General features: G+C 65.9%; 31 protein-coding genes and 2 pseudogenes (2 of these 33 running past the window's edge). 26 read left to right on the forward strand and 7 right to left on the reverse strand.

Annotated elements, in window-relative coordinates; genetic code table 11:
* On the forward strand, nt 1-252 hold the 3' portion of the coding sequence (locus tag NA29_RS08455) for a cytochrome P450 (RefSeq protein ID WP_039397477.1). 948 nt of this gene lie to the left of the window's left edge; only the last 252 of its 1,200 coding nucleotides appear in the window; its start codon lies off the left edge, out of view; it ends in the stop codon at nt 250-252.
* A gap of 110 nt (nt 253-362) precedes the next feature.
* Here the strand turns inward: NA29_RS08455 and NA29_RS08460 are convergent, their stop codons facing one another.
* From NA29_RS08460 to NA29_RS08470, 3 genes are all read right to left on the reverse strand, one after another.
* Nucleotides 363-851: a cupin domain-containing protein gene (locus NA29_RS08460; protein ID WP_052252653.1), complete on the reverse strand. Its 489-nt coding sequence runs from the start codon at nt 849-851 to the stop codon at nt 363-365.
* A gap of 98 nt (nt 852-949) precedes the next feature.
* Nucleotides 950-1,717 carry a response regulator transcription factor gene (locus NA29_RS08465; RefSeq protein WP_052252654.1) on the reverse strand — a complete coding sequence of 256 codons (768 nt, stop codon included), beginning with the start codon at nt 1,715-1,717 and terminating at the stop codon, nt 950-952.
* A gap of 298 nt (nt 1,718-2,015) precedes the next feature.
* Nucleotides 2,016-2,906 (reverse strand): LysR substrate-binding domain-containing protein, encoded by an 891-nt coding sequence (locus NA29_RS08470; protein WP_224786815.1) that lies wholly within the window; start codon nt 2,904-2,906, stop codon nt 2,016-2,018.
* Nucleotides 2,907-3,077: 171 nt separating this feature from the next.
* Here NA29_RS08470 and NA29_RS08475 point away from each other — a divergent pair, with 171 nt between their 5' ends.
* The 12 genes from NA29_RS08475 to NA29_RS08530 all read left to right on the forward strand — a co-directional run bounded on the left by NA29_RS08475 (nt 3,078) and on the right by NA29_RS08530 (nt 14,251).
* The gene (locus NA29_RS08475; RefSeq protein ID WP_052252656.1) at nt 3,078-4,142 is read left to right on the forward strand and encodes an ABC transporter substrate-binding protein; all 1,065 of its coding nucleotides are present in this window, start codon (nt 3,078-3,080) and stop codon (nt 4,140-4,142) included.
* A 48-nt stretch (nt 4,143-4,190) separates the two neighbouring features.
* Nucleotides 4,191-5,276, forward strand: a complete 1,086-nt coding sequence (locus NA29_RS08480) for an ABC transporter ATP-binding protein (RefSeq protein ID WP_039397481.1) — start codon at nt 4,191-4,193, stop codon at nt 5,274-5,276.
* A complete protein-coding gene (locus NA29_RS08485) occupies nt 5,273-6,211 on the forward strand; it encodes an ABC transporter permease (protein ID WP_052252659.1) in 939 nt (312 codons plus the stop codon). Before NA29_RS08480 ends, NA29_RS08485 begins: the two co-directional genes overlap by 4 nt.
* Nucleotides 6,212-6,225: 14 nt before the next feature.
* Nucleotides 6,226-7,041, forward strand: coding sequence for an ABC transporter permease (locus NA29_RS08490; RefSeq protein ID WP_039397483.1), 816 nt, complete (start codon nt 6,226-6,228; stop codon nt 7,039-7,041).
* 3 nt (nt 7,042-7,044) lie between these two features.
* Nucleotides 7,045-8,148, forward strand: coding sequence for an NAD(P)/FAD-dependent oxidoreductase (locus tag NA29_RS08495; RefSeq protein ID WP_039397485.1), 1,104 nt, complete (start codon nt 7,045-7,047; stop codon nt 8,146-8,148).
* Nucleotides 8,126-8,434 (forward strand): (2Fe-2S)-binding protein, encoded by a 309-nt coding sequence (locus tag NA29_RS08500; protein ID WP_052252662.1) that lies wholly within the window; start codon nt 8,126-8,128, stop codon nt 8,432-8,434. The genes NA29_RS08495 and NA29_RS08500 overlap by 23 nt, the downstream gene beginning before the upstream one ends.
* Nucleotides 8,431-9,864: an FAD/NAD(P)-dependent oxidoreductase gene (locus tag NA29_RS08505; protein ID WP_039397486.1), complete on the forward strand. Its 1,434-nt coding sequence runs from the start codon at nt 8,431-8,433 to the stop codon at nt 9,862-9,864. The genes NA29_RS08500 and NA29_RS08505 overlap by 4 nt, the downstream gene beginning before the upstream one ends.
* Nucleotides 9,865-9,933: 69 nt before the next feature.
* Nucleotides 9,934-10,290, forward strand: coding sequence for a RidA family protein (locus NA29_RS08510; protein ID WP_039397487.1), 357 nt, complete (start codon nt 9,934-9,936; stop codon nt 10,288-10,290).
* A 265-nt stretch (nt 10,291-10,555) separates the two neighbouring features.
* Nucleotides 10,556-11,506: a sensor histidine kinase gene (locus tag NA29_RS08515; protein WP_052252664.1), complete on the forward strand. Its 951-nt coding sequence runs from the start codon at nt 10,556-10,558 to the stop codon at nt 11,504-11,506.
* Nucleotides 11,488-12,150 carry a response regulator transcription factor gene (locus NA29_RS08520; protein WP_052252666.1) on the forward strand — a complete coding sequence of 221 codons (663 nt, stop codon included), beginning with the start codon at nt 11,488-11,490 and terminating at the stop codon, nt 12,148-12,150. The genes NA29_RS08515 and NA29_RS08520 overlap by 19 nt, the downstream gene beginning before the upstream one ends.
* Nucleotides 12,151-12,243: 93 nt before the next feature.
* The gene (locus NA29_RS08525; RefSeq protein WP_039397488.1) at nt 12,244-12,945 is read left to right on the forward strand and encodes an outer membrane protein; all 702 of its coding nucleotides are present in this window, start codon (nt 12,244-12,246) and stop codon (nt 12,943-12,945) included.
* 205 nt (nt 12,946-13,150) lie between these two features.
* On the forward strand, nt 13,151-14,251 hold the full coding sequence (locus NA29_RS08530) for a diguanylate cyclase (protein WP_052252668.1): 1,101 nt from the start codon (nt 13,151-13,153) through the stop codon (nt 14,249-14,251).
* A gap of 37 nt (nt 14,252-14,288) precedes the next feature.
* Here the strand turns inward: NA29_RS08530 and panA are convergent, their stop codons facing one another.
* Entirely contained in the window at nt 14,289-14,861 is a 573-nt protein-coding gene (gene panA, locus NA29_RS08535; RefSeq protein WP_197701873.1) for a pandorabactin biosynthesis sigma factor PanA, read from the reverse strand.
* Nucleotides 14,862-15,217: 356 nt separating this feature from the next.
* Here panA and NA29_RS08540 point away from each other — a divergent pair, with 356 nt between their 5' ends.
* The 4 genes and pseudogenes from NA29_RS08540 to panE all read left to right on the forward strand — a co-directional run bounded on the left by NA29_RS08540 (nt 15,218) and on the right by panE (nt 17,934).
* The gene (locus NA29_RS08540; RefSeq protein WP_157744768.1) at nt 15,218-15,955 is read left to right on the forward strand and encodes a 4'-phosphopantetheinyl transferase family protein; all 738 of its coding nucleotides are present in this window, start codon (nt 15,218-15,220) and stop codon (nt 15,953-15,955) included.
* Between the two features lie 99 nt (nt 15,956-16,054).
* Nucleotides 16,055-16,282: a pandorabactin biosynthesis protein PanC gene (panC, locus tag NA29_RS08545; protein WP_039397491.1), complete on the forward strand. Its 228-nt coding sequence runs from the start codon at nt 16,055-16,057 to the stop codon at nt 16,280-16,282.
* A pseudogene (gene panD / locus NA29_RS08550) lies at nt 16,272-17,032 on the forward strand (pandorabactin biosynthesis thioesterase PanD). Before panC ends, panD begins: the two are co-directional and overlap by 11 nt.
* Nucleotides 17,029-17,934 carry a siderophore-iron reductase PanE gene (gene panE, locus NA29_RS08555; RefSeq protein WP_052252674.1) on the forward strand — a complete coding sequence of 302 codons (906 nt, stop codon included), beginning with the start codon at nt 17,029-17,031 and terminating at the stop codon, nt 17,932-17,934. Before panD ends, panE begins: the two are co-directional and overlap by 4 nt.
* Before the next feature lie 82 nt (nt 17,935-18,016).
* Here the strand turns inward: panE and panF are convergent, their stop codons facing one another.
* Nucleotides 18,017-19,393 (reverse strand): pandorabactin biosynthesis N-hydroxylase PanF, encoded by a 1,377-nt coding sequence (gene panF, locus NA29_RS08560; RefSeq protein WP_052253220.1) that lies wholly within the window; start codon nt 19,391-19,393, stop codon nt 18,017-18,019.
* Nucleotides 19,394-19,697: 304 nt separating this feature from the next.
* Here panF and panG point away from each other — a divergent pair, with 304 nt between their 5' ends.
* The 5 genes from panG (at nt 19,698) to panK (ending at nt 48,125) form a co-directional block, all read left to right on the forward strand.
* Nucleotides 19,698-21,398: a pandorabactin export ABC transporter PanG gene (gene panG / locus NA29_RS08565; protein WP_052253221.1), complete on the forward strand. Its 1,701-nt coding sequence runs from the start codon at nt 19,698-19,700 to the stop codon at nt 21,396-21,398.
* A gap of 79 nt (nt 21,399-21,477) precedes the next feature.
* Complete coding sequence (gene panH / locus NA29_RS08570) at nt 21,478-22,452, forward strand: pandorabactin biosynthesis dioxygenase PanH (protein WP_052253222.1); 975 nt, start codon at nt 21,478-21,480, stop codon at nt 22,450-22,452.
* Between the two features lie 114 nt (nt 22,453-22,566).
* The gene (gene panI, locus NA29_RS08575) at nt 22,567-35,844 is read left to right on the forward strand and encodes a pandorabactin non-ribosomal peptide synthetase PanI (protein ID WP_039397493.1); all 13,278 of its coding nucleotides are present in this window, start codon (nt 22,567-22,569) and stop codon (nt 35,842-35,844) included.
* On the forward strand, nt 35,774-43,789 hold the full coding sequence (gene panJ, locus NA29_RS08580) for a pandorabactin non-ribosomal peptide synthetase PanJ (protein WP_052252676.1): 8,016 nt from the start codon (nt 35,774-35,776) through the stop codon (nt 43,787-43,789). Before panI ends, panJ begins: the two co-directional genes overlap by 71 nt.
* A 100-nt stretch (nt 43,790-43,889) precedes the next feature.
* On the forward strand, nt 43,890-48,125 hold the full coding sequence (gene panK, locus NA29_RS08585; RefSeq protein WP_052252678.1) for a pandorabactin non-ribosomal peptide synthetase PanK: 4,236 nt from the start codon (nt 43,890-43,892) through the stop codon (nt 48,123-48,125).
* A gap of 100 nt (nt 48,126-48,225) precedes the next feature.
* Here panK and panL read toward each other — a convergent pair whose 3' ends face one another.
* Both panL and NA29_RS08595 read right to left on the reverse strand, forming a co-directional pair.
* Nucleotides 48,226-50,466, reverse strand: a complete 2,241-nt coding sequence (panL, locus tag NA29_RS08590) for a TonB-dependent pandorabactin receptor PanL (RefSeq protein ID WP_052252681.1) — start codon at nt 50,464-50,466, stop codon at nt 48,226-48,228.
* A 140-nt stretch (nt 50,467-50,606) separates the two neighbouring features.
* Nucleotides 50,607-53,255, reverse strand: coding sequence for a penicillin acylase family protein (locus tag NA29_RS08595; protein ID WP_442756985.1), 2,649 nt, complete (start codon nt 53,253-53,255; stop codon nt 50,607-50,609).
* Between the two features lie 151 nt (nt 53,256-53,406).
* Here NA29_RS08595 and panN point away from each other — a divergent pair.
* From panN to panQ, 4 genes and pseudogenes are all read left to right on the forward strand, one after another.
* Nucleotides 53,407-54,296, forward strand: a pseudogene (gene panN, locus NA29_RS08600) (pandorabactin ABC transporter ATP-binding protein PanN).
* Entirely contained in the window at nt 54,286-56,391 is a 2,106-nt protein-coding gene (gene panO, locus NA29_RS08605; protein WP_084103571.1) for a pandorabactin ABC transporter permease subunit PanO, read from the forward strand. Before panN ends, panO begins: the two are co-directional and overlap by 11 nt.
* Complete coding sequence (gene panP / locus NA29_RS08610) at nt 56,381-57,382, forward strand: pandorabactin ABC transporter substrate-binding protein PanP (protein WP_157744769.1); 1,002 nt, start codon at nt 56,381-56,383, stop codon at nt 57,380-57,382. Before panO ends, panP begins: the two co-directional genes overlap by 11 nt.
* An 86-nt stretch (nt 57,383-57,468) precedes the next feature.
* Nucleotides 57,469-57,671: the beginning of a pandorabactin biosynthesis N-acetyltransferase PanQ gene (gene panQ / locus NA29_RS26150; protein ID WP_052252689.1), read on the forward strand. 913 nt of this gene lie beyond the right edge of the window; only the first 203 of its 1,116 coding nucleotides appear in the window; its start codon is at nt 57,469-57,471; the stop codon falls past the right edge of the window.

The following is a 57,671-nucleotide window of genomic DNA, read 5'->3' on the forward strand; positions in this document are numbered from 1 at the left end:
AACCGCGATCCGGCGAAGTTCGACAACCCCGACCGGTTCGATATCCGGCGCGAGAACCACGGCCGGTTGATCTCGTTCAGTGCGGGCATCCACCACTGTCTCGGCGCACGGCTCGCGACGGCCACGCTGCAAATCGCGCTCGACAAACTGCTCAGCAGCTTCCCGAACCTGACGATTACCGGTCTGGACGATTTGCGCTGGCATCGCCGTCACAGCCTGCGCGGCGTGGCGTCGTTGATGGCGCATTACTGAAGACGGACACCGGACGGGACCGCTCGGCGGTCTCGGTCCGGTCGTCCAAAGCAAAGCGGCCCGTCACTTCATCGGTGACGGGCCGCTTTGTCTGGTGACGCCGGTGGGCGTTACTGGTCGATGTGCGAGGGGGCGTCGGTGTCGTACACGGCGTACAGCTTGGTGTAGCCCTTCGATTCGAATACGCCTGTCCAGCCCTTGGGCAGCGTGACCGCTTCGCCCGGACCGGCTTCCACGACCGTGCCGTCGCTCGACGTGAACTTCGCGCCGCCGCTCAGGAACACCAGCAGTTCGGTGTAGGGATAGCCGGGGGCCGAGCGAATTTCTTCGCGCACAGGGCCGGATTTGAACACGCCGGTCTGGAACGCCTTGTCGGGCGAGGTGAAGGTGGTGACGTCGACGGTGTCGTTGCCGTCTTCGTTTTCATGCACGGCGTCGTCACGGTCGAAGACCGGGCCAGCCAGTTCCTGCTTGCTCACCTTGATGGGGTGGAGCGCCGCGGCGCTTGCGCCGCCGGCGCAAAGCGTGAAATACAGCGCGAACGTCATCAGTGCGACGGCGGCCTTGCGTGCCGTTCCATGGGTCCTGCGTTGCAGCATATCGTTGTCTCTCGTGTCTTTATTGACTGTCGTCTGCCCTGAATGGCGCGTGCGCTGCCGGACGTCAGGCGTCCGCCAGCGGGCCGGGCGAGAGCTTATCAATCGCGAGAGACTTCAGGCAAGGACTGCGTGTGCGAGGCGACGCCTGTGGTGCGCGTACTACGGACCGGGCTTCGTGAGCGTTGCGGGCGTGCACCAAGGCAGTAGCCGCCGCCGTACACGGCGCGCAGCACGAGACCGTGTTCGCCGCGCAGGCCGAGCCGGTTACGCAGCAGATAGACGTGCTGCTCGATGCTGCGCGCCGCCGAGGCTTCGTCGCTGCGCCAGATCAACGAGGCGATGCGTGCGCGGCTCACCCGCATGTCCGGGGCCGAGAAGAGAAGCCACGCCAGCGCGAACTCGCGGGCCGTCAATTCGACTTCGATGCCCCCGACGGTCACCGTGTCGCGGCCACGGTCGAGCTGGTAGGCCCCGAGTTCCAGAAGGTCTTCGCAGCGGGCCGCGTTGGCCGAGGCGCGCCGGTGCAGCGTCATTGCCAGACGGGTCTGCAACTCGGCCACATCCACGGGGAACGGCAGCACGTCGTCGCACCCGGCGCGAAACGACAGGTCGAGCATCCACGCTGGGGTGCCGAAACCGATGACCAGCGCGCCCGCGCTGCGCGTGCTGCGGCGGCGGGCGAGAACGCCCTGAAGGTCGAGAGGACCCAGCGCCGCATCGACGAGTGCCGCCGTGTAGGGAATGCGCGAGGCGGCCACAAGATACTGGGCGGCGTCGTCAAAGCGCTGGCAGTCGCCGTCGGCGCTCAGGCGTTGGCGGATGGCCTCGAAGAGCCCGATGTCTGACGTAAGAACTGCAAACTTCACTTCATGCTCCTGTTGCCGAACTCGAATTCGTTGTTCCATGCATCTGGCGCGCCCGAGAGGAAAATTGTCGGGAATCGCGTTGTCATGCTTAAAACACTTCAGTGCGCCAAAAGAAACTTGAGGAATTTGCATCGACCTGTTGAAGGCTTGCCGCATCGAGACGCAATGCGTAGGGATGCTAGTTGACGTAAGCGGAAAGTCCTGATGCTGACGCCCTACGTTGGGGCAATGGTGCGTCGTTTCGAGGCAAGGTGGCCGACGTCGCCATGCGCCATGGGTACATCAGGCTCAGTTGGGCTCAGTCGGCCAGCAGCTCGACCATGCGCTCCTTCGTGTAGTCGACGAACGCCTGCGCGAGCCGTGAGGGCGGATGCTGCGTGGACGTGACCAGCGAGAAGCCGGACATGACGACCGGCTCGAACGGTTTGACCAGCACCCGACCGGCCGCGTAGCGCGCGGTGACCTGATCGATGATCGCCACCCCGGCGCCATGCTGGACCAGCACGCATATCGCTGCGGACAACTGGGACTCTGCGCTCATCACCCGATCGATCTGCCGTTCGGCAAAGAGCCGGTCGATGTACATCCGGTTATCGAATTCCTTCGGATAGGAAATGAAGGATTCGTCGCGCAGGTCTTCCGGGCGAATCACGTCTCGGTCGGCGAGACGATGGCCCAGCGGCAGGATGCAGCGCATGGGGGCGCGATACAGTGTCTCGACGTTGGCCCCCGCATGCGTGAGCGGGTGCGCGATGAAGCCCACATCGCAACGACGCCCGACCACCATGTCCACCACGATGCTCGACGCGTGAATCAGCAGCGTTGTGCTCACGCCCGGATGTTCGCGCATGAAGCCCGTCAGCGTGGTGGGCAAAAACTCCAGCGCCAGCGCGGGCGCACCTGCGATGTGCAGCGAGCCGCGTCGCAGCGATTTGATCTGCTCGGCGGTCTGCGCGATGCGGTCGATGCCCGCAAACGAGCGCTCCACTTCCTCGAACAACACCATCGCCTCGGGCGTCGGATTCAGTCGGCCGTTGCTCCGGTCGAATAAGGAAAACCCTACGTCGGCTTCCAGATCGTTGATCAACCGCGTGACGGCCGGTTGCGAGATGTGGAGCATGTCCGCCGCGCGAGTGACCGTCTGACGCAGGATCAGCGCGCGAAAGGCTTCCAACTGCCGGATCTTCATCGAAGCTTGTCTCCGCTCCCCCATAACATTTGCGTATGGCGGAGCAAAAAAATGTGATTTGACCGTGCGTGTGTCGAAAATGACCCTACGAAAACCACGCAATAGTTTCATTTTTTTCGTAATGCCGAGCCATAACATCACATAACACTGCATCACGCAAGGAGCTTCCCGATGAAGACTGTCGTCCCCCAAACGCTTCGCAAGCTTGGCCGTGCCGCCGCGATTTCTGTCGGTGCGGGATTGGTTTTTGGTGCTTCCGCCGCGCATGCCGATACGACGCTGTATGTCGGCGCGTACGGTGGTTCGTTCGAACAGATGCTGAAGAAAGACGTCATTCCCGGCTTCGAACGGGCCAACCCGGGCACCAAGGTTGTGATCGTGCCGGGCGACTCGACGACGACGCTCGCGAAGCTTCAGGCGCAAAAGGGCAAGGCTGGCATGGACGTGGTCTTCCTCGACGACGGCCCGATGTATCAGGCCATCCAGATGGGCTTTTGCGGCAAGCTCGCCGACGCGCCGGTCTATCAGGATCTCTATGACATCGCGAAGTTCAAGAGCGGCAACGCCGTGGCGGCCGGTCTGATCGCGACCGGCATCGCTTACAACACGCGTCTGTTCCAGTCGAAGGGATGGCCCGCACCGACGTCGTGGAAGGAACTCTCCGACCCGAAGTACAAGGGCAAGCTCGTGATGCCGAGCATCAAGAACACGTACGGTCTGCACGCGCTACTCGTCGAGTCGAAGCTTAACGGCGGCAGCGACAGCAACATCGATCCGGGCTTCAAGGAGATGGAGAAGATCGCGCCGAACGTGCTGTCGTTCGACCCGTCGCCGGGCAAGATCGCCGAGCTGTTCCAGGCCGACGAAGTCGCGCTGGCCGTATGGGGTAATGGCCGTGTGCAGGCGCTGCGTCAGCAGGGCATTCCGGTCGAATTCGTTTATCCGAAGGACGGCGCGGTGGCGTTAGGCATGGGCATGTGCGCGGTCGACAAGTCGGCTAACGATGCGCTCGCGCAGAAGTTCATCCAGATGATTCTCTCGCCGCAGACGCAGGCCGTGCTGGCTGAAAGCCAGGGCGTGGCACCGTCCAACAAGAAGACCCAGTTGTCGATGGCGGTCGCCGCGCGCGTACCGTCGCCCGCACAGATCGACAAGCTCGTGCGCGTCGACTGGGATGTCGTGAACGCCAAGCGTGCCGAATGGACGCAGCGCTGGAATCGTCAGATCGAGCGCTAAGCGATTAAGTGAATCCGGACGTTGAGCGGCAAGGAGAACACAAGCGACATGAGCACCAGCACCCCTTACTTACGCGTTGAAAATCTCGGCAAGCGCTTTGGCGACACGGTGGCGGTCGAGGGCGTCGATCTCTCGATTGCGCAGGGCGAGTTCATCTCCCTGCTCGGCCCGTCGGGCTGCGGCAAGACCACCACGTTGCAGATGATTGCCGGTTTCGTCGCCCCGACGTCCGGCCGGATTCTGCTCGAAGGCCGCGACCTCACGCCCGTGCCGCCGGAGAAGCGCGGGCTGGGCATCGTCTTCCAGAGCTACGCACTGTTTCCGCACATGACGGTGGCGCAGAACGTGGCGTTCGGTCTGGACATGCGACGGGTGGATGCCGCTGAAAAGCAGCGCCGCGTGAAGGACGCGCTGGAACTGGTGCACCTCGGGGCACATGCGCAACGCTATCCGCGCGAACTCTCGGGCGGACAGCGTCAGCGCGTGGCGCTCGCGCGGGCGATGGTCATTGCACCGCCCGTGCTGCTGCTCGACGAACCGCTCTCGAATCTGGACGCCAAGTTGCGCGAACAGATGCAAGACGAGTTGCGTTCGATTCAGCGCAAGGTCGGCACAACAACGATCATGGTCACGCACGATCAGGCCGAAGCGCTCGCGATCAGCGATCGCGTGGTGTTGCTCAACGCGGGGCGTGTGGTTCGCATCGACACGCCACACGAAGTGTATGAAGACCCACGCGCGACGTTCGCTGCGAACTTCATCGGGCAGACCAATCTCATCACCGGTCAGCTTGATGTGCGCGGTGGCGTGGCGCTGCTGGAAGTGCAGGGACTGCGGCTGGTGGTGTCGCCTGCGCAGGCCGGACTGGCGTCGCCGGAGGCGGCGAATTCAGCGGTCACGTTCTGTCTGCGTCCCGAGCGGATCCGGCTGACGTCGGCGACCGCCGGGCGCGTGCCGGGACGTGTCGCGCAGCGCAGCTTTCATGGCAACCACTGGGTTCTCACCGTCTCGACCGCGCTGGGAGAGTTGCGCGTGCTCGTGTCGAACGACGGCGCGGTTGCGGCCAACGACGGTGACGCCGTCGGTCTCGACTGGGCCGACGATGCGCTGCGTCTCGTGCAGGAGAGCGCATGAACGCCGCAACGTCTACGCCACCGGGTGTGCCGAGCGTGGCGACGGCAAAGCCCACGGCATCGGTATCGCCCGAGGTCGCCGCTCAGCGTCGCTCGGCATGGACGCTGGTCGCGCCTGCGACGCTTTACTTCCTCGTACTGCTGGCTGTGCCGCTCGTGCTGACGTTCGTCCTGAGTCTGCACGGTTTCGACCCGAATTCGGGCGGCATTCTGCCGACGGTGTCGTTGCAGCATTACGTCGACATTCTCACGGACAGCTACTTCTACGAGATCTTCCTGCGCACCTTGCTGCTGTCGGTCGGCGTGACGTTGCTGTGCGTGCTGATCGGCGTGCCTGAGGCCTACTTTCTGTTCCGCATGCGCGATCCGTGGCGCTCGCTGTGTCTGGTGCTCGTGCTCGGTCCGCTGCTGATCTCGGTCGTCGTGCGCACGCTCGGCTGGTCGATTCTGCTCGGCCGGGAAGGGCTGATCAATGCCGTGCTCACGAAGCTCGGCCTCATCGATCATCCGTTGCAGATGCTGTTCACGATGGGCGCAGTGACGGTGGCGCTGGTGCATGTCCTCGTGCCGTTGCTGGTGCTGTCGGTGTGGACGTCGCTCACGCGGCTGGACCCCGCTGTGGCGCATGCGGCCCGCTCGCTCGGTGCAGGTCGCGCGACGGTGATGTGGCGTGTGGTGCTGCCGCAGATCACGCCGGGCATTCTCTCGGGCAGCCTGATCGTGTTCGCGCTCACTGCGAGTGCCTTCGCGACACCGGCGCTCATCGGCGGTCGTCGTCTGAAAGTCGTGGCGACCACGGCGTACGACGAATTCCTCGGCACGCTGAACTGGCCGCTGGGCGCGGCGATTGCGATCGTACTGCTGATCGTCAACGTGCTCATCATCAGCGGATACAACCGCGCCCTTGAGAAGCGCTTCACGCGCCGTCTCGGCTGACGGGAGACCATCACATGAATCAGCTCGATTCTCAGTACGATCGCAATGGCGCGGGCGCGCTGGCGTTCCACGTGCTGTTTCTCGTCTTTATCCTCGCGCCGCTGGTCGTCGTGTGTCTGGTGGCGTTCACGCCGGATAACTTCCTCTCGATTCCGACGAAGCACTTCTCGCTGCGCTGGTTCGAATCGCTCATGAGCGACGAGGACTTTCAGTCGGCGTTGCGCACGAGTCTGTGGCTGGGGGTGATGTCGGCCACGGTGTCGACGGCGCTTGCGGTGCCCACCGCCATGGGGCTGGCGCGATACCGGTTTCCCGGGCGCGATGCAATCAACTCGTTCTTGCTCTCGCCGCTGATGATCCCGCCGGTGGTGCTGGGTATCGCATTCCTGCGTCTGTTCACGTTGCTCGATATGGGCGGCTCGTTCGAGAGTCTGGTCGCGTGCCACGCGTTGCTGATCTTCCCGTACGCGCTGCGCCTGATCATGGCAGCGCTCGTCGGGCAGGCAGACGAAGGTGAGCGTGCTGCGCGCTCGCTGGGCGCAGGGCGCTGGACGACATTCCGTCGCATCACGCTGCCCGCGATTTTGCCAGGCGTGGCGGGTGGCTGGGTGCTGGCGTTCATCAACAGTTTCGACGAACTGACGGCCACGATTTTCGTCACGTCTCCGGAGACGATCACGTTGCCCGTGCGCATCTACATGAATATGAGCGAGACGGTCGATCCGAGCGTCGCCGCGATTTCAACGTTGCTCATCGGCGTGACGCTGGCGGTCATGCTGATCCTCGACCGCATCTACGGATTGAACAAGGTTCTGGTTGGAAATCACTAAAACATGCAAAAGACATACGATATCGCCGTCATCGGCGGTGGCCTCGTCGGCATGGCAATCGCCTACGGGCTTGCCAAGCGCGGACAACGCGTCGTCGTTTGCGATGGCGAAGACAACTCGCTGAGGGCCGCGCGCGGCAATTTCGGGTTGGTCTGGGTACAGGGCAAGGGAGGCACCTGCACCAACTATGCGCGCTGGTCACTGCACTCGGCGAACACCTGGCAGGGGATGGCCGACGAGCTGTTCGCGCGTACCGGCGTGGACGTCGGCTTTCAGCGCCCCGGCGGTTTCAACATCGCGCAGACGGCCGAGGAACTGGCCGTCAAAGTCGAGAGCATGCGCAAGCTCAAGGAAGCCGAGCCCGCGCTGGTCTATGAGGTGCTCGATCACCATGCGCTGGCCGAACGTCTGCCCGCCATCGGCCCCGACGTGTTTGGTGCGATCTATTCACCGAACGACGGGCACGTGAGCCCGCTGTACACACTGCGCGCGCTGTTCGCTGCGTTCGAACAGGCGGGCGGCGAGTACGCGCCGAACCTGCGGGTGACGGACATCCGTCAACTGGGCAGCGGTGCGTTTCGCGTAAGCATGGGCGATACGTCGTTCGAAGCGGGGCGCGTCGTGCTTGCCGCAGGGCTGGGCAATCGCGACCTCGCGCCGATGGTGGGGCTGAGCGCGCCGGTCAAGCCGCTGCGTGGTCAGATCATCGTGACGGAGCGGGTTAAGCCGTTTCTCGACTATCCGACGATCTATGTACGTCAGACCGTCGAAGGCTCGGTCATGCTCGGCGACTCGGCGGAGGACGTCGGCTTCAACGACGGTGTGACGCCGGATGTGCTCGCCGACATCGCGCGACGTGGCATTGCGCCGTTCCCCATTCTCAAAAATGTGCGCGTCGTGCGCGCATGGGGCGCGTTGCGCGTGATGACGGGCGACGGCCTGCCGATCTACGAAGCCTCGGAGTCTTGCCCTGGCGCATTTCTCGCGACTTGCCACAGCGGCGTGACGCTGGCCGCCGCTCACTGTGAAACCATCGCGCCGTGGATTCTCGGCGCTGAACGCCCTGCGCTTCTGGACCATTTCTATGCCAAACGTTTCGCTGCTTAAGTCGCTGGCGCGCAAGGATGGCGCGACGGTGCGGATGTTCATCGACGACATGCCGGTCGATGTGCCGACGGATATGAACGTCGCGGCCGCCTTGCTCTTCTCGGGCGTGACGGCGTGCCGCACGACGCCCGTGACGGGCAGCGAGCGCGCACCGTTCTGCATGATGGGTGTGTGCTTCGATTGTCTCGTGGAGATCGACGGTGTTCCGAACCGGCAGGGCTGCATGACGCCCGTGCGCGAGGGGATGCAAGTGCGTCGCATGGATGGCGCAAGGAGTGTGGCATGAGTTCGATGCGTGTGGATTTACTGGTCGTTGGCGCCGGTCCTGCGGGACTCGCGGCGGCGCTTGAAGCGAAGCGTCATGGCCTGACGCCGCTCGTCGTCGACGAAAACAGCCTGCCCGGTGGGCAGATTTACCGAAGCGTGAGCCGCTCGCCGCTGGCCGATCCAGGCGTACTCGGGCCGGACTATCTGCGCGGGCGCGCACTCGTCGATGCCTTCACCGAAGCAGGCATTGCATATTGGCCGCAAACGCTTGCGTGGCAAATCAGCACCGACAAGCGTGTCTCCGTCACGCGACAGAGCGCGGGCGGCGGAACGTTGCAGATCGAAGCCGGGGCCATTGTGCTGGCAAGCGGTGCGCAGGAGCGCCCGTTCCCGATTCCGGGGTGGACGTTGCCCGGCGTGATGGGCGTGGGGGCGGCGCAGACGTTGCTCAAAGCGTCTGCGCTCGTGCCGGACACGCCGATGGTGCTGGCCGGATGCGGGCCGTTGTTGTATCTGTTCGCGTGGCAATTGATCAACGCCGGTGTGCCGGTGCGCGCAATTCTCGATACCGCCGAGCCGGACGCACGCCGTCAGGCGCTGCGTCACGCGGGCGGAGCGTTGCGTGCACCGTCCTACCTGATGAAGGGCCTCAAGCTGCTGCGTGCGATTCGCGCGGCGGGCGTGCAGCACGTGAAGCATGTGACGTCGCTGCGCGTGCTGGGTGCGACGCAGGCCGAGGCCATCGAATACGTTGTGGACGGCAAGACGCAGCGCATCGATACGGCACTGGTGCTGCTGCATCAGGGCGTGATTCCGAACACGCAGGTCACGCGCTCGATCGGTTGCGAACATGAATGGGATGAAGCGCAACTGTGCTGGCGGCCGAAGACCGACGCATGGGGCGAGACGAGCGTGCCGGGTATTTTCGTGGCGGGCGACGGTGCGGGCATCGGCGGCGCGCTCGCGGCTGAGCCGTCCGGGCGTCTCGCGGCCACGCAGGCCGCCGCTACGCTCGGCAAACTCGACATGGCGAAGCGCGATTCGCGTGCGCTGTCGCTGCGCCGCGAGCTGGCGTCGCACACATCGATTCGGCCGTTCCTCGACGCGCTTTACCGACCGGCGGACGGTTTCCGCGCACCGGCCGATGACAGCACCATCGTGTGCCGTTGCGAGGAGGTGACGGCGGGCGACGTGCGTCGCATGGCGGGACTGGGTTGCGTCGGGCCAAACCAGACCAAGAGCTTCTCGCGCTGCGGCATGGGCCCGTGTCAGGGCCGATTCTGCGGCATGACCGTCGCCGAGTTGCTGGCGCAGGCGCAAGGGTGCGCGGTGCCGGAAGTGGGCTACTACCGCATCCGTCCACCGATCAAGCCGGTGACGCTGGGCGAACTCGCCTCGGCCGTCGACGCCCCTGAATTCCTGAGCGAACGAGCAGGTTTCCCCAAGTAGGCGAGACGGCTCGCGCCGCTCGCCTGCTACTTTTTATTCCGGTTCTTATTCTCTTTTGGAGACGAGGTAATGAGCGACATTCAACGCCATCACACGAATGCACGGATGAGCCGTGTCGTGGTGCATAACGGCACGGTCTACATCGGCGGCCAGACCGCCGATGACCGCAGCCAGGACATCACCGGCCAGACGCAGCAGGTGCTGGCCAAGATCGATGGCTATCTGAAGGACGCCGGTATCGACAAATCGCGCCTGCTGTCGGCGCAGGTGTGGCTCAAGGACATCGAGTCGGATTTCGCCGGTATGAACGCTGTGTGGGACGCCTGGACAAGCCCCGGCAACACGCCGACGCGCGCGACAGTGGAGTCGCGTCTGGCTGCGCCGGACCTGCTCGTCGAAATCGCCGTGATCGCGGCAGCGAATTAATCTGGATCCTTTGCTTCGCAGGGCGGGCGGCGGTCTCATGGACTCATGGACTCACGGACGACGACGATCCGTGCCGCCGCCGTCCTAGGCCATCCTGTCGTTTGCGGACGCCGGAATCTGCGTACCTTTTTGATGGGTTATGTGGCCAACTTTGGGAGAAATATGATTTACGGGCGGGCGCACAGTGCAGGAGACTCCTCGCACCGTTGATTCGCGTCTGTCGGGCGTTGTCGGTCGAAGCCGGTAATGCCGCAGCAATCCTTGCATGAGTCGTCCCATTAGTCTGATCGTATTGATGGTGTGGTTGGCGCTGAGCGTCGTCGGCGCGGCCCTTATCGTCGTGCGCGCCTACGCCGAGGCGCACCCGTCGGCGATGGCCGATTCGCATAATGCGTTGCTACGCGCGTTATCGGACTTGCCGTGGCTGCCGATCGGCCTTGGGAACGCGGTCGTCGTGCTGGCCGTTCTGGCGATGTTGGGCGTGCGACGCCTTCGTCACGCATACGAGCGCGAACTCACGCGCGCGCGACTGGACCGGTTCACTGACCTCGATACGTTCGGCGAGATGGCGGCCGGTCTTGCGCACGAACTCAACCAGCCTTTGATGGCGATCGTCTCGAATGTGCGCTTCGCCGAGCGACTGCTCGACGTGCCGGAGGAGCGCAACAACGTGCGCGTGGCACTGCAAACCAGTGCCGCGCAGGCCAAGCGCGCCGCTCGGATCATCGAGCGGCTGCGCACAACCGTTGGATCGCATGGCGCAGACGCGCCTCAGGCGTTTGATCCCGGCGCGACCGTACTCGGGCTATTCGCGCTGTTTCGGGGCGAACCGGATCGTGCGCCGATTCGGTTCGAATGGCACGACGAGGCGCCGGGCGCTCGCCCGATGGCCGATCAGGCGGCCATCGAGCAGATTCTTCATAACCTGATTCAGAACGCATGCGATTCGGTCACCGGTCTCGACTGCCCGCATATCCAGGTGTTCGGTGAACGACACGGGCGCCGCTATCGATTTCGTGTCGTCGACAATGGCCCGGGCATCGACGGCATCATCATGTCGAAAGTCTTCGATCCCTTCTTCACCACGCGATTGCAAGGGCTAGGTCTCGGCCTGCCACTGTGCCAGACGCTCACGCACCGTCAGAACGGCAAGCTCACGCTTGCCAATCTGCCCTCGGGCGGTGCCGAAGCGGCGCTATGGTTGCCGCTGGCGTAGGGGCGCATGAGCATCGTAGCGGCTGTCTCGTGACCCCGGTCGTAGCCATCGTCGATGACGACATCGCGGTGCGCGATGGCATTGCTTTGCTGCTGCGTACGGTACGCGTTCCTAGCCGGCAGTTCGGCGATGCCGCGACCTTGTTCGACGCTATTGCGGTCTTCGCGGACATTGGCTGCGTGCTGCTGGACATGCGCATGCCGGACATGAACGGGCTCGACGCGCTGGAGCGCTTGCGACATCAGGCCGATCTGCCAGTCATCGTGCTGACCGGTCACGGCAGCATCGACGCGTGCCGTCAGGCCTTCAAACGGGGCGCGGCGGACTTCCTGCAAAAGCCGGTCGACGAGGACAAGCTGATCGCCGCCGTTCAGCATGCGCTGCGCTCGCACGTTGTGTTGCGCGACGTGGAGAAGGCACGGCAACAGCGCATGGCGGGGTTGGCATCGCTGAGCGGGCGAGAGCGCGAAGTACTCGACTGGGTCGTCAGGGGGGCCAGCAGCAAGGAGATTGCGCGCGTGCTGGGGATATCCCCGCGCACCGTCGAGACACATCGCGCGACGTTGTTGGGCAAGCTCGATGTGAATTCGCTCGTCGAGCTGGTGCGCGACTTTTCGCCGCTGCTCGGTGAGTCGTCTCCGTAGCGCTACGCAGAGACGCTCCGTAGCCAGACGGATACCTCGGGCGTGGTGGACTTTCTACGATAGCGGTTCACATCGCTACGTATGAGGAAGTCCATGAAGACCTATCACCTCGCCATTCCGCCATTGATGGCGCTGACGTTCGCCGGTGTCGCAAGCGCGGACACCGCACCCGCGGCATTGGCCAGCGACGCCGGCTACTATGGTGCCGCCCGCCTCATCGGCGCCTTCGACAACGTCAACAACATGGAACTGACGAGCCCGCGTGTGAGCGGCATGATCCGAGGTCCGAAGTCCGGGGCCCACGTCACGGGGTCGGTGGCACTTGGTCATCAATTCGGCAACGGCTGGCGCGTGGAAGGCGAATATGTGTTTCGACGTGGCAACGAGTTCGATAGCTACTGGGCGCCGTTCAACGCAAATGCAAATCGCTTCAATGTTGCGTCGCAACGTCTGATGCTCAACGGGTATCGCGATTTCGATCTAGGGCATGGATTCTCCGTGTACGGTACGCTCGGTCTCGGTGTTGCGATCGTCACGGCAGACGGCTGGCAAGGCAACGCGTCGCGCCGCTTCGCTTCGCGTACGCAGACGAATCTGGCGTACTCGGGCGGTGTCGGCGTGAGCTACGCCATCGACAAGCGTTTCACGCTCGACATCGGCTATCGCTACGTCGATATGGGCAATGTCGAGAGCGGCTTCAACACGTTCGAGAATCGTATCGGTGCGCGTGATGAACAACTGAAAGCCCGACTGGCGTCGAACGAAGTGTTCGTCGGGGTGCGCGGTCGCTTCTGAGCGTGTGTCCGTCGGAAACGATGATCAAGCAGGGATCAACGCATTGGTGAATTTGCTGCGTCTGTGGGTTGATCCCCGCTCGCGCCTGCAAGCGCAGCAGGGCAGGCATAATGCGCGAGTCGGCAGGTTGCCTACAGTAAGTCAAAGCCCCCTTTCGTATTGGCTCATCGCAATTCCCTCTTCACCCGCGCTTGACGTTGGCGACATGACGGACCCATCCACCGACCCGATCACGCGATCCCACGCCCAGAAGGGGCGGGACTTCTCTCGTCGCGTGTTGGGGCTGCGCAGTCTGGGATGCGTGCTGAGCGCCATCGCCGTGTTCACGGCCATCCGGCATGCGGGGGCTTCGCATTTCGGTTACGGGATATGGGCGCTCAATGCGTTTCTCTGGCCAGCGTTCGCCCACGCCATCGCCATGTCGTCGGCCGATCCGGTGTCGGCCGAGCGTCGAAATCTGCTATGTGACTCGGCCTTCGGCGGCGGCTGGGTGGTGGCGATGCAATGCAGTGGCGTGCCGTCGGCCGTGCTGGTGTCGGTGCTGTTGATGCACAACGCTTCCGCAGGCGGATACCGGCTGCTACGCGACGGCATTCTGGCCATGCTGGTCGGCGGCATTCTGACGGGGACGGTGCTGGGTTTTACGATCCGAACGGACATCCCTTTCTCGGAACTGGTCGCGAGCCTGCCGTTGTTACTGATCTATCCCACACTGGTCGGACTCACGAGCTATCGCCTGGCGAAGCGGCTCTCGAAGAGCGAGCGGACGCTGCGCCGGATCAGCGATCAGGACGACCTGACGTCGCTACTGAACCGACGCTCATGGATGCGCGCGCTCACGAATTGCTTCGCCGAGAAGCGGCTAGGGCGCACGGGGACCGCGAGCATCGCACTGATCGATATCGACGGGTTCAAGGAAATCAACGACTTGCACGGCCATCTCCAGGGCGACTCGCTGATCAGGATTCTCTCCGACGTGCTGTCCACCGAACTCGGCAGTCATGACGTCAGCGGCCGCTACGGCGGCGACGAGTTCTGCGTGTTGTTCGACGGGCAATCCGCCGAGAAGGCACGTCGGAAGCTGGAAAAGGTGTGTACAGTGTTCTCGGAGGCCACCGAGGGGCTGGATTCCGCGCGTGCCGTGACATTGAGCGCTGGCGTGGCGAACTACACCGTGAACCTGGTGTCGCCGACCGCGTGGCTAGCGATGGCCGACCACGCGTTATACACAGCCAAGCGCTCGGGGAAGGACCGGATCGTGATTGCCGATATCGACGTTGGCTTCAGCGGAGTCGTGCTGCACTGAGCCGCTCAGGCGCTTAGTGGCTCGGTGGCGTCGTCAGTCACGCAGGCTCTTCGGTCGTGCCGCTGATCCACGGCGTGAGGGCCTGGCGGGCGTCCTGCATCATGAAGTTCACGAGCGTCGTGGAAACCCCAAGCGACTGGGCGATCTCGCGCTGCGTGCAATCCTGGAAGTAATACATCTCGAACACCGTGCGCGTGCGCTCGGGCAGCGTCTTGAGCCGGTCAAGCATGCCGCCGATCATCTGGCGCGCCGTGACCTGCGCCTCCGGCGAGGCGGCACGATCGGGCATGTCGATGGCTTCGTCTTCCACGGTAAACACCCGATTCTCGATTTGCTGACGGCGGTATCCGTCCAGTGCCAGATTGCGCACGACTTGCATCACGTAGCTGGCGGGATGCCGAACCGGGCAGGCGCTGCGCGCATCGCATAGCTTGATGTAGGCGTCCTGCACGACGTCTTCGGCACGGCAGGGGCATCCGAGAATGCGCATCGCCAGTCCCACCAGCGCCCGTCGGTGCGTTACGAAAATCTGGCCGACGAGACCGTCCTCCGAATCTGTGCCCATTGGCGTCCAGCCGGGGCACCCGGCGTAACTCAACTGCTCGCTCATGCTTTTGCCTCCAGATCGGCATCGAACGCACAGCTGTGTGGCAAAGCAGCGCACTGTCGCTTTGGAACCACACTGCGGCACTCCTTGAGGAGCACGAACGCAGTCGGATGACAAAACGACGGACGAACGCCGCCGGGAACGGCGCACGGGGCGCGTTCCGACACAACGGTGCAGGGAGAAAAGACAGGACTGCAGAACTTCTATGGCATCGCCCTGACAGGCAGCGGGGCTACCACTTTCTACAGGGGGTGCGGTAAATTTGATGTAAACGATAGTGAAAATGAGAATGGTTTGCAATTGATATTTTGATATGCAAGATGTCGACCGATTGGGGAGCGTGTCATTTCGTTATGCCAATGAGCTTAGCTTTGCAATTCATCAGGATTACCGATGCTTCGAGCGCCCCGGCGCGCCTGGCGTCGCGGCTGTCTGCGGACGAGCATTTCCGGCTCGGTGCGCTGCATAAAGAGGAGGATCGGGCGCGCTTCGGGGTGGTCCGGGCCACATTGCGCGACGTGCTTGGCCGCGAGTTGGGTGTGCCGCCGGATCGGGTGGCGTTCGAGGTCGATGCGCAGGGCCGTCCGCGTCTGGCTGGGGGCGGGCCGCCGGACTTCAACGTCAGCCATTCCGGGCATTGGGGGCTGCTGGCCTATTCGCCCGATGTGCGCGTCGGTGTAGATATCGAACGACTGAACGCCCTCGCCGAGCCGCGCTCGTCGTGGGACGTCTGCCTTCATGCCGAAGAGCAGCGTGCGCTGCTGATGCTGAGTTTCATGCTGTCGGGGCACGGACCGCGCGCAGACCAGATATTCCATTGGGTCTGGAGCCTCAAGGAGGCGATCTTCAAGGCGCTCGGCACCGGGTTACAGGACAGTCTCACGGCGCTGAGCGTAGATGTGGACGCCGTCGCGCGCGCGGTGACGGCGGTCGAGGGCAAGTTCGACGCGGCGATCCCGTCGGCCACCGCCGGGTACCCGATTCCCTGGCGAGCGGACGACCCGGCGCTGGCCGAGGCGTTGCGGGGGCTGGAACTGCGTCTGTTGCCCGCGCCCCCGGGCTATTCGGCGGCGCTGGCCTGGCTGCCGCAGGGGTAAATTGCGCCGGCGCTGGACCGTCTTTCAGCCAGAGGAGGGCGCACACCGTGCCCTTGGCAGCCTTAGCCCCCGGCAGGCTGGACGCTTAAGGAGTGATCGATGAGTTTCGACGACGAGAATGGCGTGTTCCGTGTGGTCATCAACGACGAAGAGCAATACGCCATCTGGCCGGACTACCGGCCCGTGCCTGCTGGCTGGCGCGAAGTCGGGGTGACCGGTGACAAGGCAACGTGTCTTGCCCACATCGAGTCGGTCTGGACGGACATGCGCCCGCGCAGCCTGCGCGAGCATCTGGCCGCGCAGGGTGACGGACGCAATGGCGTTTGAGGCCTGTCGTCTGCTGTGCCTCCCCTGCGCAGGGGGAGTGCTACGGTGTATGCGCGCTGGGCGCAGGCCGCGCCGTCATGGATGGCGGTGCGCCCGCTCGAACTGCCGGGGCGCGGCACGCGCCATCATGAGCCGTTGCAACACGACCCGCACCTGCTGGCGGACCAACTGACCGAGGAGTGTCTGGCGCAGCATGTGAGGCCCGGCACACGCTTCGCCTTGTTCGGTCACAGCCTTGGCGGCCTGCTGGCGTTCGAGATCGCGCATCGCCTGCACGCGCGAGGGTGTTCGCCTGCGGCGCTGGTCGTTGCTGCGAGTCGTCCGCCCGCCACACGCGACGACAGTCGCTATGCCGCATTGCGCGACGATGCCGAGGTACTGGCCGAGATGCGCGCGCTCGGCGGCACGCCGGAAGCCCTGCTTGCCGAGCCTGAGCTGATGGCGATGGTGCTGCCGTTCATCAAAGCGGATTTTCAGATGTGCGGGCATTACCGGCGCGCGTCGCCGCAGGCGCGTGCGCCGTTATCCATGCCGATTCATGCGCTGGCCGGACGTCGCGACGCGTTCGCGCCGGACGTCCTTGACGACTGGCGTTGCGAGACGACCGGCAGCTATACGCGCACCGACTTCGACGGCGACCATTTCTTCGTCCGTGACGATCCCGCCCATCTGCTGGCGGTTATCGCCAACGGCCTGGCCTCGGCGATGCATGCGCCACACCCGGCGAACGCGCTGGCGGCAGCGCGATGAGCGAGCGTGCCCACACGCTGGCGCAGCCATTCCCGGGGGCTGCCAAGTTCGACCTCGCGGCGAGCCTTCCTGCCCCGGTGCGGGCCGAGCTGGGGCCGCTGTGTGCCGGGCTGGCCTTCGGCGCGCGCGTGCCCGACGACCTTCGCCCCGGCGATTCGGTCATCGGTCTGGCTGATCTCGATCGCCATATGCCCGCCATGTTCGATGGCGTTCGTCGCCTCGTGCCCGGGGTCGAGCCGCGCGCGCTCATGTCGCAGTGGAGCAAGTTCTACTTCCGGGCCGTTGCCCCGGCGGCGCTGGCGATCATCGTCGTGCATGGCCGTACGCTGACGCTCGACTCGGAGGCTTGTGGCATCGTGCTGCGCGGCGGGTTGCCCGTGCAAGTTCGCTTTCCCGAGTCCAGTTGGATGCCGCAGGGTGAGGGTGATGTGGAGGGCGATGCCGTCGCCGACCCGGCGCCAGTGCGTTTTGCGTCGCTGCTTCAGGGGCACCTGCCTGCCGCAATGATGGCGATGCAGCGCGCGGCGGGCGTTTCGCCCCGTGTACTCTGGAGCAACGCTGGCAATTTGCTGGAGTTCATCGTCGGTGAGATGCGCAAGGTGCCATCGCTGAGCGCGCGTGCCGCCAGCGACTACGCGTGGCTGTTCGATGGCGACGCCGGTTTCGGTCAGACGTCCGACAATCCGCTCTATCGCACCGTGCGTTACGTCACACCGCCTTCAACCGCCATGCCCACGCCGATGCGCGCGCGTCGTGTGTGTTGCCTGCGCTATCAGTTGGCGGGGAAGGGCACGCGATGTGACGACGCGTTGCTGTGCGGATCGTGTCCACTAATCCTGACCATGACGCCTGCGCAGCTTCAGCGGCAGTTGGCGATGCAGGCGGGTGGCGCACCGCAATAGCCGCACGTATCCTGCTCAACTTTAGAAAACGGCACCGCAGCCCAATACGCAGCGGTGCCGTTTTTGCGTCGATGGTGCCTGTTTATCCCGCCAGTGCGGCGACGCGCGATGCCTGGGCTGTCTGGGCGGGGGCATCGGCCTGCAACGGCGCGCGCGAGAGCAGCGACGTTGCGATTTCGGACGAGCGCGTGGCCAGAATCGAGAGCAGCGTGTCGGACAGCCCGTGCGTCGGCTCGCAATAGCCTTGCAGATAGATGCCGGGCCGGAAGGTTTCGCGGGTACGCAGACGGTAGTCGCGCTCGCCCTCGAGGCCGTCGAGCCACGGTGCGAGGTCCGACAACAGGGCTTCGTGTGTGCGGCGCTCGTAACCGGTCGCCAGCACCACAACGTCGTACTGCTGCGTCACTGGCCGTCCGGCGAGCCGCTCGTGCATGTGCAGCGTGATGCGCTCCCCGTCGGCGCTCGCCTCCTGAATCTCGTGGCACGACAGCAAGGCGTGGTGGCCGTGTCCGCCCACGCGCTGCTGATACAGCACGTCGTAAATGCGCGCGATCAGATCGTCGTCGACCACGGCATAGTTCGTATTGCGAAACTCATCGAGAATCCGTTCGCGTTGTTCCACCGGTTGCGCATAGATGAAGTCGGTGAATTGCGGATCGAAGATTTCGTTGACGAACGGACTGCTGTCTGCGGGTTTAAGGGCGCGCCCGCGCATGATGAGATCGACCTGCGCCTGCGGCCATTGCTCCGCGAGGTCGAGGAAGATTTCCGCCGCACTCTGACCGCCGCCGACGACGGCGACCCGACGCGGTGCCGTTTCGCTGAGCGACGCCACGCGGGCCAGATATTGTGACGAATGGAACAAGCGCGCATGGGATGTGCGATGCAGCGGGGCAAACACCGGCGGCACATGGGGCGTGCCGCCTGCGCCGAGAATCACGTTGCGCGTGCGACGCGACTGCGTCTCGCCTAGCCCGTTGCGCGAATGCACCTGCAACGCCACGACTTCATCGCGTTCCAGCACCGGCTCGATGCCTGTCACCGTTTCGCCATAGGCGCATTGCCCGTGAAAGTGCGACGCGGCCCAGCGCAGATAGTCGTTGTACTCGCGCCGGGTCGGATAGTGGCTTTGCAAGTTGATGAACGCGGATAACCGCGCTTTCTCATGCAGATAGTTGATGAAGGTGAAGCGACTGCGCGGATTGCGCAGCGTCGCGAGATCCTTCAGATAGGCGATCTGCATGCGGCTGTTCGAGAGCAGCATGTTGCCGTGCCAGGTGAACTCGGGCTGCTTCTCCAGGAACAGGAAGCGGGCGGGGCCGAGGCGCTGCCCGCAGTGTTCTTCGAGGGCGATGGCGAGGGCGAGATTGGACGGGCCGAAGCCAACGCCGATCAGGTCGTGTGTCACGGAATGCGGGGGTGTGTTGGTCGTCGTGGACGGTTCGGTACTTGCGTGCATGAGGGCCTCGGCAAGGTCATCCGGTGAAATCACCCGGACCCGGGATCGGGGGGAATGCGATACAACGCATCCGTTTCCCAGAAGACGATGAGCTTTTCTATAAATTTACCCCGGCGAAATTCGGGTAAATGCGACGGGCAAATTTTCGGTGTCCTGAATCGTCTTTGAGCAAAGGAGCCATAAGCGTGGGCGGCGTGTGCGGCTGTGCGGCCCATCAGCTTCCGGGTTCCTTTCTGTTCCTTCATCGAGATCCGTGGTGCGGCGCCGGTGCGCGCGCGACGACGGATCGCCCGCGGAGAGCGTCGTGTTCCTGTTTTTGTTCCTGTTGCGTGCCTCACGCTGGCTGCTTGCGGCCGCTGTAGTTGCCTCGCTCGCCTGCGGCGTGGCGAACGTCATGCTGATCGCATCGATCAATCGTGCGCTCGGTGCGCCAATCGCGGAGTTGGGCGCGCTGGCGTGGCGCTTCGCTGCGCTGGCCGTGCTGTCCATGCTCGCGCAGATGTGCGCCGGTGCGCTCTTCACGCGGTTGGGGCAGCGCACGCTGGCCGAACTGCGTCGGCACGTGTCGCGCATCATCGTCAATGCGCCGCTGCGCGTGGTCGAATCGACGGGCGGCGCGCGCGTGCAGTCGGTGCTGGCCGACGATGCCAACCACGTTGCCAACTTTTTCATCGGCCTGCCGACGCTCGTCATGAACGGCGCGATTGTGATGGGCTGCTTCCTGTACCTCGCGATCCTGTCATGGCCGATCTTCCTGATGGCCTGCGTGGCGATCGGTCTGGGCGCGTTGGGTTATCACATCAGCCATACCAAAGTGATTCGGTATCTGCGTACGGCAGGACAGCGTCAGGACGAGTTGTTCGGGCACTTCCAGACGCTGGCATCCGGTGCCAAGGAACTGAAACTCAACCGCCGTCGTGCCGACGCCTTTCTCGCCCGCGTGCTCGGCTCCGCTATCGAAGCGGTGCGCGAGAATCGCTCGCGCGGCCTGACGCTCTTCATCTTCTCGGTCAGTTGGGTGCGCTTCCTGTTCTTCGCGCTCATCGGGCTGGTGCTGTTTGTGCTCGTCGGTGCTACGTCGAGCAATGCGCATGTGGCGACGGGCTACGCCATCGTCTTCCTGTACATGGTCACGCCGCTTGAAGCCATGCTCAACAACATTCCGTTGCTGACGATGGCGCGTGTCGCGAGCGAGCGCATCCAGAAGGTGACGGAGTCGATGCGCACCGAGGATGTCACGTCGTCGGAGACGTCGACGACTGGCGCGCCGCTGGTGCGTCTGCATGGCATCACGCACAGCTATTACCACGAGCAGCAGGACGAAATCTTCCGCATGGGGCCGATCGATCTGACGTTCCGTCCGGGCGAGATCACCTTCCTGATCGGGGGGAACGGTAGCGGTAAAACGTCGCTCGCGAAGCTGCTCACCGGGCTTTATGTGCCGGAGAGCGGCGAAATCGTTTGGAACGGCCAGTCGGTCGACGTCAAAAATCGCGACCGCTACCGTCAGTTGTTCTCGGCGATCTTCTTCGACTTCCACCTGTTCGAAACGCTACTGGGCGCGGACGACGCGCAAACCGATCCCGCGCGGATCGACGCGTTCGCCGCGCGTTGGTTGGCACGCCTGCACCTTCAACACAAAGTCAGCGTGACGAATGGTGCATTCTCGACGCGCGATCTCTCGCAAGGGCAGCGCAAGCGTCTCGCCCTCGTGGCGGCGTGCGTGGAGGATCGACCGTTCCTCGTGTTCGACGAATGGGCGGCCGATCAGGACCCGGTATTCAAGGAAGTGTTTTACCGGGAGATCCTGCCCGAGCTGAAGGCGCAGGGAAAAACCGTGCTGGTGATCTCGCACGACGACCGCTACTTCTCGCTGGCCGACCGGCTGGTGAAGATGGAAAACGGTCAGTTGATCTCGGACGGCGAGCCGACATCTGTCGCATCGACGTCTGCAAATCCGGCGACGACGACGGCAAATGTAGAAAAACCGCAATCGTCCGCGTAAACCCCTTAAATTGCGGTCACGAGGATCGTCAATGAAATTGCGGCGCGTGTGGCGCCGCGGTTTCGTTGAGGATCCAACCATGCTCGATACGATGCTCGATGTGCGCGCCCTGCGCACCAATGGCGACCTCCCGATGGTGGTCGAACCGCGCGATGCCGGTGTGCCGATCGAGGCCGCTGCCAGTGCCCTTCATGCGCTGGTGGACGAATATCTCCCGACTCATGGCGGCGTTCTGTTCCGTGGTTTCAAGGTCGATGGCGATGCGGCGTTCCGCGAGTTCGCCGCGTCATTCGGTCATTCGCTGCTGACCTATGAGTTCGGCTCGACGCCGCGCAGCAAAGTCGCGCAAGGCGTCTATACATCCACCGAATATCCGCCGCACCAGCACATTCCTTTGCATAACGAACAGTCGTACACGCGGGACTGGCCGATGAAGATCTGGTTCTACAGCGTGCTCACGGCGCAGGAAGGCGGCGAGACGCCGATTGCCGACAGCCGCCGTATCTACGCCCGTCTGCCGCAAGACCTGCGCGAGCGCTTCGCGAGCAAGGGGCTGATGTACGTGCGCAACTTCGGTAACGGTTTCGACGTGCCCTGGATGCAGGTCTTCAACACTGAAGACCGTGCCGAAGTCGAAGCGTATTGCCGCGCGCACCGCATTGCCTGCGAGTGGAAAGACGACGGCGAGCTGCGCACGCGCCAGCTGTGTCAGGCCGTTGCGCAACATCCCGTGACGGGCGACTGGGTCTGGTTCAATCAGGCGCACCTGTTCCACATCTCCAACCTCGAACCCGACGTGCGCGAGACGTTGCTCGACGTCGTCGGCGAGGAGGACCTGCCGCGCAACGTGTACTACGGCGACGGCAGTCCCATCGAGGAAGACGCGCTAGCCGCCATTCGTCACGTTCTGGAAGCGGAGAAGATCAGTTTCCCGTGGCAGAACGGCGACGTGCTGATGCTCGACAACATGCTCGCGGCACACGCGCGCTCGCCGTTCAAGGGGCCGCGCAAGGTCGTCGTGGCGATGGCGCAGGCGCACGGGGCCGACCGCTGACGGTCTTCCCGGTCTTCGAAACATCTTCTCTTCGTCATTTACCGCGCGTCGCGGCCCGTCGGCTGCCACGCGCCAGTCTTTGATTTCGCTCCTGCTTCGTGAGTCGCTACCGTCATGAACGACGCTCTCCGCTTGCCCGTCCCCTTCGGCCCTGTCTCGTCGACGGCGCCCTCTCAGGGAGCGCCCGGCGCTCCTATCGAACACATTGTCGATCTTCTGCGCGCGCGTGCCCGGCTTGAGCCGGATCGCGAGGCGCTATGCGCCGTGTCCAGCGACGAGGGCGACGCTCGGGCGCTGACCTGTGCCGCGCTCGATACGCGCGCCCGCGCGGTGGCTGCCGCGCTGCAACGTCTCGCCAAGGGGAAAGAGGGGGCCTACGGCGAGCGCGGATTGCTGCTTATGCCGACGGGATTGGATTACGTCGCGGGCTTCTTCGGCTGCCTATACGCGGGGGCCATTGCCGTGCCGGCGTTTCCGCCGGAGTCGGCGCGTCCGCAGCATCTGGCGCGCGTGCGCTCGATCCTGCACGACGCGCGTGCACGCTTCGTGTTGACCGACCGTCAGCATCGCGACGCCATGCTCGCGTTTGGTGACGCCGTGCCCGAGCTGCGCGGTGTCGAGATCGTGGTGATCGATGAGATTGACGACGCGCTCGCGACCGAGTGGCAGGAGACGACCGTCGCCCCGGGCGATCTGGCGTTCCTGCAATACACGTCGGGCTCGACGTCCACGCCCAAGGGCGTGATGGTCAGCCATGCGAATCTGATGGCTAACGAAGCCGCCATCGTTGCCGGGCTGGGCATGACGCGCGACGACACCATGGTGAGCTGGTTGCCGCTGTATCACGACATGGGGCTGATCGGCGGCTTGCTTTCGCCGATTTATCGTGGGGCGCGTCTGGTGCTCATGTCGCCGCAGTTCTTTCTGGAGCGGCCGGTGCGCTGGCTGCGCGCCATCGACAAATTCGGCGGCACCGTCAGCGGCGGCCCTGATTTCGCGTATCGCTTGTGCGCGCAGCGCATCGACGCGGCCACCATCGGTTCGCTGAACCTGCGTGGGTGGCGGCTGGCATTCTCCGGCTCGGAACCGGTGCGACACGACACGCTGGTCGATTTCTGTGAAGCGTTCGCGCCTGCGGGCTTCGATCCGAAGGCGGTTTATCCCTGCTATGGACTGGCCGAGGCGACACTTTTCGTCACCGGCGGACAGCGTGGCGACGGCATGACGGCGACCGACTTCGACCGCAGCGCACTCGCGCAGCAACGGGCGGAAGCCTCGGGCGATCATAGTGACGACAGTGCAATGCTGGTCGGATGCGGCACAACGCCGCTCGATCACGAAGTGCGTCTGATGACGTGGAACGATTCGCCTGACGTCACGCCGTCGGCGGTTGCGGCGGGCGGCGTGGGCGAGATCTGGGTGAGCGGGCCGAGCGTAGCGCAGGGCTATTGGCGTAACGAGGAGGCGAGTGCGCGGACGTTCGTGCAGGCGGACGGCAAGCGCTGGCTGCGCACGGGCGACCTCGGCTTTGTGCACGACGATCAGGTGTACATCACGGGCCGCTGCAAGGATGTCATCATCGTGCGCGGCCATAACCTGTATCCGCAGGATCTGGAAAAGGCGGTCGAGGCGGATGTCGAACTCGTGCGCAAGGGCCGCGTGACGGCGTTTGCCGTCGACATCGATGGCGAACCTGGCATCGGCATCGCAGCGGAAGTTGGTCGCAGCGTGCAGAAGATGGTGCCGCCGCAGACGCTCGCCGAAGTGATCGCCGTAGCGGTCTCCGACGTTTGCCAGCAAGCCGCGTCGGTGGTCGTGCTGCTCAATCCGGGCGCGTTGCCCAAAACGTCGAGTGGCAAGTTGCAGCGCAGTGCCTGTGCGAAGGGCTGGCGAGACGGCTCGCTCGATGCGTGGGCGACCTGGCAGAACGGTGCGATTCTCGGGGACGACGATGCCAGAGCGTCGTCGAGCGACAAGCCTGATGCGCCGAAGCAGGACGCCACGTTTGAGGCCGTCGCGCAAATCTGGCGTGAGGTGCTGGGGCGCGAGCAGGTCCGTGCCGACGATCATTTCTTCCTGTGCGGCGGCAGTTCGTTGCTCGCCATGCAGGTGCTGGCGCGCGTGCGTGAGCGTCTCGGCGTGAACGCGACGCCAGCATCGCTGTACGAACACGCGCGGCTAGGCGAGTGGGTGCGCGAACTGGCGAAATTCACGCCTTCCTCGAGCGCACAAGCCATTGACGCCGTGCCCGAGATCCTGCCCGCGACACCGCTCGCGCAAACGCCGGACGCCCGCGTTTTCCGTCAATCGTTTGCGCAGTCCCGGCTGTGGTTCGTCCATCGTCTCGATCCGGCGAACAGCGCGGCGTATCACGTCGGTGGGCAGCTGCTCGTGAAGGGACGCTTCGACGCGAACGCGTTCTCTCGCGCGCTCGAAGTGATCACTGCAAGACACGACGCCTTGCGCACGACGTTCGACGAGCGCGATGGCGTCGCCGTCCAGATCGTGCATGCGAAGGCCGACGTGCCGCTCGTGAGCCACGATGTGTCGGGGGACGCGAACCCTGACGCCGCAGCGACTCGTCTGACCGATGCGTTACTCGCACAGCCGTTTGCCCTGGACACGTGCGCGCCGTGGCGCGTTGCGTCGATCCGCCTATCGGTCGAGGCGCACCGAATCGTCTTCGTCCTGCATCATCTGTTGACGGACGCGTGGTCGATGACCTTGCTGGTCGACGAACTGGCACGGGCCTACAGCGGTTTCTCCGATGGCAAGACACCGGTGCTGGCTCCGGTGCCAGTCCAGCCCGGCGATCACGCCCATTGGCAGCATGCCTGCGTCAACGGCGAGGCGCTTGGCCGTCAGCTCGACTGGTGGCAGGCGCGTCTGCCGGAGCCGTCGCCGGTGCTCGCATTGCCGGTCGACCGCACGCGTGGCGCGTTGCGCAGCGGCGCAGGGCAAACGCTCGCGTTCGAATTTCCGGCGGGGCTCACGCGTGACGTACTGACCTTCGCCGCGCAACGTAAAGCGACGCCGTTCATCGTGCTGGCCGCATCGTTCCAATGGCTGCTGCATCGGTACGCGGGCGAGACGGATATCCGCGTGGGCGTGCCGATTGCGCAGCGCGACGTGTCAGGGCTGGAACGCATGCTCGGCTGTCTCGTCAACACGCAGGTGTGGCGCGCACAGATCGACCCGGCAGCCGACTTCGATGGGTTGGTGACGCAGGTGCGCGATGGGGCGCTGGCAGCGCAGGCGCACCGCGAAGCCCCGTTCGAGCGGGTGGTGGAGCGCGTCGCGCCACAGCGCAGCCTCGGACAATCGCCGCTGTTTCAGGTGATGTTGAACCATCATGTGGCGAACGCTGCCGCGTCGCGCGCCGCGACGGGCTGGCCCGCAGGCCTGAGCGTGGTCGCACAGCCGCTGACCGGCGGCGCTCAGTACGACCTTGCGCTCGATATCGACGAGCTTCATGAGGCGACGGCGGGCAAGGGCGCTGATCCGCTCGACGGCGTGACGCTGCGCGCCCGCCTCACTTTCCCGACGGATCTGTTCGACACGCCGACCATCGAGCGCCTTGGTGCGGACTGGTGTGCGGGACTGGCGACGCTGCTCGCGCTCCCGACACAGCCGCTGGCGTCGCTCGACGTTGCGTTTGAAAGCGCGTTGGAGGGCGGGCATCGCATTGCGCACGCCGAAGACGCGTTGCCGTTTCAAAGTGTCCCCTCGCTAATCGACGTGCAGGCGCAGCAACAACCGTCCGCCATCGCGTTGCGGGATGAGGCTGGCACCCTCACGTACGCCGAACTCGTGCGCGCGGCGAACCGCATTGCGCATTGGCTGCTGGCGCAGGGCGTTGCGCCGGAAGCGCGCATCGGACTGGCGATGTCGCGTCAGACCGGCATGATCGCGGGACTGCTCGGCATCATGAAGGCCGGGTGCGCCTTCGTGCCGCTCGATCCGTCCTATCCGGCCGAGCGGCTGGCGCAGATCATCGATGACGCGGGTATTTCGCTGGCGCTCACTGAAGCCTCGCTGGCCGACGCGCTCTGGCTCCCCGTGCGTCGCGCTGTGGTAGCCGATCTCATGGCGGATGCCACGCTGCCCGACCATCCACCAGGGGGCTCGCTGCATCCCGATCAACTGGCTTATCTGATTTACACCTCCGGTTCGACCGGTACCCCGAAAGGCGTGGCGGTGGCGCACGGTCCGCTCGCCATGCACTGTGTGGCGACCGGCGCGCAATACCGTCTCACGCCCGAGGTCTGCGAACTACACGTGCTCTCGATCAACTTCGACGGCGCGCACGAACGATGGATGGCGCCGATGATCTGCGGCGCGTCGTTGTTTATTGCGGACGAACGTCACTGGGCGCCGCAGACGATGGTCGACGCGATGCGTCGTCACGGCGTGACGAATGCCGGGTTCCCGACGGCCTATCTGTGCCGTCTTGCCACGAGCGGGGCGACCGGGGCACCGGCATTGCGTTTGCTGTCGTTCGGTGGTGAAGCAATGGCGTTGCCCGCGCTGCGCGCGGCGCAGGCGATGTTCCGTCCGGCGCAGACGATCAACGGTTATGGTCCGACGGAGACCGTGATGACACCGGTCGCCTGGTCCATCGACGGGGTGCTGGATGCGCAACCGGCTGCACAAATCGCGGGTCAGGCGTATGCGCCGATCGGCGAGCCGGTGGGACGCCGCCGCGCGTGGGTGCTCGATCCGTGGCTCGGCGAAGTGCCGCTCGGCGCGGTGGGCGAACTGTACCTCGGTGGCGAGGGCGTGGCACGTGGGTATTTCGCACGCGCAGCGCTGACGGCCGAGCGCTTCGTGCCGGACCCGCGCGGTGAGCCGGGCGCGCGGATGTATCGCACGGGCGACCGGGTGCGGCGACTGGCCGACGGCACGCTCGTCTACCTCGGCCGTTTCGACCAGCAAGTGAAGGTGCGCGGCTTCCGCATCGAGCCGGGCGAAGTCGAGACGCAATTGCTGCGCGAACCGGGCGTCGACGACGCGCTGGCGGTCGTCGCGGCGGGGCCTGCGGGCGATCAGCTCGTCGCCTACGTCGCAGGCAAGGGACTCGGTGGTGAAGCGCTGCGCGTGGCGCTGTCGCGTCGTCTGCCGGACTATCTGGTGCCGTCGCTCGTGATCGTGCTGGATTCGCTGCCGAAACTCCCCAACGGCAAACGCGACCGGGCGGCGCTGCCTGCGCCCGTATGGGGCAGTGCTGGCGGACAGGCACCGCAGGGCGAGGCGGAGTTTGCGCTGGCGGTCGTCTGGCAGGATCTGCTGCGCGTGCCGTCGGTGAGCCGCGACGACAACTTCTTCGCGCTAGGCGGCGATTCCATCGTCGCGTTGCAGATGGTCGGACGCGCACGTCAGGCGGGTTGGCAATTCGGCGCGCAAGACGTCTTCCGTCACCAGACGCTCGTGCGTCTCGCGGCACAAGCGAGGGCCGTCGGTGAAGGGGACGGCGCGGCGCGCGTGCCCGAACCGCTCGAAGGTGAGGTGCCGCTCACGCCCGTGCAGGCGTGGTTCTTCCGTCAGCCTATCGCGTGCCGCGATCATTGGAACCAGTGGGTCGAAGCGACGTTGCCCGTGGGTACGGACATGACGGCCCTTCGTGAAGCGCTGGCCACCGTCGTGAAGCATCACGATGCGCTCCGGCTGCGGTTCACCGAGCATGACGGCCAATGGCAGGCGCGCTACGTCGCGCCGCATGCCGCCGACGATCTGCTCTGGCACGCGGCGATGTGCGACGACGCGCAACTGGCCGATGCCCTCGCTCAGGCCCAGCGAAGTCTGTCGCTGGCCGACGGCCCGCTGTTGCGCGCACTGCTGGTGCGCACGGAAGCAGGCGAGTTGCGCTGTTTCCTCGTCGCGCACCATCTGGTGATCGACGGCGTGTCGTGGCGCATCCTGCTGGACGATTTGCAAACGGCGCTCGGGAATACGCATGGGGAGCGGGCGGTGCGGACATTGCCCGTCGTCGGCGAATCGATGCGCGCATGGGCGCAGCGCTGGCATGACTGGACGCAAAGCGACGCCGCATCGGCCGCGCTGGAGGTCTGGCAGCGGGCGCTGGCCGGGGCCGTGGAGTCGGTGGACGTTGCCAGGCCAACGAACGCGACGGTGGGGGCGGTGGGCACGGGCGAGATCGAACACACGTGGCCCGCAGACGTCGCCGTGCCGCTCACGCAACTGCGTCGTGTTCGAATGCACGAAGCGCTGAGTGCCGCCGTCGCCCACACGCTGGGCCAGCGTGCAGGGGCGCAGCGTTATGTCGTCCACGTCGAAGGTCATGGACGTGGCGGCCAAGGTGGCGGCCAGGAGCAGGGCGACCTGTCGCGCACGCTCGGCTGGTTCACGGCGGCGTGGCCGCTCGCCATTCTGGTAGGTAGCACCCCCGAAGAAACACTGGCCGCCGCGCGCGAAGCCTGGCGATGCGTGCCGCACGACGGCGCGAGCTATGCCGCGCTGCGTTACCTTGGCACGCCGCAAGCCCGTCAGACGCTCGACGCGCTGCCCGCAGGACACGTCACGGTCAACTTCCTCGGACGTACCGACACGGACGGCATCGTCGACGGGGGCCTGTCGCATGAGCCCGACGTTGCGCCGCCCAACTGGCTGACGCTCGACGTCTGGCAGCGCGACGACACGCTGCGGCTCGTCTGCCGCTACGACCGCGCGCGCTTCACAAGCGACGGCGTTCAGACGCTCGTCGACGAGATCGGTGCGACGCTGCGTGTGCTGGCCGAGACGCTGCCCGGTCACGAACCGGTCGTCGCCGAAGATTTCCCGTACGCGGGCCTCACGCGTGAACAACTCGCGACATTGCCCGCGTCGATGCAACAGATCGAGGCCGTCGTGCCCGCAACATCGATGCAACAAGGCCTGCTGTTCTACTCGCAGCAGCAGGGCACCGCCGATCCGTACTTCTATCAGAAGGGCTTCGTGATCGACGGCGCACTCGATACGAGCGCGTTCGCACAGGCATGGCGGGAGGCGGTCATGCGTCATGCGGCGTTGCGCACGGCCTATGTGAGCGACGTCGGCGAACTGCCGCTGCTGCTTGTGCACGGACCCGAGACAGTGGCTACGGCAATCAATCTGCTGCCGCAGGAAGACTGGTGCGCGTTGAGCGAGACGGAACAACACGCGCGTCTGGACGCTCGTTTCGCGGCCGAGCGCGCCGCCGGATTCTCGTTCGCGCAAGCGAATCGTCCGCGTCTGGCGTTGATTCGTGTCGGCGAGTCGCGCTGGTGGCTGCTGTGGAGCAGTCATCACGTGACGCTCGACGGATGGAGCACCGGCCTGATTCTGAGCGACGTGATGTCGCGCTATGCCTCGCTGGCGAAGGGCGGGGTGTCGACGGATGGCGAGGTGCAGGTGGCGCCCTCGTTTGCCGAGTTTGCCGTGTGGCAACGTGAATTGGACGCCCGCGCATCGCTCGCGCATTGGCGGCATTTGCTGGACGGCGTGGGCGCGCCGACGCCGCTTCCCGCCGCACGTCAGGCACGTCAGGCACGTAGGACCGATGAGACGAGTGGACATGGCGAAACCGCATGGACGCTCGCCCCTTCGCAATGGCAGACGTGGTGCGACGCAGCCCGTCGCGTTGGCGTGACGCCAGGCACGCTGTGTCAGGGCGCATGGGCGCTGCTGCTGGCGCGGCATGCCGGATTGCGCGACGTGGTGTTCGGCGTGACGGCATCGGGCCGCTCTGCGGCCGTGCCGGGCATCGAACGCATGGCGGGTCTGTTCATCAACACGCTGCCGGTGCGGGCGACGCTCGACGCGCGTCGTCCGGTTGCCGACTGGCTGCGCGAACTTCAGACGCAAACGGCGCAGTCGCGTGAGCATGAGCATGTGGCGCTGTCCGCCATCACGCGCGAGGCGCAACGCGACGGCCAAAGCGCGGACGGTGCTCTGTTCGAGAGCATCGTCGTCTTCGAAAACTATCCGCTCGATGCTGCGTTGCTTGCCCAGCGCGACGACGGCCTGCGGCTGTCACTGCTGGAGCGCGGCACGCAGGCGCGCAACAACTATCCGCTGTCGCTGATCGTCGAGCAGCACGACGGCTTGCGTCTCGTGCTGGCGTTCGCACGTGAGCGCTTCGACGCCGCTGCCGTGCAAGCCCTCGGCGAGCACTTCGTGGCGTTGCTCGGCGCGGTGGCGGACAGTCTTGGCACGTCGACCACGCCGTTGGGGCAGATTGGACTGACGAACGCAGTGCCACAGACGGCCGAGAACGTCGTCTGGTCCTCGCACGACTTGCTTAACGACTGGCACGCGCATGTCGCCCGTGACGGCGCGGCGCTGGCCGCCGAAGGCGAGGACGCGAGCTATCGGCGAGACGAACTCGACGCGCTCGCGAATCGCCTGGCGGCAACGTTGCAGGCGCAGGGGATCGGTCCGGAGGATCGTGTCGCCATCTGTGTGCCGCGCAGCGCAGCGCTGGTTGGCGCGATTCTGGGTGCGTGGAAGGCCGGGGCAGCCTACGTGCCGCTCGACCCTGAGCAACCGGCGGTGCGTCTGCAAAAGCTGGTGCGCGCCAGTGGTGCCAAAGCGGTAATCGTCGACGATCGGACACCTGCGATAACGCACCCCTCGCTGATTCGCTGGCGCGACATTGCGCACGCCAGCGTCGACACGAAAGCGCCGTCACCGGTGCGCGTGCATCCGGCGCAGGCGGCTTACGTCATCTACACCTCGGGGTCGACGGGCGAGCCGAAGGGCGTCGTCGTCAGCCGTGGCGCGCTCCATAACTACGTGCAGGCGGTGGCAGCGCGCCTTCGTGAGCGCGGTCTCGATACGGCAGGTGAGACGGGCGGATTCGCGATGGCTTCGACCGTCGCTGCCGATCTTGGTCACACGACGTTGTTCGGCGCATTGGCGCTCGGCCGTGCGCTGTATCTCGTGCCACACGCATGCGCGTTCGATGCGCAGCGCTTCGCCGACTGGTGTGCCGCGCGTCCGATCGATGTGCTCAAGATCGTGCCGGGTCACTTGAACGGCCTGTTCGACGCGGCGGGCGCGGCGGTATTGCCGCGCGCGGTGCTGGTGACAGGCGGCGAATCGTTGGATCCGTCGTTCGTCGCACAAATCCGTGGGGCGCGTCCGGGACTCGCTGTCCTCAACCATTACGGACCGACGGAGACGACTGTCGGGGCACTGACGCATGCTGTCGGTGACATTGCAGAGGTGCCTGTGCCTGTCGGGCGTCCGCTGGCGAACCTGCATGCGCATGTCCTCGATGCTGACCTGAACCCTTTGCCGTCGGGGGTGGCCGGTGAGCTTTATCTGGGCGGCGCGGGTTTGGCCCGGGGGTATCTCGGCGCGCCTGCGCAAACGGCCGAGCGTTTCGTGCCGGACCCGTGGTGCGCAGGCGCACGTCTGTATCGCACCGGTGATCGTGCGGTGCAGCGCACCGACGGTGCCATCGTCTACCTCGGCCGCATGGACGATCAGGTCAAGATCCGCGGCTATCGCGTGGAACCGGCGGAGGTGGCGCAGGCAATGCGTTGCGTGCCCGGCGTGATCGATGCCGTGGTCGTTGCCCGTCACGACGGGCCGGGTGGCGCATGGTTGCACGGTGTCTTTACGGGCGAGGCGGGGCTCGACGTCGTTCGCACTGCGTTGACGCAGGCGCTGCCGTCCGCCTGGATTCCGGCACGATTCGACAGTGTCGACAAGCTGCCACTGACCGCGAATGGGAAGGTGGATCGTCGCGCTTTGCTGGCGTTGACCGAGCGCGTCGATGCCGCGAAGGAAAGCGCGGAAGTGGCGTCGGTGGAATTGCCACATGTCGGCGCGGAAGCCGACATCGCGGCCATCTGGTGTCAGGTCCTCAAACGCGAGCAGGTCGGCCGCCACGAAGCGTTCTTCGACATCGGCGGCGACTCGATTCTGGCGTTGCAGGTGATTGCGCGACTGCGTAAGCGTGGCATCAAGGTCGGGCCACAGCATCTCGCATCGCATCCGACAGTGGCACAACTGGCGACGTTGGCGGCGCCTGCCGAAGCGACGTCTGCGCAAACGCCGTCGGCCGTCAGCGGGCCGACACGTGGCGACGACAATCGCAGTACGTTCCCGCTGTCGTCGTCGCAGATGCGTGTGTGGCTGGAGACGCAGATGGCGCCGCGCGCCGGGGCCTATCACATAGCCGGTGCGTTGCGACTGGATGGGGCGTTGCAAGCCGACGCGCTTGAGCGCGCTTTGCAGACGTTGTCGGACTGGCACGACGTGTTGCGCACGACCGTCGCGGTGAATGCCACCGAGGGCGGCGCCCCCGAGCAACGCGTACATGCCGCGCTGCCGGTCGCGTTCACACGCGACGCCGTCGCCCCCGGGATGTCCGGCGACGCTACCAGCGCGCTTGTGCAAGCGCGTCTCGAGGCGCTGACGCTCGCGCAGTTCGATCTGGCCAACGGGCCGCTCTGGCGCGTCCATCTCATGCAACTGGACGACCAGTCGCACGTGCTGATGCTGGTCATGCATCACCTGATCTCGGACGGCTGGTCGATGAACCTGCTGGTCGCCGATCTGGCGCGTGCCTATCGTTCGCATGCGGGCGGTAGGCAGCCGGTGCGCGACGCGTGGGCTTCACTGCTGCGCTACGGCGATTACGCCGTGTGGCAGCGCGAACAACTGGCCGGTCCCGCGCAAGCCGCACAGCTTGCCTACTGGTGTCAGCAGCTTGGCACGACGCACCCGGAGCTGGCCTTGCCGTTCGACCGCGCGCGCCCCGTCGTTCGCGATGGCGCAGGGGCCAGCGTCGACCTCACGATGCCGCCAGGGTTGCCCGCGCGACTCGACCGTTTCGCGCGCGAGCACGGCGTGACCCGTTTCATGGTGATGGCCGCGGCTTTCCATCTGCTGCTGCATCGCGTCACCGGCGAGGGCGACGTGCGTACGGGGATGCCCGTGGCCGGACGCGCGCACGAGGCCGTCGAAGCGGTGGTGGGATTCTTCGTCAACACGCAGGTGCTGCGCTCGCAAATCGAATCGCCGACGACGTTTGCCACGCTCGTCACGCAGGTGCGAGACCAACTGCTGGGGGCGCAGCAGCATGCCGACGTCCCGTTCGAACGGTTGGTGGAACACCTCGCACCGGTGCGCAGCGTGTCACGGCATCCGTTGTTCCAGGTGTCCATCAATCACCAGAAGCGCGCTTTCGCACCGCTGAGCGATCTGGCCGGTGTGACGATGCAGGCTATCGAGCGGCGTGCACATCATGCGCAGGTCGACCTCGCGCTCGACACGGAAGAGGACGAAGCGGGCGCACTGCGCGGCTGGCTGACGTACGCCTGCGACGTGTTCGACGCACCGACGGTGCGCCGCCTCGGCGAGCAATGGCTGGCGCTGCTGGATGTCGCCATGACACAGGCCACGACACCTGTCGCGCGGCTTGCGATGACGACGGGCGACGCAGCGGGCCAGCGCAACGATAAAGGCCGTACGCGGGTGAGCGTTGCCGTGCCGCTGCCGGTACATGCCGTGATCGACGCGCAGGCCGCAGTTCGGCGTGACGCGATTGCCGTGTGCGACGCCAACACTCGCGTCTCATACAGCGAACTCGTCACCCGGGCAAACCGCGTTGCCCATGCACTCATTCGCGCGGGCGTCGCGCCCGAGGCGCGTGTCGGGCTGGCCATGTCGCGCAGCACGGACCTGATCGTTGCGATGCTGGGCATTCTCAAGGCGGGCGCGGCGTACGTGCCGCTCGATCCGGCGTATCCGGCTGAGCGCCTGAGCTTCATGGTGGAAGACGCCGGGGTGACGCATGCGATCACGCAGGCGTCGCTGGCCGGGGCGTCGTGGTTGCCGGGTGAGGCAATAACCTTCGAATCGATGCTCGCCGACGCCTCGCTGCCGGAGCACGCCCCGATGCGCGACGTTCACGTCGATCAACTGGCTTACGTGATCTACACGTCCGGCTCGACGGGGCGTCCGAAGGGCGCGCAACTGACGCATCGCAACCTGATGCGGTTGCTCACGGGGACATCGCAGGACTTCGCCTTCGATGCGAACGACGTCTGGACGATGTTCCATTCGTACGCCTTCGATTTCTCGGTCTGGGAAATCTTCGGTGCGCTCGCGCATGGTGCGCGGCTCGTGGTCGTGTCGCAGGACACGACGCGCGATCCGGCGGCGATGTGGAAACTCGTCGCCAGCGAAGGCGTGACGGTGCTCAACCAGACACCCTCGGCGTTCTATCAATGGCTTGGAGCAATGCCGTCGGACGCTATGTCGACGACGCTGCGCCACATCGTCTTCGGCGGCGAAGCGCTCACGCCCGCGCGACTCGCTGCGTGGTGGCAGCGGTTTGGTGAAGCGACGCGTCTGACCAATATGTACGGCATCACCGAGACGACGGTGCACGTCAGTCAGCACGTGCTGCATCGGGGCGACACGGCGGGTTCACCCATCGGTGAGCCGATTGCCGACCTCGACTGGCGCGTACTGGACGCAGGTCTGAACGAAGTGCCGCCGGGCGTCGCAGGCGATCTGTACGTGTGCGGCGACGGACTGGCGCGTGGGTATCTGGGGCAGGCGGGCCTCACGGCCGAGCGCTTCGTGCCGGACCCGAAGGGCGCACCGGGCGAGCGCATGTATCGCAGCGGCGACCGTGCGCGTCGACTGGCGGACGGCACCCTCGACTACCTCGGCCGGGGCGATGCACAGGTCAAGCTGCGAGGCTTCCGCATCGAGCTGGGCGAAATCGAGTCGCAACTGCTGCGTCACGAAGACGTGACGGACGCCGCCGTCCTCGTGCGGGACGACGGCGCGGGCGAGCAACTGGTGGCGTACGTGGTGTTGTCGCCGGAGCGTATCGCCGACGTCGATACCGCAGCGTTGTGGTCGCGTCTGCGCGCCCATCTGGGCGGTGCGTTGCCCGCTTACATGGTGCCGGGCCAGTGGCTACGTCTGGACGCCTTGCCGCTGACCCCGAACGGCAAGCTCGACCGGCGCGCGTTGCCGGTGCCTGAAGCCGCTGGTGCGGCGCAGTTCGAGGCACCGCGCGACGGCAACGAAGCGCGCATCGCTTCGATCTGGCAGGAAGTGCTGGGCGTGCCGCGCGTGGGGCGTCACGACGACTTCTTCGCGCTTGGCGGTCACTCGCTGCTGGCAACGCAAGTGGCGTCACGGCTGCGCGATGCATTGTCGCTCGACGTACCGCTGCGCACCCTCTTCGAAGCGAGCCGATTGACGGCGTTGGCGCAAGCCCTCGACGCGATGACCGGCGCGTCACCCGCCAGCCCGGCGCTCGCCGACGACGACTTGCAAGCCGCCCTGCGCGAAATGGAATCCCTTTCTCCCGATGCGCTGCAAGCGCTGCTCGGGCCGGACGCAACTCATGGCGCAATTCATGGGCAATCTAAGCATGGCTGATACGAAAGACGACATTCAAACGACGCTCGCCCGTCTGGCCCCGGCGCAACGGCAGGCGATGATCGCGTTGCTCGAACGCAAGGGCGTCGACGTGCGCGAGCACTTGCCGCTCGACGGCTGGGTGTCCCGGGCACCGGGGGAGGACGTCGAGCGCGTCGCGGCCTCGTTCGCGCAGCAGCGCATGTGGACGCTGTTGCAACTGGACGAGCGCCACGATACGTATCACATCACCGGCGCGGTGCAGCTCGATGGCGATCTGAATACCGCCGCGCTGGCGCAAGCCTTCGCCGCTGCCGTGGCACGTCACGCAGCGCTGCGTACGACGTTCGACGTGGCGCACGGCAAGCTTATGCAGCACGTGCATGCGCGCGTCGATGTGCCGCTGGACATCGTGTCGCTGGCCGCAGGGGCTACCGAGACCGACGTTCGCGACGCGGTGGCGGACGTCAGTCGCCGCGCCTTCGACCTGGCGCTGGGCCCGCTCGTGCGCACGACATTGCTGCGCGTGGCGCCTTCTCGTCATGTGCTGGTGCTGACAATGCATCACCTGATCTCCGACGGTGGCTCGCTCGACGTGCTTATCGGCGAGATCGCCCGAGACTACGCCGTCGTGCGCAACGGACAGTCGCCCGCGACGCAGACGACCGGCCCCACCTACGCCGACTACGCCATCTGGCAACGATTGCGGCTGGGCGGCGAAGCGCTGGCCGGGCAACTGGACTACTGGGCGACGCAGCTTGCCGATGCCGACGACTTGCTGGCGTTACCGCTCGACCGTCATCGCCCGGCGCAGCGCGATGCCCAAGGCGGACGCGTTGCGTTCACGCTGCCAGCCCCTCTGGCGGAGTGCGTTCGCGCCCTGGCGCGCGACGCCCGCACCACGCCCTTCGCTGTCTTGCTGGCGTCGTTTCAAGCGCTGCTGGCCCGCTACGCGGCGGATGAGAGCGACGAAGACGCGGATGCCACGACTGTCGACGTGCGTGTCGGTGTGCCGGTGAGTCATCGCAGCCGCACCGCGCTGGAGCGTGTGGTCGGGTGTTTCGTCAACACCGTGGTCGTGCGTGCGCGCGTCGATCTGTCGGCGGGTTTCGACGTCTTGCTCGCGCACGTGCGCGACACGCTGCTCGATGCACAGCGTCACGCGGACGTGCCGTTCGAACAGGTCGTCGAGCGCCTTGCACCCGCGCGCAGTCTTAGCCATAGCCCGTTGTTTCAGGTGATGGTGAACCATCAGCGGCGTCATGCGGCGTCGGCGTTGCAGTTGCCGGGCGTCACCGCGACGGTGCTCGACGGCGAGACCTCGCAGGCAAAGTTCGATCTCGATCTGGGCATCGTGGAGTCGCCGGACGGCACACTTGGCGGCGGGCTGGGCTACGCCTGCGACGTCATCTCGTCGAAAACGGCGCAGCGTATCTGCGCGCACTGGCAGACATTGCTCACCGCGCTCCTCGCGCGCTCGGCAACGCCCTTGCAAGACCTGCCGCTTGCCGATACAGACGAGCTGGCCGCCATCCGCCGCTGGGGCAGTCCTGCGGACGATGCTGGCGTCATAGCGAACGACACGCGCCTGCTGCCGGACATGATTGCGGACCACGCGGCACGTCGCCCGGACGCGGTCGCTGTCGAATGCGATGACGATGCGCTGACCTACGGCGAACTGCTGCGTCGCGCGGACGTGCTCGCGGCGCGCTTGCTCACGAATGGACTGACGCCGGAGACGCGCGTCGGGGTGTGGTTGCCACGCTCGACGAACGTGTTCGTTGCAATGGTTGCGGTGCTGCGCGCAGGCGGGGCCTATGTTCCGCTGGACGTTGAGCATCCTGTCGAGCGCGTCGCCGAGTTATGCGCCGATGCGGGAATTGCGCTGGTGATCACCGACGAGCAAGGGCTCGCACGCGTGCCGTCGGGCGTGGCAGCGCTGGACATTGCCGAGGCCGACTCGGTTGCTACGACCGCCGTGTTGCCTGAACTGCATCCCGCGCAACTGGCCTATGTGATCTTCACGTCCGGCTCGACGGGGCAGCCGAAGGGCGTCGCCGTCTCGCACGGACCGATCGCGATGCATTGCCGCGCCATCGCCAGGCTGTTCGGCATGACGCCGGACTTCCGCGAACTGCATGTGGCGTCGCTCTCGTTCGACGGCGCGCATGAGCGCTGGCTGACGCTGCTGTCGCAGGGCGCGTGCGTGGTGCTGCGCGGCCCGGGTCAATGGACGCCGGAGGAGATCTGCGAGCAGATCGTGCGCCGTCGCGTGACCAACGCCGGGCTACCGACGGCGCTATTGCGTCACGTGGCGCAATGGGTGGAAGCGCATCCGGACGCCGTGCCGCCGGGACTCATCTACTCGTGCGGCGGCGAGGCGCTGTCTCGCGACACGCTGGCGCTCGTCATGCGCACGCTGCAACCGGCGCGGCTGCTCAACGGTTACGGGCCGACGGAGACGGTCGTTACGCCCGTGAACTGGACGGTCCACGCGGGCATGCAGAGCCCGACGCCGTACGCGCCTATCGGCTCGCTCGTCGGCGAGCGTCGGGCGTATGTGCTGGACAAGCGTCTTCAGCCGGTGCCGGTCGGCGTGTCGGGTGAGCTGTATCTCGGCGGTGAAGGCGTGGCGCGCGGGTATCTGGCGCGTCCCGGCCAGAGCGCCGAGCGGTTCGTACCGGACCCGTGGGGCAGACCCGGCACGCGGATGTATCGCACCGGCGACCGTGTCCGCTGGCTGGACGACGGCACGCTGGAGTACCTTGGCCGCCGCGATCAGCAACTCAAGGTGCGCGGTTTTCGCATCGAACCGGGCGAGGTCGAGGCGCAATTGCTGGCGGAGGCGGGCGTGCGCGAAGCCGTCGTCGGCACGGCGCAGGGACCGGCAGGGGTGCAACTCGTGGCGCACGTGAGCGCGACGCCACCGGGCGGTGTCGACGCGACGGGCTTTGGCGAACAGTTGCGACAAGCGCTCGCCGCGCGTCTGCCCGCGTATCTCGTGCCTGCGCAGATTCTGGTGCTCGACGCGCTGCCCAAGCTCGTCAACGGCAAGCTCGATCGCAAGCGTTTGCCCGAGCCGGTGTGGCAGAGCGCGAGCGCGCAAGCGCCGCGCGCCGGAGTCGAAGCGGATATCGCGGCAATCTGGACACAATTGCTCGGGGCGGCGCAAGTCGGCCGGGGCGACAACTTCTTCTCGCTCGGGGGCGACTCGATCATCGCCTTGCAACTGGTGAGCCGGGCCCGCGAGGCGAACTGGCGCATCACGGTGCGCGACGTGTTCCGCCATCAGACGCTCGCAGCGCTGGCCGCTGTGGCGACGCCCGCGCAGACGATTGCGGGTGCCGTAGCGCAGACTGCCGCTGGCGAAGCGAGCGAGATCCCCTTGCTGCCGATCCAGTCGTGGTTCTTCAGCGAGCCGATCCCTCAGCGTGACCATTGGAATCAGTGGGTGCAAGTGGACGTGCGCGACGCGGGACGTCCGCTCGATGACGGCATACTGCGCGAGGCGTTGCAGGCGGTCGCCGCGCATCACGAAGCACTGCAAATGCGCTACGTCCAAAGCGGTGACGGCTGGCAACAACAACGCGCGTCGTCCGACGCTTTGCTCGTCGCACTGGATGTCGTGGACGCCGCCGACGAAGCGCAGGCGCTAGCCGCTGCCGAGCGTGCACAGCGCGGTCTGTCACTGGCAAACGGTCCGTTGCTGCGCGTGGTGCTCGTCAATCTGACGGGGGGACGTCAGCGTCTGCTACTCGTCTGCCATCACATTGTCGTGGACGGTGTGTCGTGGCGCGTGTTGCTGGGCGATTTGCAGCGAGCGCTCGCCCAGTGCGAAGCGGGGCAGCCTGTCGCACTGGCGGACAACGGCACCTCGTACGGCGCCTGGGCGACTTACTGGCGCGATTGGGCGACGTCGTCCGAGGCTGAGCAGGAAGCGACTTTCTGGACGAACGCACTTCAGGGCGCGCACAACACGTTGCCCGTCGACGCCACACCTGCCGAGGGCGACCGTCAGGCGGATGCGGCAGAAGTCACCGTGGCGCTCGACGCGTCAGCCACCCGCCGGTTGCTTGACGCCGCGAACGACCGCGCACGTATCCACGAACTGCTCGTCGCTGCACTCGCGCAGGCTGTCGGGGAGTGGAGCGGGGCGGGGCGTGTGGCCGTATGCGTCGAAGGCCACGGCCGCGAGGTCACAGAGGGCATGCCGGGCACGGAAGCCTTCGATCTGACCCGCACGCTCGGCTGGTTCACATCGGTCTATCCGCTGGCGGTCGACGTTTCGGTGTCGCCGCGCGAAACGCTGTTCGCGCTCAAGCGGATGTGGCGGGCTGTGCCACGTGCCGGGTTGGGATTCGGTGCGTTGCGGTATCACGGCAGTGACGAAGTGCGCGAAGCGATGGCCGCGTTGCCGCAGGGTCGCGTCACGTTCAACTACCTCGGCCGCGTCGACGCGGGCTTCGGCGAAGGGCGATTCGCGCCGAGCGACGCCCCGGCAGGGGCTGCCCGCGACGCCTGTGCACCGCTGGGCAACTGGTTGTCCGTCGACGGGGCGATTGCCGACGGCTGCCTGCGTCTGTACTGGCGATTCTCGCGTCAGCGCTTCCACGAGGCCACGATTGCCGCTGTGGCCGCGCGCATGCAAGCGGCGCTGGGCGCGCTCGTCACGGCCAGCGCAGACGCACAGGTCACAAGCGCGGCCGACTTCCCGCTGGCGGGCCTGACCGAAGCCGCGCTGGCCGCGTTGCCAGTGCCCGCTGCCGATCTCGAAGACGCTTACCCACTTTCCCCAATGCAGCAGGGGATGGTGTTTCATGCGCGTCTTGCGCCGGACAGCGCGTCGTACATCAATCAGCTTCAGATCCGTCTCGAAGGATTGCAGGCCGACGCCTTTGCCGCGGCGTGGCAGGCCGCCGTCAAACGTCATGCGATCCTGCGCACGAGCTTCGTGTGGCGAGACGGCGCGCCGCCGCTGCAACTGGTGCATCGCGAGGTGCCGCAAGCGTTGCGGCTGCTCGACTGGCGCGAGCGGGTGGCCCAGCAGGGCGCGGGCGTGCTGACGGAACTGGCGCTGGAAGAACGCGCACAGGGCTTCGACCTTGCCGTCGCGCCGTTGCAGCGTGTGGCGCTCGTGCGTGTGGACGACGACGCGTGGCAACTGATCTGGACGCTGCATCACGTACTGCTCGATGGCTGGAGTAGCGCACAGTTGATCGGAGAGATCCTTCAGGCGTATCTCTGCGGCACGCCCGAGTTGGCGGGCACCGCGCCGCGCTTTCGCGACTACATCGCGTGGCTTGAGCAGCATGCGCCGCAGGACGGCGAGTCGTTCTGGCGCGAGCGGCTGGCCGCCTTCGAATCGCCCACGCAATTGCATGAGACGGTGCTGCGCACGACGGCCCCGACGCAAGGCCACGGCGAGCGCACGTTCCGGGTCGACGCGACGAGCGCACAGGCGTGGCAGCGCGCCGCGCGCAGTCGCCGTCTGACCGTCAACACGCTGGTGCAAGGTGCGTGGACGCTGCTGCTCCAGCGCTACACGGGCAAGCGCGACGTGTGCTTCGGCGTGACCGTCTCCGGTCGTCCGGCAGAACTGCCGGGGGCCGAACGCATGATGGGGCTCTTCATCAACACGCTGCCGGTGGTTCAGGGCCCGTCGCCTTCGGAAGAACTCGACGGCTGGCTGCACCGTTTGCAGGAAGACAACCTGGCGTTACGCGAGGCCGAGAGCACACCGCTCTACGACATTCAGCGCTGGGTTGGCTGGCCGGGGCAGGCACTGTTCGACTCGCTGATCGTCTTCGAGAACTATCCGGTGGATCGCGCGCTTCGGGCGCAGGGCGCACAGGCGCTGCGCTTCGGCGGCATCGTGAACGTGGAGACCACGCACTACCCGCTCACGATCGGCATCGCGTCGGGCGAGACCATCGATGTGCGCATGAGCTATGACCGTCAGCATTTCGATGACGGTGCGGTGGAGCGCTTGTGGACGCAATTGCACGACCTGCTGGCGCAGTTGTGCGCGCCGCAGACGGCGGGTGCTCCGCGTGCTGTACGTGTTGCGGACGTCGTCTTGCACGATACCGACGCCGTATGGCCGACGCAGCGCGGGCCACGCCGAACGTTCGATGTCACGACGACCGTCGACCGGACGATTGCGGCCTTCGCGACGTCGCAACCGGAAGCCATCGCCGTCACCGATGGCGAGCACTCGCTGACCTATGCGGAGCTCGACGCGCAGGCAAACCGTGTGGCGCACGCGCTACTGCGTCGGGGTGTGACGGCTGAGGATCGTGTCGGCATTGCGCTGACGCGTCGCGTCGAACTGATCGTCGCCATTCTCGGCGTGCTCAAGGCGGGCGCGGCCTACGTGCCGCTCGACCCCGCGTATCCGGACGAACGCCTCGGCTACGTCGTGCAGGACGCCGACATCAAGGTGGTGGTGACGGACGCCGCGCTCGGCGCACCCGTGTGGCTGCCGACGGACAGCGTGAGCATCGATGCGCTGTCGCGCGACGCGACGCTGCCGAGCACGTCGCCCGAAGTGCGTATTCACGTCGACCAACTGGCGTACGTGATTTACACCTCAGGCTCGACGGGCAGACCGAAGGGCGTACAGGTCGCGCATCGCCAGTTGATGCGTCTGCTGCAATCGACGCAGGAATGGTTCGGTTTCGGTCCGGACGACGTCTGGACGATGTTCCACTCGTATGCGTTCGACGTGTCGGTGTGGGAAATCTTCGGTGCGCTGTCTCATGGCGGGCGGCTGGTCGTCGTGCCGTATTACACGAGCCGCGAACCGCAGGCGCTGTGGGCGATGATCGAGCAGCAACGGGTGACGGTGCTGTGTCAGACGCCGTCCGCCTTCTATCAGATTCTTGCGGCGCTGCCGCCGGACGCTTCGCAGACCCCATTGCGCCACATCGTGCTGGCGGGCGAAGCGCTCACACCGCGCAGACTCGCGCCGTGGTGGTCGCACTTCGGCACGCAAACCCGCGTCATCAACATGTACGGGCCGACGGAGACGACCGTCTATGTGAGCTATGGCGTCGTGACACCGGAGGCGGCTGAGGCAGGCATCGGTCAGTCGCCGATTGGCGAGGCGTTGCCGGATATCGGCTGGCGCGTGCTCGACGCGTCGCTCGCCGAGGTGCCGATGGGGGTGCCGGGCGATCTGTACGTCGGTGGCGATGGGTTGGCGCGCGGCTATCTTGGGCGTCCGGCGTTGAGCGCCGAGCGCTTCGTCCCCGATCCGTGGGGGCCTGCCGGTGCGCGTATGTATCAGACGGGCGACCGCGTGCAGCGTCTGCCGGACGGCACGCTCGATTATCTCGGGCGCGGCGATCAGCAGGTCAAGCTGCGGGGCTTTCGCATCGAGCCGGGCGAGATCGAGGCGCAGTTGCTGGCGCACGCGGAAGTCAGCGATGCCACCGTGCTGGTGCGAGGCGAGGGCGCCGACGAGCAACTGGTGGCTTACGTCGTCGCCAGTGCCGAAGACGAGGGACTTTGGGAGCGCCTGCGCGAGCATCTCGCCACGCGCGTGCCGGTGTTCATGCTACCGGGCCAGTGGTTGCGTCTGGACGCGTTGCCGCTCACACCGAACGGCAAGCTCGATCGTCGTGCATTGCCCGCGCCGCAGGCGGCTGCCGCGCGATTTGTCCCGCCAGAGGCCGGTGTGGAGACGGACGTCGCGCAGGTCTGGCAGTCGGTACTCGGCGTCGAGCGCGTGGGGCGTCACGACAACTTCTTCGCGCTGGGCGGCCACTCGCTGCTGGCGACGCAGATGGTGGCGCGCCTGCAAGCGGCGTCTGGGCGTCCGGTGGCGTTGCGTCAGTTGTTCGAAACGCCGGTGCTGTCGGACTTCTGCGCTGTGTGGGCGGCCGAAGCGCCCGCAGCGCTCGATGCGCAGACGCGAAACGCGCTGGACGATCTGCTCGGCGATCTGGAGGCCGATGCGGCTTGATGTGCTACGGCCTCGCATCGCGCATGATCGCTTGCCGATTCATGCGTAACGCGAGGCCATCTCCATTCGATTTCTGGTGGTTCGATAGAAGGATTTCGCGATGTCTCTCGCCAATTCGGCCAACGTGGCCCATGTCCCCAAGGCTGACGACTCGGCATTGATGCGACGCTTCCTCGCCTTGCCGGGCGACAAGCGTCGCGTGTTTCAGTCGCGCGCCCGCGAGCAGGGCGTCGATCTGGCCAGTCTGCCGATTCCCGGCGGGCTGCGTGACGGGCCCAATGCGCCGCTGTCATACGCCCAGCAACGCCTGTGGGTCGTGGAGCAACTGCATCCGGGCACAGGTGCGTACAACATTCCGGCCGCTGTGCGGCTGAAAGGGACGCTGAACGTTGTAGCGCTGTCGCAGGCGTTCTCGGCCATTGTCGCCCGGCATGAGGTGCTGCGCACCAGCTTTCATGAAGGCCCGAACGGGGCCGTGCAGCGTGTGCATGACGATGTGCCGTTCTCTATCGACTATGAAGACTGGCAAAGCGGCGGTACGAGCCTTGCCGATCAGGACGCGCGCGTGCAAGCGTGCGCACGTGAGGAGGCGGTGCGTCCCTTCGCACTGGACGCTGCGCCGTTGATGCGCGCGCGACTGATTCGTGTCGCGACCGACGAACACGTGTTGCTGCTCACGCTGCATCACATCGTGGCGGATGCATGGTCGATGACGCGTCTGGTCGAGGAGTGTACGCGTGGCTACGCCCAATTTGCTGGAGCGGGGACTCGCGTCGCGCCGCTGCCTGCGTTGCCGGTGCAGTACGCCGATTACGCCATCTGGCAACGCGGCTGGCTCGAAGCCGGTGAGTTGGAGCGCCAACTGGCCTACTGGCGTGCGCAGCTTGGCGACGACCATCCCATATTGCCGTTGCCGACGGACCGTGCGCGTCCGGCCGTGCCGAGCGGACGCGGCGCGACATATGTCATGGAAGCCGACGCACCGCTCACCGCACGGCTGCGTGAGTTGGCGCGTACTCACGACACTACGCTCTACACCGTGTTGCTGGCGGCGTATGGCGTTTGGCTGGGGCGCATTACCGGTGTTCGCAGCGTCTGCGTCGGCGTGCCGGTCGCCGGGCGCGCGAAGCTGGAAACGGAGCCGCTGATCGGCTTCTTCGTCAACACGCAGGTGATGCGTGTGCCGCTCGATCCGAAAACATCGTTCGGCGGTCTGGTCGCCACGATGCGCGCGCGGGCCATCGAAGCGCAAGCGCATGCCGACGTGCCGTTCGACAAGCTTGTCGAAGCGCTACAACCGGCTCGCGACGCGTCCGTCAACGCGCTGTTTCAGGCGAAGTTCAATCACGAGATTGCGCGCGACGCCGTGCCGGAGATGGCTGGTCTTCGTATCGAGCCGGTGGTCGTCGCCGGACAAAGCTCGCACTTCGATCTCTCGCTCGATACGCTGGAGCGCGGCGACACGTTGCAGATCGCGCTGACGTACGCAACGGACCTGTTCGACGCAACGACTGTCGAGCCGTTGGCGCGCGCATTTCGCCATCTGCTGACGCAACTGACGCAAGCTCCGGACGCGCGGCTCGCCGATATCGCGCTGAGCGCCGACGTGCCGGTCACGACGGACGGTGAGCGGCGCGTGTGGGAAACGCGCGACTGGATGCAGACGTGGGCGTCGCGCGTTGCTCAGGAGGGGGATGTCCTTGCGGTCGAAGGCGAGGATGGCGCGTGGTCGCGTCGCACGCTCGACGCGCATGCCAATCGCGTGGCGCATGCGCTCGCGACGCGGGGCGTCGGGGCGGAGGATCGCGTTGCACTGCTGATGCCGCGCAGCGCCGGTTGGGTCGCCGCAATGCTCGGTGTTTGGAAGCTGGGGGCGGCTTACGTGCCGCTGGACCCGACGCAACCGTCCGCACGCCTCGAACAGCTGATCGTGGCGAGTGGCGCAAAGGCGCTGATCGTCGCGCCGGATGTTGCATCGGTCCTTCAGATCGACGGTGCTCAGATCGACGGCTGCCAGATACTGTCCATCGCCAAGGTGCTGGCCGGGGACGAGGCTCGCTTCGTCAATCGCGGCGTGCATCCGGCGCAGGCCGCTTACGTCATTTACACGTCGGGGTCCACGGGGCAGCCGAAGGGTGTCGTGGTGAGCCGGGGCGCGTTGCACAACTATGTGCAGAGCGTGACGTCCAGACTGCACGATTTCCCGGAGGACGCGGGTATGGCGATGGTCTCGACCGTCGCGGCCGACCTCGGGCACACGGTGCTGTTCGGCGCGCTCGCGATGGGACGGCCGTTGCATCTCATGCCGCAGGAAGATGCCTTCGACGCGGGACGCTTCGCCGGGTGGATGCGCGCACGCCGCATCGGGGCAACGAAGATCGTGCCCAGCCATCTGAAGGGGCTGATGCTGGCCGCAGGGCCGGACGTGCTGCCGAACGACTGGTTGATCGTGGGCGGGGAGGCGGCCGATGCCGAGTTGCTGACGTTGCTGCATACCCATCGCCCGTCGCTGCGTGTGCTCAATCACTACGGACCGACCGAAACGACCGTGGGCGTGCTTACTCACCGCGCGGCATCCAACGATGCACTGCTGCCCGTCGGCCTGCCGTTGCCGAACGTGAGTGCCTACGTACTCGACGACGACTTCAACGCGGTGCCGCCGGGCGTGAGCGGCGAGCTTTACATCGGGGGTGTCGCGCTTGCACGCGGCTATCTCGGCGAGCCGGGCAAGACAGCGGAGCGCTTCGTGCCTGATCCGTGGCGTCCGGGGGCGCGGATGTATCGCACGGGCGATCGGGTGAAGCGACGTGCAGACGGTGAGATCGTCTATCTCGGACGCGCCGACGATCAGGTGAAGATTCGCGGCTACCGCGTGGAGCCGGGCGAGGTCGCGCACGCGTTGCGCGCGCTGGACGGTGTGCAGGATGCCATCGTCCTCGTGGCGCGCGACGCGCGTGGGCAATCGCAATTGCTCGGCGGCTACACCGGTGCGCTGACCGAGGCCGACGCGAAGGCAGCGCTCACCTCGGCGTTGCCGTCGGCCTGGGTGCCGTCGCGGATCGTGCGTCTCGCCGCACTACCACTCACGGCGAACGGCAAAGTGGACCGTCGCGCGTTGCTTGCGGCGATGTCGTCCGACATATCCGTCGGGGAAGCGAAGGCGCAGTCGGCACCGTCAGGCGAGATGGGTGCGCTCGAAGCGCGCATCGCGGACGTCTGGAAGGCGGTACTGAAAACGGAGCAGGTGGGCCGCGACGCGAACTTCTTCGAAATCGGCGGCGATTCGATTCTGGCGTTGCAGGTGATTGCGCGGCTCAAGCGCGGGACGCCGTCGCTCAAGGTCAGCCTGCGCGAACTGATGCAGCACGGCACGGTGGCACGCCTTGCCTCCGCGCTCACCCCTTCGGAGGCTGCGCCATCGGCCGGTGGCGACCTGCTGGTGCGGTTGAATGCCAGCAAGTCGTCGGCGCCCGCGCTGTTTTGCGTTCACCCGGCGGTGGGCACCGTCTTCGACTACCGTCCGCTTGCGCAGGCCCTTACCGACGAACGTCCGGTGATCGGCATTCAGTCGCGCATGCTGATCGACCCTGCGTGGTCGGATACGTCGCTCGATGAAATGGCGGCGCGATATGTCGACGCGGTGCGCACGGCTCAACCGAGCGGCCCTTATTACTTGCTCGGCTGGTCGCTCGGTGGACCGATTGCCATGGCGATGGCCGAGCGTCTGCGTGCCAGCGGACAGGTGGTGGCCTTCCTCGGACTGGCAGATACGTTCGTGCCTGCGCAGCAAGACGATGCGCCATCCGTTGCATCGTCGCGCGACTGGACGGGCGATCTGCTCGACTATCTCGTCACGATTTTGCCGCAGGTCGACGCGGCGAAATTGCGCGCGTCGCTCGCACCGCACGCCGGGAAGCCGCTGGATGAGGGGGGGCTGGCGGCTGCCGTCGATGCCGCGCTGACGATGCACGGGCAGGGCGGTGCGCCGGTGGCCGCTGCGGGTGATTACGCGTCGCTCGGTCGCGACGAACTCGCGCACATGTTCCGCGTGACGGCGCACTTACGCGCATTGGCGGACGTTCATCGTCTGCGTCCGTCCGGGGCGCCCGTGCATGCGTGGTGGGTCGAGCGACGTGCGTCGGACGACCGCGAGCGACTGTCGCGCGCAATGGGCGCAGCGCCAGTGTACGAGGGCACGGTCGCGTCGAGTCACATGCAACTGCCTCGCACGAAGGCGTGGATCGAAGATGTCGCACGGGCTGTGCGAGACGTGAGCGAAGTGAGTACTACTGGGGTCAGCGCGGGGGTGAGCGCCGGGGTGAGCGTCGCCGCGTGACATTGCGGCGACGGCGGTTGCGCTCGAAACAAAAAAGCGAGGCCGGTTCATTGGCCTCGCTTCTCTTACGACACTTACGACACTTCAGACGCGCAACGCCTTACCAGCTGTACTTCGCCGTCCCGAGAATCGTGCGACGTGCACCGTAGGCGCACTGGGAGGTCGTCACACACACGACGTACGTCTTGTCGAAGATGTTGCTGCCGTCGAGCTGGAAGCGCCAGTGCTTGTCCAACTGGTAGTGCAGGCCCAGGTCGACCAGCGTGCGCGACGGCGCTTGTCCGGCGGTGTTGGTCGCGTCGATGAAGGTCGGTCCGACGTAACGAATCCCGCCGTTAAAGCCGAAGCCTTTGAGTACGCCGGCGTGGAACGTGTAGTCGGCCCACAGCGCGGCGGCCGTGCGCGGTTGCTGCGGCGGGACCTTGCCCAGAAGGGTCGGGTCGGTGGTCTTCGAGTTGGTGATGTTCGTGTTCGTGTACGAGCCGATCACCTTCAGGTTGTCAGTGACCTCGCCGACTGCTTCGAGTTCGAAGCCCTTCGAGTGCTGCTCGCCTGTCGTGATCGAGAACGCCGTGTTGGCCGGGTCGGGCGTGAGCACGTTCGTCATGCGGATGTCGAACAACGACAGCGTGACGAAGCTGTTGTAGCCCTTGGGCTGGTACTTCACGCCGACTTCATACTGCTTGCCCTTCGACGGATTGAACTGGTTGCCGAAGCGGTCCACACCAACGTTCGGCTGGAACGACTCGGAGTAGCTGAAGTACGGTGCCAGCCCCATGTCGAACAGATACGTCAGGCCAGCACGATAGGTCGCCTGCTGATCCGCCTGATTCGACGAGCGGTTCGTCAGCCGGTTGTAGACGTTCTGTGCCACCCAGTCCTGACGCACGCCCAGCGTGAGCAACCACTTCTCGTACTTGATCTGATCCTGGAAGTAGAGACCGCCTTGCGTGAAGCGCGAATCGGAGTCCGCTGCCTGACGCGTCAGACCGAACACGGCTGCGCCGTAGTTGGGCGAGAAGATGTCGAGCTGGTTCGATGCGCTCGCCACGCCCTGACGCATGCTGCGATGCTCGTTGTAGTAGTAATAGTCGAAGCCGAACAGCGCCACGTGCGAGAGCGGACCGGTGGTGAATTTCGTCTGCAACTGGTTATCGATGGTGAGCACGTCCGTCTGACGATAGTCGGCAAACGGCAACCGGTTGATCAGTCGCGTGCTGCCCGGCGCGAAGCCGAGACCGTAGGCGTCCGTGTCGACCTTGTAGTCGAAGTACGAATAGCGTGCGGCCTGCTTGAACGACACCTGATCGTTGAATCGGTGTTCGAGCTGATAACCGGCGAAAACCTGCTCGCGCTTGATGTTGTCGTAGTTCGGGTCGCCCACGAAGCGACCGACTGGAATCTGGCCGTTCGGGTTCGGCAGCACCGTGCCGGACGCGGGCAGGAACTGGCCGAAGCCGAGCTTGTCGCGCTGGTAGCTGGCTTCGAACGTGATCGTGGTCTTGTCCGTGGCCTTCCACGTGAGCGATGGCGCGATGTAGATGCGATCGTTCGGCGTGTAGTCGACCTGCGTGTTGCTGTCGCGGAACAGGCCGACGAGGCGGTAGAGCACCTTGCCGTCGGCGTCGAGCGGACCGCTGAAGTCGAAGGCCGCCTGCTTGTTCTTGAACGAACCGACCGAGAGCTGAATTTCGTGAAGCGGGGTCTCCAGCGGCTTCTTCGTCACCATGTTGATCAGGCCGCCGGGCGTGTTCTGCCCGTAAAGCACCGATGACGGTCCGCGCAGGATCTCGATGCGCTCAAGACCGTACGGATCGAGCTGGAATTCGGTCGCCGATTGCAGACGCGTGCCGTCCATGAACAGGCCCAGCGTGGACGCCGAGAAGCCCCGGATGTTGATCCAGTCGAAGCGGGTCTCGAAGCCCGCGTTGTCCGGGAGTACACCGGCGCTGTAACGCATGGCCTGACTGACCGACTGCGCGCCCAGATCCTGAATCATTTCCTTTGGAATAACCGACACCGACTGCGGATTCTCGATGAGCGGGGTATCCGTCTTGGTGCCCGTGGTACTGCGCTTGGCCACGATGCCATCGACCGGCCCTGCGCCGTTCTCCGGCGCGCGCTCGGCGCTCACCTGCGTGGGCGAGAGTGCGACGTCCCCCTGCTGGCTGGTGGTCTGCGCCCACGCGCCGTGGGAGAAAGCCAGCGGCGCGAAGGCAAGGCTTGCGGCCAGCGCGATATGACGATGGATCGGGCGGATCGGGCGGATCGGGCGGATCGGGCGATGGATCGATTGCAGGCGACTGGCCCCCCGGCCACGTGCGCTCCCGTAGTGCTTCATCTAAGAACTCCTAGGTTTTTATCGACGACTGAGGCGACGTGCGCACTCGAATCCCCGGGCGACGACACCTATCGAGTAGTGGACGAACCAACCTGCCGGATATTTAGGGGGGCCATCATCGGCCCGTCATATGAGCTGCCTCATTGCGATAAATGCAGCACGCTGACGGTGGCCGCTGCAACGTCGGCCTCGGTGAACGGCGCGGCCTGCCAGCGTTTGTCGGCCCACGCTTGCAGGGCGGTCGCGTTGCGCGGATCGGCGCGGTCGTCGGCGGGGCCGGAGGCGTCGAGGGTGGCGGCTGCGACGCGTCGCGCCGGGTCGTCCGGGAACGAGACGACCTGGAGATACGTGTCGCCGCGCGGCGCCGTGTCCATGCCATAGCGGTCGGTGCCCATGCGGGCGTCGGCGCACATGATCGAGAAGTAGCCCGCGATGTCGCAGCCGCCCGACAGGCCGATGCGACGTCCGCCGCGCGTGGCGAAGAGCGCTTCGTCGCGGCGGCTGTCGAGTGCCAGTCCCATGCGCTTCATCTCCAGCACGGCCTCGCCCAACGCCTGAGCGAGCGATGCGCTGTCCCCGGCGAGACCGGCGGGCGACGTGACGGGGTGCGTTGCATCGAACGGGGCGGCAAACGCCCGGCGGCCGGTGGCATCGACGCCTGCGAGCCGGATCCAGACGGCATCCCACAAGTTCGCGCCCCGGGCGCTGCGCTCGCCCGTGCCGTCCCACGCGGCCAGCACGCGACAGGCGGGCGCGAGATCGACGGTTTGCGGCGACTTCAGCGGTTTTCCGTCGACGGGGTCTTGCGTGATTCGCACGTCGAAGCGTTTGTCTTTGCGCTCGACGGCTGACGGGCAAACCCGCGCGAGGAGCGACTTGCGGGTGAGGTCGGCGGACAAGGGGGTGGCGCGCAGCACGGATTCGCGTACGGCCTGCGTCGTGACCGGAGCGGCGGCGCGCAAGGCGGCGATGCGTTGCAGGCCCGAGCGGCTGCGCAGCGAGAGCGGCGCGTCGCTTTGGCCGAGCACACTGCTTAGATGGGCGAGGGGCGCATCCGGCGCGGCCAGCCACGCGCTGTCGTTCATGTTGGCGACGACCGTGTCGCTCATGATGTCCGGCATCTCCCGGCGGCCGAGCGTGCCGGGTAACGGGCTGTCCGGCGCGGTTTGCCATGCGCAGGCGCTGCGGCTGCCGTCGAGCACAGGCAGGCCCGGCGCGGCCTTCGCGAAGGCCAGCCCTGCGGGCTTTGCGGTGCACGCGGCCAACAACGTGTCCGGCACGCCCGGCACCGGGCCGATGTCGCCGAACCACACGCGCGGGTCGCGTCGGCCGATGGCCAAGGTGTTGACCCACGGATTGGCCGCATCGGTGCGCATGCCGGACGCCAACGCATCGAGCGAGTCGGCCTGCGCCATGCGCAGATAATGCTCGAGCAAGCCGAAGTTGTTTGCGTTGGCGTCGCGCAGGACCAGTGCCTGACGCGTGGTCCAGCCGAGCGCGGGGGACATGGCCGAGAGATTGACGACCGGCCCGTCGGCCGTGCGATACAGCGTTCGTGAGACGCTCGACGTCTTGCCTTGGGCGTCGCGCACGGGGACGGTCACGGACACGCGCTGCATGGCTTCGGTTCGGCCGTCGATCCGGTAGCGGGTCGGGTCGGCCGGATCGAGCGTGAGGGCGATCAGACCGAAGCGTCGGGCACTCGATACCGTATGCGTCCAGGCGACGTCCTGTGTGAAGCCGATCATGATGAACGGCGCGCCGAGCATGCCGACGCCGGAGATGTCGAGCTGGCCGGGGATCGTGAGATGCGCAGGGTACAGCCGGTCGGGGCCCTCCCAGTACCAGTGCGGGCTGCCGTACAGGATCGGCTGACCGTCGGCACTCAGTGACGCCCCGAAGGCAAACGCGTTGCTGCCGACGCCCGCATCGTTGATCGACGCCAGCGATGTCGCGGGCACTACGGCTGGCACTACGGCTGGTACTGCGGCGGGCAACGATGTCGCGACCTTGCGCGCCGGGCGTGATCGTCCATTGATCGCCGCACTGGCCGACGGCGGACGGGCCGTCGCGATGGCGGCGATCTGCGTGGCGGCGCTCGCGGCGAGTGTGGCGGCATAGAGGCGGCGGTAGACGTCGTCTTCCGTCACGGTGCCTAGCTGGCGCACCCAGTCGGCGTTGCGGCAGGCGGTGTGCTGAGCGGCGTCTGTGCCCGCGCGCACGTCTTTCAGGTAGCGAGTCACACCGGCTGCGAAGCCTTGCGCCAGTTCGCGTCCGCGCGGCGACTGGGTGGCGCGATACCGCTCGAGGGTGGCGGCATCGAACGTCAGACGGAAGAAGACGTCCGCATCCAGGTTGTTCGGCTGGCCGAAGGTCGCACGCCGGGCAACGCGACCGTCCGCCCCGAAGGCCAGCGAACGTTCGCCACGAAAGGTCACGATGCTCTCGGCGAGTGTGCAGAGATTGTCCTGTGCCTGCGCGTAACCGAAGCCATAACCGAGGCTGCCCCAGTTGGCCGCGCGGACATGGGCGGTGCCGTCGGTCGTGCGACGCAAGTCGGCGTTGTAATGCGCGGTAATCGACGGGGCGCGGGATTCCGTGGATTGGGGCGCTTCGGCGACCCGATCCGTCGGGGGCCGGGGTGAAGTGCATGCTGCAAGGCACAGGGCGACGACGACCAGTCCGGTCCGTACGGGGATTGGCGATGTCGGCGGGGAAGGCAGATCAGGTAAGGCGGGGCGGGCAGACGGGGCAAGAAGCAGGCGCGACGGCCGGGGCGATCGGGACATGGGTAAATATGCCGGTTGGTGACACGTCTTTTGAGCGACGAACCACCACTTCCGGAGTTTAGGCGGCGCGCGCTCACGCCGACCGTCGAGACGACTGGTGCCCGATACCCGTATTTCCACCGGTCCAGCAGCCGCCAGACCGGCATTCAACATGACCGAATCTCTGACGCCTGCCGCAGGCGCATCGTTGCGCGCGCAAGGCCTTAATGTTGCCGTGGGGGCTCGCAATGTCCTCACTCAGGTCGATGTGACCTTCGCCGCGGGCCGTGTGAGCGCGCTGTGCGGCCCGAACGGCTGCGGCAAGAGCACGCTGCTGCGCACGCTGGGCGGCCTGCTCAAACCCGTGTCCGGGCGCGTTTGGCTCGACGACACGCCGCTCGACTCGCTGCGTGCGCGCGAGCGTGCGCGTCGCATCGCGTTGCTCGCGCAGACGCCCGGTATGCCGTTCGGCATGACCGTCGCCGAACTCGTCGCTTGCGGCCGCTATAGCCACACCGGCATGGGTGGGCGCCTCGGCGAACGCGACAACCTTGCCATCGAGCGCGCGCTGCATCTCATGGAACTGGAAAAGTTGTGCACGCGTGATGTCACAGCATTGTCCGGCGGTGAGCGTCAGCGCGCTTTCATCGCCATGGCGCTGGCGCAGGAGGGCAACGTGCTGTTGCTCGACGAGCCGACGACGTATCTCGATGTGCGTCACCAGATCGACATCCTCGCGCGCATTCGCGAACTCAATCGCGAGACGGGGATGACGGTGGTCTGGGTGCTGCACGATCTGAATCAGGCCGCCGCCTTCTCCGACGCCATGCTGCTCATGCGCGACGGCAAGCTCGTCTTCTCGGGCACGCCCGACGAGACGATGGACCCGGACCGTCTGATGGCGGTGTTCGCCACGCCGATGCAACGCATCGACTTTCAGGGCTTGCCGATGTGCTTGCCGGTGCTGGCCGGGCAGGGGGGCATAGTGATGTACGGAAACCGGTTGAGGTCGGTAGTTCGACCGTCCCGAATGGATTGAACGGTGGCCGACATGGCAACTGAGCGTACGGTGGGGACGTTGGCCCTCGCGCGACGCCTCACGGTGCCCGCGCAGGCCGCACCGCGCCAGTACGCGCGCCGCACACGCGCGTTGCTGGGCGGATGGCTGGCCCTCGCGCTCGCCATCGTCGTGCACGCGCTTGCGAACGACGCATGGCCGGGGGCTGGCACGGTCGCTCAGGCGATGCACGGCGGGCTAAGCGGCATGAATAGCGACGCCACGCTCGGCTGGTTGCTGTTCGTGGATGCATGGATGCCACAGATTCGCGCCGGACTTGCTGCTGGCGCATGCCTTGGACTGGCCGGTGCGTTGCTCCAGACCATTACACAGAATCCGCTCGCGTCCGGCGAATTGCTCGGCGTGTCGGCGGGCGCGCAGATGGGGTTGATCGTCGCGTTGCTCGTACCGGGCCTCGCCGTGCTGCCCATGATGCTGGCGGGCGGGGTGCTGGCGGCGCTGTTGACGTTCGCGCTCGCGGGCGGCACGCGCACGACACCGCTACGCCTCACATTGGCCGGGGCGGCAAACGCGCTCGCACTCTCGGCGTTATGCATGGTCGCGCTGACGCTCTACACCCGTGCGGCCGTGGGCGTCGTGCAGTGGAGCACGGGGTCGTTGCAGCAGTTCGGCAAACGGGGCGCGGATCAAGCGCTGTGGTTGCTGCTCCCGGCGGCCGTCGCCTTGCTGGCGTTGCTGCATCCGCTCGGACTGGCGCGCTTCGGCGAAGCGCAGGCGTCGGCGTTGGGGCAGCGTGTCGGCGCGGTGCGTGTAGGGACGATTTTGCTAGCCGCCGCGCTGTCGGCGATTGCAATCGCGCTGGCGGGGCCGGTCGGCTTCGTCGGGCTGGCCGCACCCAATCTGGTGCGGCTGATGGGGGTTCACCGGCCCGCATGGCTGATTCCGCTCTCGGCGTTGTGGGGCGGCGCAATGCTCATCGTCACCGATGCCATGGCGCGCGCGCTGGTGACGTTCGGTGCGTTGCCGGTCGGTGTGATGAGCGCCGTCATCGGTGCGCCCGTGCTGCTGCTGTTGCTTCGCTACGGCCTGCCCGCGAGCACTGCAGAGATGACGGCCCCGATGGCGGCTGGCCATCGTGCGTCGAACCGGAGACCGATGGCCATGATCGCGGCGCTGGTGGTCATCGCACTGGTCGCCGTCACCGGGCTGACACTGACGATGGGCGTGCTGTCGTGGCCGTCGGCATGGCAGTGGCGCGATGTGTTCGATCCGCACACGGCGGCAGGCATGCTGGTAGACCTTCGCTTACCGCGCAGTTTGATCGCGATGGGCGCTGGCGCATTGCTGGCGGGCAGTGGGGTGTTGCTTCAAGGGGCTTGCCGAAATCCGTTGGCCGGGCCGGAACTGCTGGGCGTGAATCAGGCGGCAGGGCTGGCGGTGCTTGCGCTGCTGCTGGTGTCGCCCGATGCCGCCGCACGTTGGTCGATGCCTGCCGCGTGGGCGGCAAGCGCAGGGGTGCTGGCGATTGTGCTCGGCGTCAACGCGCGCTGGGGCCTGGCACCAATGCGGGTGATCCTGACGGGCATGGCGCTGGCCGGTCTGCTCGCGGCGCTGGCGAACCTGCTGGTGCTGCAATTCCACGTGCATGCCACGCAGGCGCTGGTGTGGCTCGTCGGCAGCAGCTACGGGCAATCGTGGCACGGCGTGCGGGCGTTGCTGCCCTGGCTGGCGATCTGTCTTCCGCTCGCGGTGTATGCCGGGCGATGGCTCGACCTGCTGAGTCTCGGCGACGAGACGGCCGAGGCGCTGGGCGTGCCCGTCGTGCGTGCCCGACTCGGATTGCTGGTACTCGCGAGTGCGATGGCTGCGGCTGCGGTGGCGACTGTCGGTCCAGTGGCATACGTCGGATTGATCGTTCCGAACGCGCTGAGATCGCTGCCGCTGACCGGCACGCGCGACCGTATCGTCACGGCTGCGTTGGCGGGGGCGTTGCTGCTCGGCGTGGCCGACTTGTTCGGCCGGACGTTGTTCGCCCCGCTCGATTTGCCGCTAGGCATCGTCACCGCTGCCGTCGGCACGCCGCTCTTCCTTTGGCTGCTCTCCCGCACTTTCCTGAGGTCGCATGCGCATGCTGGCTAAACCCTATGGCGGCGTGCCTGTGCAAATTTCACGTCGCCGCTGCCTCAAGTACCTCGCCGCTGGCGCGGCTGCGATGACGGGTATGGCCGCGCTTGACGCGCAGGCACAGAACTATCGCGGCCTGTTCAATCGTGCGTCGCCCGTGTTGCCAACAAACGCCCACCGGGTCGTCTCGCTGGAGTTTCTGTTCACCGAGTCGCTGCTAGCGCTCGACGTCACGCCGGTCGGCGTGGCCGATCCGCGTGGCTACACGCAGTGGGTCAAATATCGCGCAGACCGGCTAAGCCCGGACAGCGCCGTCGGCACGCGCGAGCAACCGAATCTTGAAGCAATTGCGGCGTTGCGTCCCGATCTGATCATCGCGTACGCCTATCGGCATGAGCGGTTGTTCGACGCATTGGCGCGTATCGCACCGACCGTCGTCTTCAACGTCCAGCCCGCCGAGGGCGAGGGCGATGCGCTTGAGCGCATGCTGGCCGTCTTCCGATCCCTTGGCAGCATGACGGGGCGCGCCGACGCCGCTGCTCAGATCGTCGCCCAGAGCGAAGCGCGCATTGCCGAGGCGCGTGCGAGTGCGCTGCGCGACGGCTTTCGCGACGCGCCAATTGCGCTGCTCAACGCCAACGCGGGTGGCGGCAATTTTTGGGCTTACGACAACAAGGACATGATCGGCGCGTTGATCGGGCATCTGGGGGCGCGCAATGCGCTGGGGTGGCTCGATGAGCGTCAGTCGATGGTCAACTTGTCGCTGGGCGATCTGGCGCGGCATCCCGAATGGTCGCTGATCGTCGTCGACAACGGCGCTGCGCCCGCGTATCAACTGCCGGTCTGGCGGGCGTTGCCTGCCGTGCGCGACGGACGTGTCGCGTTTCTGCCGCCGTCGTGGGGCTTTGGTGGGCCGGTGTCGCTTGACCGGATTACCGGTCTCGTGGGCACGGCGTTCGCGTCGATGGCGCCTGCCATGCGCGCGAGGGCTGCGTCTGGTGTATGAGCGGCGTATGAACGGCGTGTGAATTCTGACGGATGCCGTGGCGGCGTCCGGTTTGGCTGAGAGGAGATCGAATCGTGTCAATTGCAATGACTGCCCCTGTTGAATCGTCCGCTGCGCCTGCCGGGCGTGCTGCGCCCCATGACCCCTACGGCGTCACGCTGGCCGACGGCCATCGGTATCACGCGAGCGGGCCGGACGATGGCGTCGCCCGCGCCGGTCAGGACCTCACGCTCTGGTGCGATGCACATGCCGTCGCCGTGTTCGAGGTTAGCGAGGCGGATGATGCGAT

The organism is Pandoraea sputorum (genome assembly GCF_000814845.2).
Lineage (GTDB): Bacteria > Pseudomonadota > Gammaproteobacteria > Burkholderiales > Burkholderiaceae > Pandoraea > Pandoraea sputorum.

Excerpts from the sequence above, each read along its gene's own strand:
- NA29_RS08460 (WP_052252653.1), bottom strand. The coding sequence starts at position 851 with ATGCTGCAACGCAGGACCCATGGAACGGCACGCAAGGCCGCCGTCGCA.
- NA29_RS08470 (WP_224786815.1), bottom strand. The coding sequence starts at position 2,906 with ATGAAGATCCGGCAGTTGGAAGCCTTTCGCGCGCTGATCCTGCGTCAG.
- NA29_RS08475 (WP_052252656.1), top strand. The coding sequence starts at position 3,078 with ATGAAGACTGTCGTCCCCCAAACGCTTCGCAAGCTTGGCCGTGCCGCC.
- NA29_RS08480 (WP_039397481.1), top strand. The coding sequence starts at position 4,191 with ATGAGCACCAGCACCCCTTACTTACGCGTTGAAAATCTCGGCAAGCGC.
- NA29_RS08485 (WP_052252659.1), top strand. The coding sequence starts at position 5,273 with ATGAACGCCGCAACGTCTACGCCACCGGGTGTGCCGAGCGTGGCGACG.
- NA29_RS08490 (WP_039397483.1), top strand. The coding sequence starts at position 6,226 with ATGAATCAGCTCGATTCTCAGTACGATCGCAATGGCGCGGGCGCGCTG.
- NA29_RS08495 (WP_039397485.1), top strand. The coding sequence starts at position 7,045 with ATGCAAAAGACATACGATATCGCCGTCATCGGCGGTGGCCTCGTCGGC.
- NA29_RS08500 (WP_052252662.1), top strand. The coding sequence starts at position 8,126 with ATGCCAAACGTTTCGCTGCTTAAGTCGCTGGCGCGCAAGGATGGCGCG.
- NA29_RS08505 (WP_039397486.1), top strand. The coding sequence starts at position 8,431 with ATGAGTTCGATGCGTGTGGATTTACTGGTCGTTGGCGCCGGTCCTGCG.
- NA29_RS08510 (WP_039397487.1), top strand. The coding sequence starts at position 9,934 with ATGAGCGACATTCAACGCCATCACACGAATGCACGGATGAGCCGTGTC.
- NA29_RS08515 (WP_052252664.1), top strand. The coding sequence starts at position 10,556 with ATGAGTCGTCCCATTAGTCTGATCGTATTGATGGTGTGGTTGGCGCTG.
- NA29_RS08520 (WP_052252666.1), top strand. The coding sequence starts at position 11,488 with ATGGTTGCCGCTGGCGTAGGGGCGCATGAGCATCGTAGCGGCTGTCTC.
- NA29_RS08525 (WP_039397488.1), top strand. The coding sequence starts at position 12,244 with ATGAAGACCTATCACCTCGCCATTCCGCCATTGATGGCGCTGACGTTC.
- NA29_RS08530 (WP_052252668.1), top strand. The coding sequence starts at position 13,151 with ATGACGGACCCATCCACCGACCCGATCACGCGATCCCACGCCCAGAAG.
- panA (WP_197701873.1), bottom strand. The coding sequence starts at position 14,861 with ATGAGCGAGCAGTTGAGTTACGCCGGGTGCCCCGGCTGGACGCCAATG.
- NA29_RS08540 (WP_157744768.1), top strand. The coding sequence starts at position 15,218 with ATGAGCTTAGCTTTGCAATTCATCAGGATTACCGATGCTTCGAGCGCC.
- panC (WP_039397491.1), top strand. The coding sequence starts at position 16,055 with ATGAGTTTCGACGACGAGAATGGCGTGTTCCGTGTGGTCATCAACGAC.
- panE (WP_052252674.1), top strand. The coding sequence starts at position 17,029 with ATGAGCGAGCGTGCCCACACGCTGGCGCAGCCATTCCCGGGGGCTGCC.
- panF (WP_052253220.1), bottom strand. The coding sequence starts at position 19,393 with ATGCACGCAAGTACCGAACCGTCCACGACGACCAACACACCCCCGCAT.
- panH (WP_052253222.1), top strand. The coding sequence starts at position 21,478 with ATGCTCGATACGATGCTCGATGTGCGCGCCCTGCGCACCAATGGCGAC.
- panI (WP_039397493.1), top strand. The coding sequence starts at position 22,567 with ATGAACGACGCTCTCCGCTTGCCCGTCCCCTTCGGCCCTGTCTCGTCG.
- panJ (WP_052252676.1), top strand. The coding sequence starts at position 35,774 with ATGCGCTGCAAGCGCTGCTCGGGCCGGACGCAACTCATGGCGCAATTC.
- panK (WP_052252678.1), top strand. The coding sequence starts at position 43,890 with ATGTCTCTCGCCAATTCGGCCAACGTGGCCCATGTCCCCAAGGCTGAC.
- panL (WP_052252681.1), bottom strand. The coding sequence starts at position 50,466 with ATGAAGCACTACGGGAGCGCACGTGGCCGGGGGGCCAGTCGCCTGCAA.
- NA29_RS08595 (WP_442756985.1), bottom strand. The coding sequence starts at position 53,255 with ATGTCCCGATCGCCCCGGCCGTCGCGCCTGCTTCTTGCCCCGTCTGCC.
- panO (WP_084103571.1), top strand. The coding sequence starts at position 54,286 with ATGGCAACTGAGCGTACGGTGGGGACGTTGGCCCTCGCGCGACGCCTC.
- panP (WP_157744769.1), top strand. The coding sequence starts at position 56,381 with ATGCTGGCTAAACCCTATGGCGGCGTGCCTGTGCAAATTTCACGTCGC.